The 56,176-nt window shown below is 73.0% G+C and carries 54 protein-coding genes, 1 pseudogene and 1 riboswitch (2 of these 56 cut by a window edge); of the genes and pseudogenes, 8 read left to right on the top strand and 47 right to left on the bottom strand.

The genetic code is table 11. The annotated features are described in order from the left end of the window. The 10 genes from OIE69_RS32415 to OIE69_RS32370 all read right to left on the bottom strand — a co-directional run. Positions 1-946: the 5' portion of a hemolysin family protein gene (locus tag OIE69_RS32415; protein WP_326577810.1), read on the bottom strand. It extends 395 nt beyond the left edge of the window; the window shows 946 of its 1,341 coding nt (coding positions 1-946); its start codon is at positions 944-946; the stop codon falls past the left edge of the window. Between the two features lie 136 nt (positions 947-1,082). Beyond that, positions 1,083-1,574: a PH domain-containing protein gene (locus OIE69_RS32410; RefSeq protein ID WP_326581486.1), complete on the bottom strand. Its 492-nt coding sequence runs from the start codon at positions 1,572-1,574 to the stop codon at positions 1,083-1,085. Beyond that, on the bottom strand, positions 1,571-2,431 hold the full coding sequence (gene hisG / locus OIE69_RS32405) for an ATP phosphoribosyltransferase (RefSeq protein WP_326577809.1): 861 nt from the start codon (positions 2,429-2,431) through the stop codon (positions 1,571-1,573). Before hisG ends, OIE69_RS32410 begins: the two co-directional genes overlap by 4 nt. Before the next feature lie 82 nt (positions 2,432-2,513). Next, positions 2,514-2,786: a phosphoribosyl-ATP diphosphatase gene (locus OIE69_RS32400; RefSeq protein WP_326577808.1), complete on the bottom strand. Its 273-nt coding sequence runs from the start codon at positions 2,784-2,786 to the stop codon at positions 2,514-2,516. A gap of 34 nt (positions 2,787-2,820) precedes the next feature. Continuing rightward, complete coding sequence (ribH, locus tag OIE69_RS32395) at positions 2,821-3,306, bottom strand: 6,7-dimethyl-8-ribityllumazine synthase (protein WP_018564146.1); 486 nt, start codon at positions 3,304-3,306, stop codon at positions 2,821-2,823. A 90-nt stretch (positions 3,307-3,396) separates the two neighbouring features. After that, complete coding sequence (locus tag OIE69_RS32390; RefSeq protein ID WP_326577807.1) at positions 3,397-4,686, bottom strand: bifunctional 3,4-dihydroxy-2-butanone-4-phosphate synthase/GTP cyclohydrolase II; 1,290 nt, start codon at positions 4,684-4,686, stop codon at positions 3,397-3,399. After that, complete coding sequence (locus OIE69_RS32385) at positions 4,683-5,336, bottom strand: nicotinamide mononucleotide transporter family protein (RefSeq protein WP_018564148.1); 654 nt, start codon at positions 5,334-5,336, stop codon at positions 4,683-4,685. Before OIE69_RS32385 ends, OIE69_RS32390 begins: the two co-directional genes overlap by 4 nt. Continuing rightward, complete coding sequence (locus tag OIE69_RS32380; protein WP_089227811.1) at positions 5,333-5,953, bottom strand: riboflavin synthase; 621 nt, start codon at positions 5,951-5,953, stop codon at positions 5,333-5,335. Before OIE69_RS32380 ends, OIE69_RS32385 begins: the two co-directional genes overlap by 4 nt. Position 5,954: 1 nt before the next feature. Next, positions 5,955-7,046, bottom strand: coding sequence for a bifunctional diaminohydroxyphosphoribosylaminopyrimidine deaminase/5-amino-6-(5-phosphoribosylamino)uracil reductase RibD (gene ribD, locus OIE69_RS32375; protein ID WP_326577806.1), 1,092 nt, complete (start codon positions 7,044-7,046; stop codon positions 5,955-5,957). Positions 7,047-7,216: 170 nt separating this feature from the next. Then, positions 7,217-7,347, bottom strand: a riboswitch (FMN riboswitch). Between the two features lie 269 nt (positions 7,348-7,616). Next, positions 7,617-8,822, bottom strand: coding sequence for an ROK family transcriptional regulator (locus tag OIE69_RS32370; protein ID WP_326577805.1), 1,206 nt, complete (start codon positions 8,820-8,822; stop codon positions 7,617-7,619). A gap of 153 nt (positions 8,823-8,975) precedes the next feature. Here OIE69_RS32370 and OIE69_RS32365 point away from each other — a divergent pair, with 153 nt between their 5' ends. Together OIE69_RS32365 and OIE69_RS32360 are read left to right on the top strand one after the other, a co-directional pair. After that, positions 8,976-10,193 (top strand): MFS transporter, encoded by a 1,218-nt coding sequence (locus OIE69_RS32365; protein ID WP_326577804.1) that lies wholly within the window; start codon positions 8,976-8,978, stop codon positions 10,191-10,193. Positions 10,194-10,203: 10 nt separating this feature from the next. After that, entirely contained in the window at positions 10,204-10,749 is a 546-nt protein-coding gene (locus OIE69_RS32360; RefSeq protein ID WP_326577803.1) for a GNAT family N-acetyltransferase, read from the top strand. 1,268 nt (positions 10,750-12,017) lie between these two features. Here OIE69_RS32360 and OIE69_RS32355 read toward each other — a convergent pair. After that, positions 12,018-12,878 carry a helix-turn-helix transcriptional regulator gene (locus OIE69_RS32355; protein WP_326581485.1) on the bottom strand — a complete coding sequence of 287 codons (861 nt, stop codon included), beginning with the start codon at positions 12,876-12,878 and terminating at the stop codon, positions 12,018-12,020. A 140-nt stretch (positions 12,879-13,018) separates the two neighbouring features. Between OIE69_RS32355 and OIE69_RS32350 the strand changes: the two genes are divergently transcribed. Continuing rightward, positions 13,019-13,882, top strand: coding sequence for an NAD-dependent epimerase/dehydratase family protein (locus OIE69_RS32350; RefSeq protein ID WP_326581484.1), 864 nt, complete (start codon positions 13,019-13,021; stop codon positions 13,880-13,882). 70 nt (positions 13,883-13,952) lie between these two features. Beyond that, complete coding sequence (locus OIE69_RS32345; protein ID WP_326577802.1) at positions 13,953-14,642, top strand: DUF5995 family protein; 690 nt, start codon at positions 13,953-13,955, stop codon at positions 14,640-14,642. 11 nt (positions 14,643-14,653) lie between these two features. Here the strand turns inward: OIE69_RS32345 and OIE69_RS32340 are convergent, their stop codons facing one another. The 8 genes from OIE69_RS32340 to rpe all read right to left on the bottom strand — a co-directional run bounded on the left by OIE69_RS32340 (position 14,654) and on the right by rpe (position 22,114). Further along, positions 14,654-16,360, bottom strand: a complete 1,707-nt coding sequence (locus OIE69_RS32340; RefSeq protein WP_326577801.1) for a flavin monoamine oxidase family protein — start codon at positions 16,358-16,360, stop codon at positions 14,654-14,656. Positions 16,361-16,426: 66 nt separating this feature from the next. Then, positions 16,427-17,227, bottom strand: coding sequence for a carbon-nitrogen hydrolase family protein (locus tag OIE69_RS32335; protein ID WP_326577800.1), 801 nt, complete (start codon positions 17,225-17,227; stop codon positions 16,427-16,429). A gap of 185 nt (positions 17,228-17,412) precedes the next feature. Next, positions 17,413-17,877 (bottom strand): Lrp/AsnC family transcriptional regulator, encoded by a 465-nt coding sequence (locus OIE69_RS32330; RefSeq protein ID WP_089227804.1) that lies wholly within the window; start codon positions 17,875-17,877, stop codon positions 17,413-17,415. A 195-nt stretch (positions 17,878-18,072) separates the two neighbouring features. Continuing rightward, positions 18,073-19,521, bottom strand: a complete 1,449-nt coding sequence (locus OIE69_RS32325) for a GuaB1 family IMP dehydrogenase-related protein (protein WP_326581483.1) — start codon at positions 19,519-19,521, stop codon at positions 18,073-18,075. A 46-nt stretch (positions 19,522-19,567) separates the two neighbouring features. Next, a complete protein-coding gene (locus OIE69_RS32320; RefSeq protein WP_326577799.1) occupies positions 19,568-19,885 on the bottom strand; it encodes a barstar family protein in 318 nt (105 codons plus the stop codon). After that, entirely contained in the window at positions 19,882-20,274 is a 393-nt protein-coding gene (locus OIE69_RS32315; protein ID WP_326577798.1) for a ribonuclease domain-containing protein, read from the bottom strand. The genes OIE69_RS32320 and OIE69_RS32315 overlap by 4 nt, the downstream gene beginning before the upstream one ends. Positions 20,275-20,338: 64 nt before the next feature. Beyond that, positions 20,339-21,382: a sugar-binding transcriptional regulator gene (locus tag OIE69_RS32310; protein ID WP_326577797.1), complete on the bottom strand. Its 1,044-nt coding sequence runs from the start codon at positions 21,380-21,382 to the stop codon at positions 20,339-20,341. Positions 21,383-21,448: 66 nt separating this feature from the next. After that, positions 21,449-22,114 (bottom strand): ribulose-phosphate 3-epimerase, encoded by a 666-nt coding sequence (rpe, locus tag OIE69_RS32305; protein WP_326577796.1) that lies wholly within the window; start codon positions 22,112-22,114, stop codon positions 21,449-21,451. A gap of 150 nt (positions 22,115-22,264) precedes the next feature. Between rpe and OIE69_RS32300 the strand changes: the two genes are divergently transcribed. Further along, positions 22,265-24,418 (top strand): MMPL family transporter, encoded by a 2,154-nt coding sequence (locus tag OIE69_RS32300; RefSeq protein WP_326577795.1) that lies wholly within the window; start codon positions 22,265-22,267, stop codon positions 24,416-24,418. A 60-nt stretch (positions 24,419-24,478) separates the two neighbouring features. Here the strand turns inward: OIE69_RS32300 and OIE69_RS44800 are convergent, their stop codons facing one another. Further along, positions 24,479-24,553, bottom strand: coding sequence for a 50S ribosomal protein bL37 (locus OIE69_RS44800; RefSeq protein WP_373297613.1), 75 nt, complete (start codon positions 24,551-24,553; stop codon positions 24,479-24,481). Positions 24,554-24,661: 108 nt separating this feature from the next. Then, entirely contained in the window at positions 24,662-25,921 is a 1,260-nt protein-coding gene (locus OIE69_RS32295; protein ID WP_326577794.1) for an FAD-binding protein, read from the bottom strand. A 392-nt stretch (positions 25,922-26,313) separates the two neighbouring features. Here OIE69_RS32295 and OIE69_RS32290 point away from each other — a divergent pair, with 392 nt between their 5' ends. Continuing rightward, the gene (locus OIE69_RS32290) at positions 26,314-27,465 is read left to right on the top strand and encodes a glycoside hydrolase family 19 protein (protein ID WP_326577793.1); all 1,152 of its coding nucleotides are present in this window, start codon (positions 26,314-26,316) and stop codon (positions 27,463-27,465) included. A 59-nt stretch (positions 27,466-27,524) separates the two neighbouring features. Here the strand turns inward: OIE69_RS32290 and OIE69_RS32285 are convergent, their stop codons facing one another. The 3 genes from OIE69_RS32285 to def form a co-directional block, all read right to left on the bottom strand. Then, the gene (locus tag OIE69_RS32285; protein WP_392567596.1) at positions 27,525-29,021 is read right to left on the bottom strand and encodes an RsmB/NOP family class I SAM-dependent RNA methyltransferase; all 1,497 of its coding nucleotides are present in this window, start codon (positions 29,019-29,021) and stop codon (positions 27,525-27,527) included. Between the two features lie 77 nt (positions 29,022-29,098). Then, positions 29,099-30,031: a methionyl-tRNA formyltransferase gene (fmt, locus tag OIE69_RS32280; protein WP_326577792.1), complete on the bottom strand. Its 933-nt coding sequence runs from the start codon at positions 30,029-30,031 to the stop codon at positions 29,099-29,101. Positions 30,032-30,063: 32 nt separating this feature from the next. Next, entirely contained in the window at positions 30,064-30,609 is a 546-nt protein-coding gene (gene def / locus OIE69_RS32275) for a peptide deformylase (RefSeq protein ID WP_326577791.1), read from the bottom strand. A gap of 187 nt (positions 30,610-30,796) precedes the next feature. Here def and OIE69_RS32270 point away from each other — a divergent pair, with 187 nt between their 5' ends. After that, the gene (locus tag OIE69_RS32270) at positions 30,797-31,303 is read left to right on the top strand and encodes a hypothetical protein (protein WP_326577790.1); all 507 of its coding nucleotides are present in this window, start codon (positions 30,797-30,799) and stop codon (positions 31,301-31,303) included. 93 nt (positions 31,304-31,396) lie between these two features. Here the strand turns inward: OIE69_RS32270 and OIE69_RS32265 are convergent. The 15 genes and pseudogenes from OIE69_RS32265 to pyrR all read right to left on the bottom strand — a co-directional run bounded on the left by OIE69_RS32265 (position 31,397) and on the right by pyrR (position 48,682). Continuing rightward, a pseudogene (locus tag OIE69_RS32265) lies at positions 31,397-31,901 on the bottom strand (GNAT family N-acetyltransferase). A 100-nt stretch (positions 31,902-32,001) separates the two neighbouring features. Continuing rightward, the gene (locus OIE69_RS32260) at positions 32,002-34,149 is read right to left on the bottom strand and encodes a primosomal protein N' (RefSeq protein WP_326577789.1); all 2,148 of its coding nucleotides are present in this window, start codon (positions 34,147-34,149) and stop codon (positions 32,002-32,004) included. 358 nt (positions 34,150-34,507) lie between these two features. Next, complete coding sequence (gene metK / locus OIE69_RS32255; RefSeq protein WP_326577788.1) at positions 34,508-35,716, bottom strand: methionine adenosyltransferase; 1,209 nt, start codon at positions 35,714-35,716, stop codon at positions 34,508-34,510. Positions 35,717-35,920: 204 nt separating this feature from the next. Next, positions 35,921-37,129, bottom strand: coding sequence for a bifunctional phosphopantothenoylcysteine decarboxylase/phosphopantothenate--cysteine ligase CoaBC (gene coaBC / locus OIE69_RS32250; RefSeq protein ID WP_326577787.1), 1,209 nt, complete (start codon positions 37,127-37,129; stop codon positions 35,921-35,923). A gap of 103 nt (positions 37,130-37,232) precedes the next feature. Continuing rightward, the gene (gene rpoZ / locus OIE69_RS32245) at positions 37,233-37,505 is read right to left on the bottom strand and encodes a DNA-directed RNA polymerase subunit omega (protein ID WP_018564174.1); all 273 of its coding nucleotides are present in this window, start codon (positions 37,503-37,505) and stop codon (positions 37,233-37,235) included. A 29-nt stretch (positions 37,506-37,534) separates the two neighbouring features. Next, entirely contained in the window at positions 37,535-38,092 is a 558-nt protein-coding gene (gene gmk / locus OIE69_RS32240) for a guanylate kinase (protein ID WP_326577786.1), read from the bottom strand. 38 nt (positions 38,093-38,130) lie between these two features. After that, positions 38,131-38,454 carry an integration host factor gene (locus tag OIE69_RS32235; RefSeq protein WP_089227789.1) on the bottom strand — a complete coding sequence of 108 codons (324 nt, stop codon included), beginning with the start codon at positions 38,452-38,454 and terminating at the stop codon, positions 38,131-38,133. 224 nt (positions 38,455-38,678) lie between these two features. Continuing rightward, on the bottom strand, positions 38,679-39,512 hold the full coding sequence (gene pyrF / locus OIE69_RS32230; protein WP_326577785.1) for an orotidine-5'-phosphate decarboxylase: 834 nt from the start codon (positions 39,510-39,512) through the stop codon (positions 38,679-38,681). Beyond that, complete coding sequence (locus OIE69_RS32225; protein ID WP_326577784.1) at positions 39,509-40,624, bottom strand: quinone-dependent dihydroorotate dehydrogenase; 1,116 nt, start codon at positions 40,622-40,624, stop codon at positions 39,509-39,511. The genes pyrF and OIE69_RS32225 overlap by 4 nt, the downstream gene beginning before the upstream one ends. 76 nt (positions 40,625-40,700) lie before the next feature. Then, complete coding sequence (carB, locus tag OIE69_RS32220; protein ID WP_326577783.1) at positions 40,701-44,012, bottom strand: carbamoyl-phosphate synthase large subunit; 3,312 nt, start codon at positions 44,010-44,012, stop codon at positions 40,701-40,703. After that, positions 44,005-45,144 carry a glutamine-hydrolyzing carbamoyl-phosphate synthase small subunit gene (carA, locus tag OIE69_RS32215; RefSeq protein ID WP_326577782.1) on the bottom strand — a complete coding sequence of 380 codons (1,140 nt, stop codon included), beginning with the start codon at positions 45,142-45,144 and terminating at the stop codon, positions 44,005-44,007. Before carA ends, carB begins: the two co-directional genes overlap by 8 nt. Next, positions 45,141-45,713: a PH-like domain-containing protein gene (locus OIE69_RS32210; RefSeq protein WP_326577781.1), complete on the bottom strand. Its 573-nt coding sequence runs from the start codon at positions 45,711-45,713 to the stop codon at positions 45,141-45,143. Before OIE69_RS32210 ends, carA begins: the two co-directional genes overlap by 4 nt. Continuing rightward, the gene (locus OIE69_RS32205; protein ID WP_326577780.1) at positions 45,710-47,008 is read right to left on the bottom strand and encodes a dihydroorotase; all 1,299 of its coding nucleotides are present in this window, start codon (positions 47,006-47,008) and stop codon (positions 45,710-45,712) included. The genes OIE69_RS32210 and OIE69_RS32205 overlap by 4 nt, the downstream gene beginning before the upstream one ends. Continuing rightward, positions 47,005-47,988, bottom strand: a complete 984-nt coding sequence (locus OIE69_RS32200; RefSeq protein WP_326577779.1) for an aspartate carbamoyltransferase catalytic subunit — start codon at positions 47,986-47,988, stop codon at positions 47,005-47,007. The genes OIE69_RS32205 and OIE69_RS32200 overlap by 4 nt, the downstream gene beginning before the upstream one ends. Positions 47,989-48,109: 121 nt before the next feature. Continuing rightward, on the bottom strand, positions 48,110-48,682 hold the full coding sequence (pyrR, locus tag OIE69_RS32195) for a bifunctional pyr operon transcriptional regulator/uracil phosphoribosyltransferase PyrR (RefSeq protein ID WP_326577778.1): 573 nt from the start codon (positions 48,680-48,682) through the stop codon (positions 48,110-48,112). Between the two features lie 298 nt (positions 48,683-48,980). Between pyrR and bldD the strand changes: the two genes are divergently transcribed. Further along, entirely contained in the window at positions 48,981-49,481 is a 501-nt protein-coding gene (gene bldD, locus OIE69_RS32190; RefSeq protein ID WP_018564185.1) for a transcriptional regulator BldD, read from the top strand. Positions 49,482-49,644: 163 nt separating this feature from the next. Here the strand turns inward: bldD and nusB are convergent, their stop codons facing one another. The 8 genes from nusB to OIE69_RS32150 all read right to left on the bottom strand — a co-directional run. Beyond that, positions 49,645-50,073, bottom strand: coding sequence for a transcription antitermination factor NusB (nusB, locus tag OIE69_RS32185; RefSeq protein ID WP_326577777.1), 429 nt, complete (start codon positions 50,071-50,073; stop codon positions 49,645-49,647). 2 nt (positions 50,074-50,075) lie between these two features. Further along, positions 50,076-50,642: an elongation factor P gene (gene efp / locus OIE69_RS32180; RefSeq protein WP_326577776.1), complete on the bottom strand. Its 567-nt coding sequence runs from the start codon at positions 50,640-50,642 to the stop codon at positions 50,076-50,078. A 56-nt stretch (positions 50,643-50,698) separates the two neighbouring features. Then, positions 50,699-51,808, bottom strand: coding sequence for an aminopeptidase P family protein (locus OIE69_RS32175; RefSeq protein WP_326577775.1), 1,110 nt, complete (start codon positions 51,806-51,808; stop codon positions 50,699-50,701). A gap of 57 nt (positions 51,809-51,865) precedes the next feature. Then, positions 51,866-52,615 (bottom strand): AAA family ATPase, encoded by a 750-nt coding sequence (locus OIE69_RS32170; protein WP_089227778.1) that lies wholly within the window; start codon positions 52,613-52,615, stop codon positions 51,866-51,868. Positions 52,616-52,750: 135 nt separating this feature from the next. Further along, the gene (gene aroB / locus OIE69_RS32165; protein ID WP_326577774.1) at positions 52,751-53,854 is read right to left on the bottom strand and encodes a 3-dehydroquinate synthase; all 1,104 of its coding nucleotides are present in this window, start codon (positions 53,852-53,854) and stop codon (positions 52,751-52,753) included. Continuing rightward, positions 53,851-54,366: a shikimate kinase gene (locus tag OIE69_RS32160; protein ID WP_018564191.1), complete on the bottom strand. Its 516-nt coding sequence runs from the start codon at positions 54,364-54,366 to the stop codon at positions 53,851-53,853. Before OIE69_RS32160 ends, aroB begins: the two co-directional genes overlap by 4 nt. After that, complete coding sequence (gene aroC, locus OIE69_RS32155; RefSeq protein WP_326577773.1) at positions 54,363-55,547, bottom strand: chorismate synthase; 1,185 nt, start codon at positions 55,545-55,547, stop codon at positions 54,363-54,365. Before aroC ends, OIE69_RS32160 begins: the two co-directional genes overlap by 4 nt. A 153-nt stretch (positions 55,548-55,700) precedes the next feature. After that, positions 55,701-56,176, bottom strand: the 3' portion of a protein-coding gene (locus OIE69_RS32150) for a shikimate dehydrogenase (RefSeq protein ID WP_326577772.1). It continues 358 nt past the right edge of the window; 476 of the gene's 834 nt are visible here — the last part of the coding sequence; its start codon lies beyond the right edge, outside the window; its stop codon occupies positions 55,701-55,703.

The raw sequence follows: 56,176 nt of genomic DNA, 5'->3' as shown, positions 1-56,176 counted from the left end.
CCACGGCGATCGGCTGCTCACGGCGCAGCCGCTCGAGGAGCGGCTGAACCGGCAGCGTCTCGGGGACGAGCAGCGGGGCGACCGTGACCCGGCCGACCGGTGTGCGGTCGCGCAGGTGGGCCGGGACGGCGAGGGCGTCCTTCAGGCTCGCCATGCCGACGATGTCGTCCAGCCGCTCCCGGTAGACCGGGAAGCGGGACAGCCCGGTGGCCCGGGTCAGGTTGAGGACGTCCGCGGCGGTGGCCGTGTCCTGCAGGGCGCTGACGCGCACCCGCGGGGTCATCACGTTCTCCGCGGTGAGGCCGCCGAGGGAGATGGTGCGGACGAAGAGGTCCGCGGTGTCCTGCTCGAGAGCCCCGGCACGGGCGGAGTGGCGGGCCAGCGAGACCAGCTCGGTGGGGGTGCGCGCGGAGGCCAGCTCCTCGGCGGGCTCCACGCCCAGCGCCCGCACCAGGCGGTTCGCGGCGGCGTTGAGGGCCTCGATCACCGGGCGGAACACGGCGGAGAAGGCACGCTGCGGCCCGGCCACAAAACGGGCCACCTCCAGCGGACGGGACACCGCCCAGTTCTTCGGGACGAGCTCGCCGATGACCATCTGGACGGCCGAGGCGAGGATCATGCCGATCACCACGGCCACGGCGGGCGCGGCGCCCCCGGGTACGCCCACCGAGGTGAGGGGTCCGGAGAACAGGTCGGCGAGGGCGGGCTCCGCCAGCATGCCGACCACCAGCGAGGTGATCGTGATGCCGAGCTGGGTGCCCGACAGCTGGAAGGACAGCTTGCGCAGCGCCTCCACGACGCTGCGGGCCCTGCGGTCACCCTCGGCGGCGGCACGTTCCGCGGCGGGCCGCTCGACGGTCACCAGGCCGAATTCGGCGGCGACGAAGAAGCCGTTCGCGAGGATCAGGAGGAAGGCTGCCGCGAGCAGCAGCAACGGGGCGCTCATGCCGCCGCTCCCGTATGTCGGGGGGGAGAGGCGGCGCAGGTACTACCGGACGATCCGTCCATCGTGGATTGGGTGTCACTCCTCGGGTCGTTGCGAAGGTTCCAGAGTAATGAAGAAGCGGGCCGTGGCGGCAGATCTAGTGCGCCGTCGGCTTGCCGGTACCGTACGCCTCCGCGAGGGCCCGCAGAGCGCGCGCGTCGCGCAACGCGCGGGCGCGTCCGATCCCGGGCTGGATCCCCATGGCGGCCAGGCTGGTGCCGTCCGCGAGGTCGAGGTACACCCACGGGTCGCCGGTGCGCAGGTTCACCCGGAGGACCTGCGCCCATTCCAGGCGGCGCCGGGTCGTCAGGTTGACGACGGTCACACCGTCGCGGTCGGCGGCCACCTTGGGGCGGCTGAGCAGCGCGAGCACCCCGGCGACCAGCAGACCGGTGAGCAGGAGATAGATCCGGTCCGAGGTGTGCCATGGCCGTGCGCCGTCCGAGGGAAGCAGGACGGCGATCGCGACGAAGGCCGCGAGCAGCCCGGCACCCAGGCCCAGCAGCACCGCGCGGGTGCGGGCGGGCCGGAAGGTGACGGGCAGCCCGGGGAGTTCCGCGGGCACGGTGGACGGGGTGGGCGAGGTCACAGACGGCACGCGTGGATCCCGGTGGTGAGGATGGCCCGTGCGCCGAGCTCATAGAGCTCGTCCATGATCCGCTGGGCCTCGCGGCTGGGGACCATGGCGCGGACGGCGACCCAGCCCTCGTGGTGCAGCGGGGAGACGGTCGGCGACTCGAGGCCCGGCGTGAGGGCGATGGCCCGCTCGACGTGCTCGACACGGATGTCGTAGTCCATCATCACGTAGCGGCGGGCCACCAGGACGCCCTGGAGGCGGCGCAGGAACTGCTGCACCTTCGGCTCGGCCGCCGCGTCCTCGCCGCCGGCGCCGGCCCGTCGGATGACCACGGCCTCGGAGTCGATGATCGGCTCCCCGATGACCTCCAGGCCGGCGTTGCGCAGCGAGGTGCCCGTCTCGACGACGTCGGCGATGACGTCCGCCACACCGAGGTGGATGGAGGTCTCGACGGCGCCGTCGAGGCGGACCACGGAGGCGTCCACCGCGTTGTCGGCAAGGTGCTTCCTGACGATCTCCGGATAGGAGGTGGCGACCGTCTTGCCGCCGAACTCCTTCACGTCCGTCACGCCGCCGGGAGTGGTGGCGTAACGGAAGGTGGAGCGGGCGAAACCGAGCTGCAGGATCTCCTCGGCGTTGGCACCGGAGTCCAGCAGCAGGTCGCGGCCGGTGATGCCGATGTCGAGGCGGCCCGAGCCGACGTAGATGGCGATGTCGCGCGGGCGCAGGTAGAAGAACTCGACGTCGTTCTCGCCGTCGACGAGGACGAGTTCCTTGGAGTCCTTGCGCTGGCGGTAGCCGGCCTCATGCAGCATCGCCGACGCAGGTCCGGACAGTGAACCCTTGTTGGGGACGGCGATGCGCAGCATGGATGCGTTCCTTTGCGACTCGGATGTGGGTGGGAGGGGCGCGCGGAGAAGCGCAGGGCGGGGCCGGCCGGTGACGATCCGCTCAGAGATGAGCGTATACGTCGTCCAGGCCGATACCCCGGGCGACCATCATCACCTGCAGGTGGTACAGCAACTGGGAGATCTCCTCCGCGGTGCGGTCGGCGCCTTCGTACTCGGCTGCCATCCACACCTCGGCGGCCTCCTCGACCACCTTCTTGCCGATCGCGTGCACTCCCTTGCCCACCAGTTCGGCGGTGCGGGAGGTGCTGGGGTCGCCGGTGGCGGCCTTGTGCTGGAGCTCGGCGAAGAGCTCCTCGAATGTCTTCTTGGCCATGGTGGTCCCCACCCTACGCGGAAGCGCCCCTACCTCAGCGCCACGGCTCGGATACTGAACGCAGGACGGTCGCGGTGGCGATCGCGGCGGTGACCGCCTCGTGCCCCTTGTCCTCGTTCGAGCCGGGCAGTCCGGCGCGGTCCAGGGCCTGTTCCTCGGTGTCGCAGGTGAGCACGCCGAAGCCGATCGGCACACCGGTGTCGACCGAGACCTGGGTCAGGCCCTGGGTCACGCCCTGGCAGACGTACTCGAAGTGCGGTGTGCCGCCGCGGATGACGACGCCGAGGGCGACGACCGCGTCGTAGCCCCGGCTCGCCAGCACCTTTGCGGCGACCGGCAGTTCGAAGCTGCCCGGCACACGCAGCAGGGTCGGCTCGTCGATGCCCAGGTCGCTCAGGGCGCGCAGGGCGCCGTCGACCAGGCCGTCCATCACCTGCACGTGCCACTGCGCCGCGATCACGGCCACGCGCAGGTCACCACAGTTCTTCACGGTCAGCTCGGGGGCGCCCTTACCGCTCACGTCCATCTTCTCCTTGCTCGTTCTTGTTCTGGTGGTTCTGGTGGTGCAGGTCGTACGGGTCGTGCGGGTTGTCGTGGTGCTGCTTCGGGGCTACTGGTTGCCGCAGGCGCCGGTGGGGGCCGGGTCCAGCCAGGGCAGGTCGTGGCCCATGCGGTCCCGCTTGGTGCGCAGGTACCGCAGGTTGTGCTCGCCGGCCGCGATCGGCATGGCGACGCGTTCGACGACCTTCAGGCCGTGCCGTTCGAGGGCGTCGGTCTTCTCGGGGTTGTTGGTCATCAGGCGCAGGGAGCGCACGCCGAGGTCGTCGAGCATCTGGGCGGCCGCCCCGTAGTCGCGGGCGTCGGCGGGCAGTCCGAGTTCGAGGTTGGCGTCGAGCGTGTCACGGCCGCGCTCCTGCAGCTCGTACGCGCGCAGCTTGGACATCAGGCCGATGCCCCGGCCCTCGTGGCCGCGGAGGTAGACCACGACGCCCCGGCCCTCGGCCGCCACCCTTTCGAGTGAGGCCTGGAGCTGCGGTCCGCAGTCGCAGCGCAGCGAGTGGAAGACGTCGCCGGTGAGGCACTCGGAGTGGACGCGCACGAGGACGTCCTCGCCGTCGCCGATCTCGCCGGCCGCGAGGGCGATGTGCTCGATGCCGTCGACGGTGCTGCGGTAGCCGTAGGCGCGGAAGTCGCCGAAGGCGGTGGGCAGCCGGGTCTCGGCCTCCCGGCGCACGGTCGGCTCCGAGGTGCGGCGGTAGGCGATCAGGTCCTCGATGGAGATGATGGCCAGGCCGTGCTTGCGCGCGAAGTGGACGAGCTCGGGGAGGCGGGCCATCGTCCCGTCCTCGTTGGCGATCTCCACGATGGCCGCGGCCGGGCGCAGCCCGGCGAGCCGGGCCAGGTCGACGCCCGCCTCGGTGTGGCCGTTGCGGGTCAGGACGCCGCCGGACTTGGCGCGCAGCGGGAAGACGTGGCCGGGCCGGACGAAGTCGCCGGAGGCGGAGCCGCCGGAGGCCAGCAACCGGATGGTGGTCGCCCGGTCGGCGGCGGAGATGCCGGTGGTGACCCCGTGGGCACCGCTCGCGTCGACCGAGACGGTGAACGCGGTCTGCATGGACTCGGTGTTGGAGTCCACCATCTGCGGCAGGTCGAGCCGGTCCAGGTCGTGCTCCTCCATGGGCACGCAGATCAGACCACGGCACTCGGTCATCATGAAGGCGACGATCTCCGGGGTGGCCTTCTCCGCCGCGATGATGAGGTCGCCCTCGTTCTCGCGGTTCTCGTCGTCCACGACGACGACGGGCCGGCCGGCCGCTATGTCGGCGATCGCCCGCTCGACGGGGTCGAGGACGATCGGGGCGTCCTCCGCCACGTAGAGGGAGTGCAATGCGGTGGTCATGCGGCCGCTCCTTCCAGGACGGGCCCGCCGTGCCGCGGGACCCGGGTCTGCTGCCACCAGGCGTACATGCCGGCGATCACGAGAACGAAGTAGATGACGTACACGAGCGCGGAGAACTTCAGGTCGCTGTTCCAGGCGAGGGGGACGCCGACCGCGTCGACGGCGAGCCAGGCGAACCAGAACTCGACCCAGCCCCTGGCCATGGCCACCATCGCGGCGACGGTGCCGACGAAGATGTAGGCGTCCGGCCAGGGGTTCCAGGACAGCGACGGGTAGAGGGTGAAGAGGCCGACGACCGCGAACAGTCCGGCCGCCGTACCGGCGACCAGCACGCCCCGCTCGCGCCAGGTGGCGAAGCGGACCCGGATCTCGCCGCCGTCCCGGACACCGCGGCGCCACTGGAACCAGCCCCACACGGCGACGCCGATCACCAGCAGCTGCTTGCCGACGCCGCCGGTGAGCTGCGCCGACCAGTACGCGGCGACGAGCACCACGCCGGAGAGCAGCTGGACCGGCCAGGCCCACACCGAGCGGCGCCAGCCGAGCGCGAGCCCGGCGAGGCCGAGGCCGTTGCCGACCACGTCGGTCCACTTGAAGTGCTCACCGAAGGCGGAGAAGGCGACACTGTTCAGGGTGTCGAGGGCGCTCATTCCGCCGGAGCCCCCTTCGGCGCGCCGGCCCGCTCCCCGTACAGCCGCTCGACGTACTTGGCGATCACGTCGACCTCCAGGTTCACAGGGTCGCCGGGCTGCTTGAAGCCGAGCGTGGTGAGGGCGAGGGTGGTCGGGATCAGGCTGACGGAGAAGAAGTCGGGACCGGCCTCGACGACGGTGAGGCTGATGCCGTCGACGGTGATCGAGCCCTTCTCGACGACGTAACGGGACAGTTCCGCCGGGAGCGAGACCTTCACGATCTCCCAGTGCTCGGCGGGGGTGCGGGAGATGACCGCGCCGGTGCCGTCCACGTGGCCCTGGACGAGGTGGCCGCCGAGGCGGCCGCCGAGCGCCATGGGACGCTCCAGGTTGACCCGGCTGCCGGGCTGCAGCGCTCCGAGGCTGGAGCGCTTGAGGGTCTCGGCCATCACGTCGGCGGTGAACTCGCCGTCCGCGGTGTCGACGACGGTGAGGCACACCCCGTTGACCGCGATCGAGTCGCCGTGCTTGGCGCCCTCGGTGACGACCGGACCGCGCAGACGGAAGCGGGAGGCGTCGCCCAGGTCCTCGACGGCGACGAGGTCGCCCAGCTCTTCGACGATTCCGGTGAACACGTCAGTTCTCCTCAGTGCGGCTCGGGTAGGCAGTAATACGCAGGTCGGGGCCGATGCGTTCGATCTCGGCGACGTCGAGCCGCAACGCGTGCGCGATGGTGGTGATTCCCGCGTCCCCCAGGGCCGCGGGTCCGGCCCCCAGGAGGGCCGGTGCGAGGTAGCCGACGACCTTGTCGACGGCCCCGGCGGCGACGAAGGCGCCGGCCAGGGTCGGGCCGCCCTCCAGCAGCACGGAGCGGACGCCGCGGCCGTACAGCTCGGCGAGCAGCCCGGGGACCGAGACACCGCTGCCGGTGCGGGGCAGGCGGGCCACGTCGACGCCCGGCAGGTGCGCGGTGTCGGTGTCCTCGGCGACGGCGACCAGGGTCGGGGCGGTGCCGTCCAGCACCCTGGCGCCGGGGGTGATCTTGGCGTTGGTGTCGACGACCACTCGCAGGGGCTGCGTGAAGGTGCCCGCCACGCCGCGCACGGCGAGGTGGGGGTCGTCGGCGCGCAGGGTGCCGGAGCCGACGACGACGGCGTCGGACTCGGCGCGCAGCCGGTGCACGTCGGCTCGGGAGGCGGCGGAGCTGATCCAGCGGCTGGTGCCGTCGGCGGCGGCGATGCGGCCGTCGAGTGTGCTCGCGTACTTCCACACCACGAAGGGCCGCTGCTCGCGGGAGGCGGTGAGCCAGACCTCGTTGCCGCGGGCGGCCTCGGCCTCCAGCAGCCCGCTCTCCACGTCGATCCCCGCGGCCGCCAGCGTGGCACCGCCTCCGGTCGCCGCGGGGGTGGGATCCGCGACGGCGTAGACGACGCGGGAGACGCCGGCCGCGATGAGGGCCTGGGCGCAGGGGCCGGTACGACCGGTGTGGTTGCAGGGTTCGAGGGTGACGACGGCGGTGCCGCCGCGGGCCGCGTCGCCGGCCGCGCGCAGGGCGTGGACCTCCGCGTGGGGGCCGCCGGCCCGCTGGTGCCAGCCCTCGCCGGCGATCTCGCCGTGTGCGTCGAGGATCACGGCGCCGACGACGGGGTTGGGGCTCGTGGAGCCCATGCCGCGGGCGGCGAGCTCAATGGCCCGGCGCATCGCGTCGGCTTCACCGGGTGTTGCCACCGGGTCCTCCTGCCTCATCGGGCACGGACTCCGGGGCTGTGCGGAACACAGAGCGGACGTGAGCCTCGGGACCACCGCGGCCGGTGTGGGGCTGCGCCCGTCCGCGTCACCCGTTTCCGGGGGACACGCACCCACGCTGCCGCCGACGGCGGTGTACCGATGCCCGTCCGCCGCGCACTGCCTCCCATCCGGACTTTAACCGTCGGTCCAGGAATTTCACCTGGTCAACCGGCCGCTGGATGCGGACGGGTCGCGGACTGTAACCGCCGGTTCGGATTTTCACCGACCCCGGAGTGCGCTGAACGTCACTGGTACTGCCCCACCAGTCTGCCATGAAGGTTCCTTGCGGACGCAAGGGATTGGTGTGGATTGCCTCACACGGGATCGCTCAGCCCCTGCGGACCCCGCGGCACGTCGCACTGGATTTCGGCCAACACCGCCTGCGCCGACCGCCGTTGACGCCGACGCGGACTCCGTGCGCGAGGCGGCGCCACCCGGGCGGTTCGGACCGCGTGTCGGCGCCCGTGAACGTCCGGCGGGCAAAGGGCGGTTGCCGGGACACGCCACAGGTCACATCTCGGGGCTGAACAAGGCGTCCTGCGCGGCGTCCATCGCCAAGAGCACCGCGCCGCGCAGCACCGCGCTGCCCGCGACGGTGCCCGCCCGGACCTCGGTGGGCAGCGGGGACATCCGCCCGAGCCGCTCCTCGACCCTGGCGGCCAGGTCCGTGCCGCCCGCCCGGCCCACCTCGCCGCCCAGCACCACGCAGCCGGGGTCGAGCACGGCGGTGACGGCCGCGACCCCTATCACCACCCGGTCCGCCAGCGCGTCGAGGAAGAGTTCACCCTGCTTGCCGCCCGCTCGGGCGGCGGTCACCACCCCCTCCGCCGCGGCGGCGTCGTCCTCGCCGGACACCGGCATCCCGTGCGAGCGCGCCAGCGCGCACACCGCCGCGCTGCCCGCAAGCGAGTGGAAACCGCCCTCGCACCCGCTCGCCTTAGGCAGTTGGAAGGTCCCCGGCACGGGCAGGAAGCCGATCTCCCCCGTGCCGCCCGAGGCCCCGCGCCGCAGGACCCCGCCCAGCACCACCGCGGCGCCCACCCCGTGGCCCAGCCACAGCAGGACGAAGTCCTCGCGGTCGCGCACCGAACCCAGGCGGCGCTCGGCGACGGCCGCGAGGTTGACCTCGTTCTCCAGCAGCACCGGTAGGGAGAGCCGCCTGCGCAACTCGGCGACGAGCGCCGAGTGCCAGGCCGGCAGCTGCCCCGTGGCCCTCAGTTCGCCGGTGGCCGGGTCGACCAGGCCGGGCGCGCCCACCGCGATCGTGTGCAGCGCGCCGGCTCCGGCGGTGCGTGCCGTCCGCTCCAGCAGGGCCACCGAGCGCCGCACCGTACGCTGCGGATCGCCGAACGGGTCGACCGGCAGGACGGTGCTGCCGACGGCGTTCCCCAGCAGGTCGGCCACCTCGATGGCCACGCTGTGGGTGCGGACGTCGAAGGCGGCCAGGTGCGCCCGGTCGGCGACGATCCCGTACACCCGCGCGTTGGGGCCGCGCCGGTCGGCTCCCGTCTCGCCCACCACCGCGATCAGCCCGGACTCCTGCAGCCGCTCGACAAGGTCTGCGACGCTCGGACGGGACAGCCCCGTCAGGGACTTGAGCTGGGCCGCCGTCAACGGGCCCTCACGCTGCAGCAGTTCGAGCGCCAGCCGGTCGTTGATCGCCCGGGCCGTACGGGGTGACGCGGTGCGCCCGGCATGGGATCGGATGGCGGTCATGGACGGATCCTTCCAGAAGCCGTCGCGCGGGAGCGAGGGCGGGCGACACCGGCCGTGGCCCGTGGCCGGAGGCAGTCTATCTTTCAGGAAGCCTGCCTGATAATTTATGCCCAGAGCCGGGGCGGGACCAGACTGGGAGGGAACATGCCGACGATGCCGACGACCCCGACGGGGAAGACCGAACCACGAGTGCGACGCGCCCATCTCGCCGTCGCCGCCGTGTTCGCCGTGCACGGCGCGGTGACCGGCAGCTTCGCCACCCGGGTGCCCTGGATCCAGGAGCACGCCGGGCTCAGCGCCGGACAGCTCGGTTTCGCCCTGGTCTTCGCGGCCCTCGGAGCCTCCGTCGCCATGCCGCTCGCCGCCCGCATCGCCCACCGCATGGGCATGCGCAACGCGCTGCGCCTCCTGCTGGGCCTGTGGTGCGCCTCGCTCGCGCTGCCCGCCCTCGCACCCGGGCTGGGCTGGCTGTGCGGGGCCATGTTCGTCTACGGGGCGTCAGCAGGCATGGCCGACGTCGTCATGAACGCCCAAGGCGTGGAGGTGGAGGAACGCCTCGGCCGCTCGATCATGTCCGGGCTGCACGGCATGTGGAGCGCCGGCACGCTGCTCGGCTCCCTCTTCGGCGTCCTCGCCGCCCATGCCGAACTCGACGCGCGCCTCCACCTCACCGCCGGTGCCGTCCTGCTCGTCGTACTGGGCCTGGTGGCCTGCGGCGGCGTCCTCGACCTGCGGCCCTCCGCGTCGGAGGAGGCCCCCGCGCGCTTCGCCCTGCCGCCGCGCGCGGCCCTGGTCATCGGCGCCATCGGCTTCTGCGCCGTCTTCGCCGAGGGTGCCAGCATGGACTGGAGCGCGGTCTACCTCCGCGACGTCGCCGGCGCCTCCCCCGGTGTCGCCGCCGCCTCCTACACCGCTTTCGCCTGCACCATGGCCGTGTCGCGCCTCCTCGGCGACCTCGTCGTCCGCCGCTTCGGCCCCGTCCGCACCGTACGCGCCGGCGGCCTGCTCGCCACAGTGGGCGGTGTCCTCATCGCCACGGCGGCCAACCAGATCACCGCCATCGCGGGCTTCGCCCTCATCGGCGTGGGCATCGCCGTCGTCGTCCCGCTGTGCTTCGCGGCGGCCGGACGCAGCGGGCCCAACCCGAGCCAGGCCATCGCGGGCGTCGCCACGGTCACCTACACCTCCGGGCTGGTGGCGCCCGCCGCCATCGGGTCCATCGCGCAGGCAAGCTCCCTGCAGATCTCCTTCGGCCTCGTCACCGTGCTGGCCGCCGGGCTCGCCGTGGGCGCGGGGGTGCTCCGCAGCGCGGGCACGGTCTCCGTGGAGCACGACCGCAAACCCGTGGCGGCGACGACCACGCAGGCCTAGCGTGCCGCCCATGCACTCGCGGATCTTCCTGGAGACCGGCCGGCTGCGGCTGCGGCACTTCACCGACACCGACGCGGACGCCGAACTGCTCGTCGCGCTCGACAGCGACCCCGAGGTCATGCGCTACCTCGGCAACGGCCGCCCCACGCCCTCTGACGTCATCCGGCACGAGGTGCTGCCGCGCTTCGCGCGCTCCCAGGTCTGGGCCGCGGAGGAACGCTCCACCGGACACTTCGTCGGCTGGTTCGCCCTCACCCCCCGCGTCGGCGGCCCCGCCGACGACCTCGAACTCGGGTACCGCCTGCGACGCGCCGCCTGGGGCCGCGGCTACGCCACGGAGGGCTCCCGCGCCCTGGTCCGGAAGGCCTTCACCGACCTCGGCGCGCGGCGTGTCTACGCGGAGACGATGTTCGTCAACACCCGGTCGCGGCGGGTGATGGAGAAGGCGGGGCTGTCGTTCGTCCGGGTCTTCCACGAGGAGTGGGACGAGGCGTTGCCGGGGGCGGAGCACGGGGAGGTCGAATACGCGGTCACGCGCGAGGGGTGGGCCTTGTAGGCCGCGTTCTGTGGGGGCCCGGTTGTTGTGTGCGGGTTGTTTGCGCCTGCGGGCGGCTGCGCCGGGCTGCCCGGTGCGTGCGTGCGGGTTGTTTGCGCCTGCGGCGGGCGGTTTCCCCGCCCTCCCGCCCTCCCCCAGCCTTCGGCCGGGGGGACCCCCATCCGGCGCGATTGGTGCGGGCCTCGCGCGGTTCGTGGTGGGCCGGGGTCGGGGCCTCCGGGGCTGGGCATTCTGTACCGCATATTTATGTGCATGGCGGGCGGTCCAGGTCCTTGCCGTCTGTGCCGCACAACAAATACACGTCAGCGTCCAGAACGCCCACCCTCCCCCAACCTTCGGCCGGGGGTGCCCCCAACTCCCCCGCCCCCTCCGTATCGCCGGGCGACCAACGGCCGGAGGGGGTGTGACGGGGGGCGCCCCTCCCCACACCGCCGGGTGCTGCCGCCAGCAGGAGGTCCCCCGGCGGGAGCCCAAGCAGGGGTGCGCGCACCGGTGCCCGGGGCACCTCCACGGGACGACTGGCGCACCTCACCCACCGGCGCTCCAGGGCTTCGCCTACGTCACGGCGACGCCGAAGGCCGCCAGGCGGCAGATCACGACGAGCGCCGAAGTGGGGACGACCCCGACCTCCGGCAGGCGGCCGAACCACACCATGTTCAGTCTCGGAACCACACCGACCGCACCGAACCAGCCTGCCCCTGACCGAAGGCCGAAAAGGCAGGAACACGCACACGACAACGGGCCCCTCAGCAGGGCGCCATACCGCCGGGCATCAGCCCGAGCACTCCCTTCCGGTCCGATCGCGCCGGAGCCGGCGCGGGCCTCAGCCACCACCCCCATGGCCGTGGGGGTTCGGTAAGACGTGTGCGGCAACCCCGGACCGCCTAACCCCCCTCCGGCCGTCAGTCGCTCCACGATTCGGAGGGGGTGGGGTCGTAGGGGTGGATGTTCTGGACGCTGCGGGATATTTGTGTGCAGCATCCGGGGCTCGGACATGGACCGCCCGCCATGCACGTAAATAACCCAGTCCAGGACGTGCAGCCCCGGAGGCCCCGCACCCGGCCCACCACGAACGCCGCGAGGCGGTCACTGACCGCGCCGGGCAATCGGGCGGGAGGGCGGGGGATGCCCGCCGCAGGCGCAAACGACCCGCACGCGAGAACCGGGCAGCCCAGGGCACCCGGCCCGCAGGCGCAAGCAACCCGCACACAACAACCGGGCAGCCCGGCGCAGCCGCCCGCAGGCGCAACGCACCCGCACACAACGACTCACCGCACCGCAAGATCCTGCAGGCCCACAACACGAAGCAACCGCAACCGCTCGTACGACTCGCTCCCCGGCCGCGCCGTGTACACGATCAACCGCTGCCCATGCTCCGCACTGAGCAACACCTCGCACTCCAGCTCCATCAGCCCCACCACCGGATGCTGGAACCGCTTCACATCCGCCCGGCGCACGCCGACCTCGTGCTCCTCCCACAGGCCCGCGAACTCCACGCTCCTGCAGCGCAGCTCCCCCACCAGCGCCGCCGCGCGCGCGTCCTCGGGCCGGGCGGCCAGCACCGCGCGCAGATGGGCCACGTGCCGCCGGGCGTGCTCCGCCCGGTCCCCCGGAGGGAACAGCTCGCGCGTCGCGGGGTCCAGGAAGAAGCGGCGGACGATGTTGCGGTCCCCCGGCGGCCGGGAGGCCGCGTCGCCGACGAGCGCGGCGGCCATCGCGTTCTGGGCGAGGACGTCGCCCGTGTCGCTGACGACCTGCGCCGGGGTGTCGTCGAGCCGGTCGAGCACCAGCAGCAGTCCGGGCCGTACGTGCCCCGCGCCGCCCGCACCGCCGGTGTCGCGGGCATCGCGGGGCGATTCCTCCCCGGCCAGGTGGAAGAGGTGGTCCCGTTCGTCCTCGGACAGGCGCAGCGCCCGTGCGAGCGATCCGAGGATCTGCCGGGAGGGCCGGGGGCCGCGGGACTGCTCGAGCCGGGTGTAGTAATCCGCGGACATCCCGGCGAGCTGGGCTACCTCCTCGCGGCGCAGCCCGGGGGTGCGCCGACGGGTGCCCGCGGCCAGGCCCACGTCGCAGGGGGCGAGGCGGGCGCGGCTGCGGCGCAGGAAGTCGGCGAGCTGCGCGCGGTCGATGTCCACGTTTCAAGCATCCCGCCGCGCCCGGGCCTTATCCAGGGAGTGTCGATCCCCGGATGCGGAGGTCTCTCCCGCGGTGCAGGGGCCCGCCGCAGCCTGGTCGCGTGACGGTGAAGGACGTCGAGAGGGGACCGAGGATGCGGACGCTGGTGACGGGGGCGACCGGGCGGGTCGGCAGCCGCTTCGTGCCGAGGCTGCTGCAGTGGCGCCGCCCGGGCGAGGAGGTGCGGGTGCTCGTGCGGGACGCCGAGCGGGGTGGGGAACTCGCCCGGCTGGGGGCGCGGATCGCGACCGGGGACCTGAGGGACGAGCAGGACGTGCGCAGGGCCCTGGCGGGTGCGGACGCGGTCGTGCACCTGGCGGCGGCGTTCCGGGACACCTCGGAGGAGGGCACCTGGTCGGTGAACCGTGACGCGACGCTCGCCCTGGCGCGGGCCGCCGCGGCGGCCGGGGCGGCGCGTTTCGTGCAGGCGAGCACGAACCTGGTGTACGGCGTGGGACGGGGCCGCCCCCTGGTGGAGGACGACGCGAGCGTGCCGGGCGGCCCGATGTGGGGCCCGTACCCCGCGTCGAAGGCGGAGGCCGAGCGGCGGTTGCTGGAGCTCCACCGCGAGTTGGGGCTGGACCTCCGCATCGGCCGGCTCGCCTTCGTGTACGGCGACGGCGATCCGCATCTCGCGCAGTCCCTGCGCTGGGCGGGCGGCTGGGCGGCGCACCAGCGGCTGCAGTTGGTGCACCACGCGGACGTGGCGCAGGGTCTGCTGCGGTTGCTGCGGGCGCCCGGCATCGGGGGCCGGGCGTACAACATCGCCGACGACGCGCCGGTGTCGGCCGTGGAGCTGCACTGGGTGAACGGGGCCGAGGTCCCGGGCGGTATGGCGGAGCGTGCGTCGGCCGATCCGTGGGACGGCGTGGTGTCGAACCTGCGCATCAGGGAGGAGCTGGGGTTCCGCCCGCAGTATCCGTCGGTGTGGACGGCCCGCGACGGGGGCGCGCTGTGACTCACCCGATCCGGGGACGGCACGGCCGCCGTGCCGCGCACCCCGCCCAACCTGCTGGGACGCTGTGCGCATGACGACGGCACGGCGGCCGGCCCCGGTGGGGGTGGGCCAGGTGGTGGCGCGCATGCGCGCGCTCGGCACGGCGCTCCCGGCGGGGGACGGGGTGGCGGTCTTCAACCGTGTCTACCTGTCCGTGACGGAGGAGCTGGACGGCCGCCTGGCGGCGGGCGGCTTCGGTGATCCAGCCGCCGCCGCGGTACTGGCGGCCCGCTTCGCCGCCCGCTACCTGCGGGCGGTCGACGCGGCGGCCGACCGCCGTACCGTCCCTGCCTGCTGGCGGCCTCTGCTGCAGTTGCGCGGCCATCGCGGCATCCGCCCCGTGCAGTTCGCACTGGCCGGGATCAATGCGCACGTGGGTCACGACCTGGCGCTCGCGGTGGTGGACACCTGCGCGGCGCTGGGTTGCGAACCACCTTCCCTGGAGCGGGACTTCGACCGCGTGGGGGAACTGCTGACGTCCGTGGAGGAACGCGTCAGGGAGGAGCTGATGCCCGGCCCCGACCTGCTGGACCTCGCCGATCCGCTGACCCATCTCGCCGGTTCGTGGAGCCTGGAACGCGCGCGGGACGCGGCGTGGGCCGCGTCCCGCGTGCTGTGGTCCCTGCGCGGACTGCCGGAGGTGTACGAGGAGTTCACCGAGAAGCTCGACGCGGGCGTCGGGCTGGTCGGCCGCTTCCTGCTGACCCCGCTGGGCCGCTGAGGTCCGGCGCGTCAGTCCTCGTCGAGCATGACCGGCGCGATCTCGTCGTAGCGGTCGCCCGGGCCCGGGTTGGTCGGGTCCGTGGTGCCGCCGAACTGGTGCATGACGCCCCACACGGCGTTGAGCGCGGTCTGCACGGCGCCCTCGGCCCAGCCCGCCGTCCAGGAGATGTCGTCGCCGGCCAGGTAGATGCCGCGCTTGTCCTCGGGCAGGGTGTCCTGCATGAAGTGGGTGAACAGGCGCCGCTGGTAGCGGTAGTGGCCCGGCAGGTTCGCCTTGAACGCGCCCATGAAGTAGGGCTCGTTCTCCCAGGACACGGTCACCGGGTTGCCGATGACGTGCCGCCGGATGTCGACCTTCGGGTAGATCTCGCCGAGCGACTTGAGCATGACCTCCATGCGCTCGGCCGCGCTCAGCGGCAGCCACTTGAGGCTGTCGTCGCACCACGTGTACGACAGGCAGATCACGGCCGGCTCGTCGGGCCCGTTGTCCAGCAGGTAAGTGCCGCGGGTCATGCGGTCGGTGAGCGTCATGCTCATCACGTCCCGGCCCGTCTCCTCGTCCTTGTCCAGCCAGAACGGCCGGTCGACGGGGACGAAGAGCTTGCTGGACTCCATGTAGTGGGTGCGCTCGATCGCCGTCCAGTGGTCGATCGGGAAGAGCGAGTCATCGCAGTCAATCTTGCTGAGGAGCATCCAACTCTGCGCGGTGAAGATCGCGGCGCGGTAGGTGCGGATGTCGCCGGCGGCGTCGGTGACGGTGATCCGGTTGCCGGCGGTGCGGTGCAGCCGGGTCACGGCCGGGCGGGGGTCGCCGTCGTGCAGGGACCTCAGCGAGGTGCCGTGCGGCCAGTGGACGATCTTGTGCGGCTCGCGCTCCCACAGCCGCAGCGGCAGTTGCTGGCTGCCGCCGACGATGCCGCGGTGGTGGTCGTCGGCCTCGGTGTAGACGACGCGCAGGATCTCCAGGATGGAGTTGGGGAAGTCGGTGTCCCAGCCGCCGGTGCCGAAGCCGACCTGGCCGAAGATCTCGCGGTGCCGGAAGGACGTGAACGCCTCGGAGTCGCAGAGGAAGCCGTAGAAGGTCTGGTTGTCGAGCTTCTCGACGAGCTTCGACCAGATCTCGCGGATGCGCGGGACGTCGCGCTCCCGCATGGCGCGGTTCATGTCCGAGAAGTCCGCGCCCTCCTCCAGGCAGGAGTTCCAGGCGTGCGCGACGTCGCGGTAGACCTGCGGCAGGTCGTCGATGGTCCGCGCGTAGTGGGACTCGCCCTTGAGGTCGACGACGGTCGACGGGGTCTCGGGGGCGAGCGGGTTGGGGAAGGGCCTGGTCTCCAGGCCCGCCAGGTCGATGTAGTGCTGCAGTGCGGTGGAGGACGGCGGGAAGCGCATCGCGCCCATCTCGGCGGTCAGCTTCTCGTCGCAGCCCTCGAAGCCGACGGTGCGCAGCCGGCCGCCGATCCGGTCGGCCTCGTAGACGACGGGCCGCAGGCCCATCTTCATCAGCTCGTACGCGGCGACGATGCCGGACAGGCCGCCGCCGATGACCGCGACCTCGGCGCCGTGCTCGATCGCCGGTATGGAGCCGAGGCCCGCGGGGCTCGCCAGGAAGTCGTCGTACGCGAACGGGAAGTCCGGGCCGAACATGGTGATCGGCGGCGCCGACCGCACCTCGGGGTGCTGCTCGTCGTGGACCGCGGTGGGCACCGTGGACGTCATGGCGTGGTTCTCCTGGCTGTGAAGCGGTGAAGCGGGCGGTGGCAGGGGGGGGGGAGGGGGTCGGGATCAGCCCAGCGAGCGGTACAGCTCGGGGCGGCGGTCCTCGAGGTAGGGGGTCTCCTCGCGGACGGCGCGCAGGAGCTCCGGGTCGGCGTCGGCGACGAGCAGCTCCTCGGTGGCTCCGGCCCGGGCGCGCACGGCGCCGTCGGGTCCGGCGAGGCAGCTCTGCCCCGCGAAGTCGAAGTCGCCCTCGGGGCCGCAGCGGTTGGCGTAGGCGACGTGCAGCTGGCTCTCGTACGCGCGGGCCGGCACGAGCGTCTGCGGGACGAACTCGTAGGGCCGCATCAGCGCGGTGGGCACGGCGAGCACCTGGGTGCCGGCGAGGGCGTGGGCCCGCACGGTCTCCGGGAACTCGACGTCGTAGCAGATGAGGAGGCCGATCCGGACACCGTCGAGCTCGGCCTGGACGACGGCCTCGTCGCCGGGGGTGAACCAGGTGCGCTCGAAGTCGCCGAAGAGGTGGGTCTTGCGGTAGTTGGCGAGACGCTCGCCGTCCGGGCCGATCAGCTGGGCGGAGTTGAAGACGCCGCAGCCGTCGCGCTCGGGGTAGCCGTAGACGATGCCGAGGCCGTGTTCGGCGGCGATCCGGGCGACCCGCGCGGCGGCGGGCCCGTCGGCCGCCTCGGCGAGGCCCGGGACCGCGTCACCGAGGGCGTAGCCGGTCAGGTACATCTCGGGCGTGACGAGCAGCCGGGCTCCCGCGGCGGAGGCCCGGCGCGCGGCGGCGTCGAGCGCGGCCAGGCTGTCGTCGACGGAGGAGGGGACGCCGCTCGGGCCTTGGTACAGCGCGGTGCGCAGCGGCGCCATGGAGCCTCTTTCGCCTGGTGGGAACCGTGTTCCGGGTCTGCCTCGACGGTACGATTCCGGGCCTCGCGGCGACAAGACGCCTCCGTTGCGCACCAACCGCCGATTCGTTGCGCGCCGGGGCCCGCCGGCGGCGATTCGTTGCGCGGGGGCGCGCGGACGGCCTCCCCGGCCGGCCGTACCCGCGGTCACCCCTCCGGCTGGTCAGGCGCCCCCGAGTAGCGCCGCAGCAGCGGCGACAGGACCAGGACGGACTTGGTGCGCTCGACGAAGGGCTCCCCGGCGATCCGCTCCAGGACCCGCTCGAAGTGGCGCACGTCGGCGGCGTAGATCTGGACGACGGCGTCCGCCTCGCCGGTGACGGTCGACGCGGACGCGACCTCCGGGTAGCGCGACAGGCCGCGCCGGATGTCCTCGGGCGAGGTGTTGTGCCGGCAGTAGAGCTCGACGAACGCCTCGGTCTCCCAGCCCAGCGCGGAGGGCTCGACGCGGACGGTGAAGCCCGTGATGGCGCCCTCCGCCAGCAGCCGGTCGACCCGGCGTTTGACGGCCGGGGCGGAGAGCCCTACGAGGGCGCCGATGTCGGCGAAGGAGCGGCGGGCGTCCTCGGCGAGGGCGTGGACGATGCGTTCGTCGAGTTCGTTCAGTCGCACTGGGGGTGGGTCACTTCTCTTCGCGGGCGAGCTGGGAACGGCGCTTGCCGTACGCGCACCAGCCTACGAGGCCGATCGCCGTCCACCCGGCGCAGCACTCCCGGGTGATCGCGTCAAAGCGGGACGCCCGGAGTGCCCCGGCCGCGCGGGCGCCCCGTCCGCTTCCGCGAACGGGGCGCCCGGCGGGGGTGGCCGCTACTGCCAGCTGGCGTGCAGCGGCTTGCCCTCGGCGTAGCCGGCCGCGCTCTGGATGCCGACGACGGCCTTCTCGGCGAACTCGGAGAGGTTGGCGGCACCGGCGTAGGTGCACGAGCTGCGGACGCCCGCGATGATCGAGTCGATCAGGTCCTCGACGCCCGGGCGGGCCGGGTCGAGGAACATCCGAGAGGTGGAGATGCCCTCCTCGAACAGCCCCTTGCGGGCGCGGTCGTACGCGGACTCCTCGCTGGTGCGGTTGGCCACGGCGCGGGCGGAGGCCATGCCGAAGCTCTCCTTGTACGGCCGGCCGTCGGCGGTCTGCTGCAGGTCGCCGGGCGACTCGTAGGTGCCCGCGAACCAGGAGCCGATCATGACGTTGGACGCGCCGGCGGCGAGTGCCATGGCGACGTCGCGCGGGTGCCGGACGCCACCGTCGGCCCAGACGTGCTTGCCGTGGCGGGCGGCCTCGGCGGCACACTCCAGGACGGCGGAGAACTGGGGCCGGCCCACGCCGGTCATCATGCGGGTGGTGCACATCGCGCCCGGGCCCACGCCGACCTTGACGATGTCGGCGCCGGCCTCGATCAGGTCGCGGACGCCCTCGGCGGAGACGACGTTGCCGGCCACGACCGGCACCTGCGGGTCCAGCGCGCGCACGGCCCTGACGGCCTGGATCATGTTCTCCTGGTGGCCGTGGGCGGTGTCGACGACGAGGGTGTCCACACCGGCGTCGAGCAGCTGCTTGGCCTTGCCCGCGACATCGCCGTTGATGCCGACGGCGGCGGCGATGCGCAGCCGCCCGCCGGCGTCGGTGGCCGGGGTGTAGAGGGTGGCGCGCAGCGCCGCCTTGCGGGTGAGGATGCCGGCCAGCCTGCCGTCGGCGTCCACGGCGGGGGCGAGCTTGCGGTTGGCGTCCTCCAGGCGGTTGAAGGCCTCGCGCGGGTCGATGTCCGCGGGCAGCAGCACGAGGTCCTTGGACATCACCACGGAGACCTGTGTGAAGCGGTCCACGCCGGTGAGGTCGTGCTCGGTGACGATGCCGACCGGACGGCCGTCCTCGACCACGACGGCGGCGCCGTGCGCCCGCTTGGGCAGCAGCGCCAGCGCGTCGGCGACGGTGGCGTGGGGGCCGAGCACGATCGGGGTGTCGAGCACGTGGTGCCGTTGCTTCACCCAGGTGATCACCTCGGTGACCACTTCGATCGGGATGTCCTGCGGGATGACCACGAGGCCTCCGCGCCGGGCAACGGTCTCGGCCATACGGCGTCCGGCGATGGCCGTCATGTTGGCCACCACGAGGGGGATGGTGGTGCCGGTGCCGTCGGGAGCGGAGAGGTCGACCGCCTGGCGGGATCCCACCGCCGAGCGGCTGGGGACCATGAACACGTCGTCGTACGTCAGGTCGTACGGAGGCTTTGCATCATTGAGGAAACGCACGTACTTCAGTTTTGCACGAGCGGAGCCGGATTGAACACGGAGGAAACTCCGGTGCTCACGAAGGGTCGCTCGTAGCTTCCTCCAAAACGATCTCGAAGCGGAGCGCGGCGGGATCGTGGAAGGCGGCGGCGTCCGCGAGGACCCGGCGGGCGGTCTGCCACTGCCCCGGCTCGGCGGCCGCGTACTCCTGCCACCCGCGGACGACCAGGCGCAGGCCGCCCTGTGCGGGGTCCGGCAGGTCGGTGAGGCAGTCGTAGAGCGCGTCCCAGTTGCGGCCGAACCACTGGGGCAGCCGCAACTGCTCGGCGCTGCGCTCCATGAACGCGCTCTTGGTGGTGACACCGTGGAGGTCCAGCACCGCCGTTGCCGTCATCTGCGGACCGCCCTGAAGGTCTTGTAGTGGTCGTCGGTGTAGTAGATCTCGCCGCCGGCCCCCGCGACGATGCGGCGGGCGCCGCGATCCGGCGCCCCGGGGGTCGGCACGGTGTACTCGCGGTAATAGTCGCTCGGGCGTGACGGCAGGATGCCCTCGAAGTTGTGGAAGACCGTGCCGTCCTTCGCGTACGGGAAGGGGCCGCCCGCGTCGATCAGGCGGAGCGTCTCCCGTGCCTCGGCGGGCAGGGTGCCGGCGGCCACGGTGGGCGGCGTCTCCACCGCCGATGTACCGGCCGACGGCAGCGAGCAGCCGGTGAGCAGCAGCGCGAGAGCGCCCAGGAGGGCGGCGGCGGTCGCGAGGAAGCGGCGGGCGGGCCCGGTCGGCATGCGGTGATGCTGTCACAGCGAGGGGCACCGGCCGCGCACGGCGCGCGGCGACGGCGCCGGGGCCCTACGCGCCCCGGGCCGCCTCGGGGTCCGCGCGGTCGAGGGCGGGGCGCGGCATGGGCGCGGTGGAGTCCAGCAGGTAGTCGGCGGCGGCGGTGTCCGTCACGATGCTGGTCACCAGACCGGACCGCAGCACGGCGTCGACCGCGGCGGCCTTGCGCAGGCCGCCGGCGATGGCGAGCACCTCGGGGATGCGGCGCAGCCGGTCCGCCTCGATGGTGATGCAGCGCTCGCCCAGGTCGCGGCCGACCAGCAGGCCCTCGGCGTCGAAGAGGTGCGAGGACATCTCCGCGGCGACGCCGAGGGAGGCGTAGTGCTCGCGCTCGGCGTCGGTCAGGGCGTCGTGGACGGTGGAGATGCCGGCCGCCCAGGAGCCGATCGACACCACGGCCACGGTGACCTTGTCGAAGTAGCTCATGGCCGCCGCGATGCCGCTCTGGGCGCGCAGCGCCGCCGCGGTCGCCGGGTCGGGCAGCACCATGGGGGCGTACATGGGGTGTGCCTCGCCGCCGGAGACGGCCGCGGCGGTGCGGACCGCCTCGACCGAGCCGCGGTCGGCGGTGCCGGCGTCGTACACGCCGGTGAGCTGGACGACCGTGCACGGCGGCAGCCGGTCGAGGGCGTTGGCCATGGTGATGATGGAGCGCCCCCAGGCGAGGCCGAGCACGTCGCCCTCGCTGACCAGTTCGCCGAGCAACTGCGCGGCGACCGCGCCCAGGTTCTCCGGGTCGGGGCCGTCGGTCTCGTCGGCGGGCGACTCGACGACGACGGCGTGCCGCAGCCCGTAGCGGGCCCGAAGGGCGTCGGAGCGTTCGGCGTCGAGTTCGGCCGGGACCCTGATCTCGATGCGCACGAGGTCACGTTCGAGGGCGGTCTCCAGGACCCGCGCCACCTTGAAGCGGCTCACGCCGAACTCCTCGGCGATCTGGATCTTGGATTTCCCCTCCAAGTAGAAGCGGCGCGCCATCGCCGCCGCCTGGACCATCTCGCCGGGGCCCATGCGCACCCCTGTGCGGCCTGTGGTCACGTTCTCTCCCCGGTTGCGCATCTGATCGGCTCCGCGCTCATCCTCGCACGTACTCCGGGGTACCGGGGCACGGTGCCCACGGAGTGGTCAGTGCGCGCAGGCGGCCGCCGCCTGCTTGCGCAGACCCCGTACCGCCTCGGCCGGGTCCTCGGCTCCGTAGACGGCGGAACCGGCCACGAAGACGTCCGCCCCGGCCTCGGCGCAGCGTTCGATGGTGGAGGCCGAGACTCCCCCGTCGACCTGCAGCCACAGGTCCAGACCGTGCTTGTCGATCAGCTTCCGCGCCCGGCGGATCTTGGGCAGCATGATGTCGAGGAAGGCCTGACCGCCGAAGCCCGGCTCCACGGTCATGATCAGCAGCATGTCGAGCTCGGGCAGCAGGTCCTCGTAGGGCTCGACGGCCGTGGCCGGCCTGAGCGCCATCGAGGCCCGCGCGCCCTTGGCGCGGATCTCCCGGGCCAGCCGCACCGGCGCGGCGGCAGCCTCCACGTGGAAGGTGACGGAGCCCGCGCCCGCCTCGACGTAGGCCGGGGCCCAGCGGTCCGGGTCGGCGATCATCAGATGGCAGTCGAGCGGGGTCTCCGTCGCCTTGCGGAGGGACTCCACGACCGGCACGCCGAGCGTCAGGTTGGGGACGAAGTGATTGTCCATCACGTCGACGTGGAGCCAGTCCGCGCCCTCGACGGCCCGCGCCTCGTCGGCGAGGCGCGCGAAGTCGGCGGAGAGGATACTGGGGTTGATCTGCACGGCCATGTGTCCAGTATGGCGGTGCCCGCCCCCTCCCCGCGCACCGGGCGTACGGCTGTGGAAAACCACCCCGCACGGCCCTTGCGGGCGTGGGATGCTGTGCGGATCGGAGAGCACTCCTCGGGGGACGCCTTGGACGAGGCGGAGGTGGCGGGTGTGAAGGCTCCACGCGGCTGGGCGGTCCTGGTCTGCGGCCGGCGCGGCAAATGGGTCGTGGTCGCGCTCTGGCTGGTCCTGCTGGTCGCGGTCGCGCCGCTGGCCCAGAGGCTCACGGACGCGCAGCGGAACGACTCCTCCTCCTGGCTGCCGGGCAGCGCGGAGTCGACCCAGGTCGTGGAGCTGCAGAAGCGGTTCCTTCCCGACACCGCCCCGGCGGTCGTGGTCTACGCGCGGCCCGGCGGGCTCACCGGGGCCGACCGTGCGACGGTCGCTCAGGACGCCGCGCGGATACGGGAGATGACCGCGCACGGCGTCTTCGGCGACCGCACCGTCGGCCCGGTGTACGAGAAGCGCACCGCCGGCCCGCGCGCCGCGCAGCTCATCGTCCCCATCGGCATGGACGAGGGCGGCTGGACGGGCCTCGCGAACGCGGTCGCCGGCATACGCGCCGTCACCGCCGACGACACCGGTGGCCTCGAGGTGCACATCACCGGACCGGGGGGCTTCGCGGCCGACTCCGCCGAGGCGTTCGAGGGCATCGACGGCACCCTGCTGTACAGCGCCCTCGCCGTGGTCGTCGTCATCCTGCTGCTGACCTACCGCAGCGTCACCCTCATCCTGCTGCCGGTCGTCTCGGTCGTCGGAGCGCTGTTCACCGCGCAGGCGGCTGTCTACCTGCTGGCCGAGCACGCCGATCTCGTCGTCAACGCGCAGAGCGCGGGCATCCTCACCGTCCTGGTGTTCGGCGCCGGAACGGACTACGCGCTGCTGCTGGTCGCCCGCTACCGCGAGGAGCTGCGCCGACACGAGGACCGCCACGAGGCCATGGCGCTGGCCCTGCACCGGGCGGGGCCGGCCATCGTCGCCAGCGCCGCCACGGTCGCGGTGAGCATGCTGTGCCTGCTGGCCGCGGAGATGAACTCGACCTCCGGGCTCGGCCCGGTCGCCGCCGTCGGCATCGCCATCGGCCTGGCCGCCATGCTGACGCTCTTCCCCGCCCTGCTGGTCATCGTGGGCCGCTGGGTCTTCTGGCCCAGCGTCCCGCACGTCGGCTCCGCCGAGCCCACCCGGAGCGGGCTGTGGTCCCGGGTGGGCCGCCGCATCGACCGTCGTCCGCGCGCGGTGTGGGCGGGCACCGCGGCCGTGCTGGCGGCGCTCTCGCTGGGTCTGATCACCCTGGAGGCGGCGGGGCTGAGCAACGCCGAGAGCTTCACCGGCACGCCGGACTCCGTCACCGGGCAGCAGGTCGAGGCCCGCTACTTCCCCGCCGGCTCCGGGCAGCCGCTGGTGGTGATCGCCGACGCGCGGGCGGCCGGGCAGGTCGAGGCGGCGCTCGGCGGTGTCGAGGGCGTCGCGCCCGGCTCCGCGGTCGTGCCGAAGGGCGCGCCCGCGCAGAAGGACGGCCTGGCGTATCTGGAGGCCACGCTCACCGACCCGGCCGACAGCCAGGCCGCCAAGGACACCGTGGACCGCGCCCGCGAGACCCTGCACGCACTGCCGGGCGCCGACGCCAAGGTCGGCGGCGGCACGGCGGCGCAACTCGACGCGGGTCGTGCCGCGGCGCGCGACAACAAGCTGCTCATCCCGATGATCCTCGTCGTCGTGCTGGTGATCCTCGGCATCCTGCTGCGGGCCCTCACGGCCCCCCTGGTGCTCATCGCGACGGTGGTGCTCTCCTTCGCCGCCGCGCTCGGCGTCAGCGCGCTCGCCTTCCGGCACGTCTTCGGCTTCCAGGGCGAGGACACGGCGTTCCCGCTGTTCGTCTTCGTGTTCCTGGTGGCGCTGGGGATCGACTACAACATCTTCCTGATGACGCGGATCCGCGAGGAGAGCGCGCTGTCCGGGACCCGCGAGGGCACCCTCACCGGTCTCGCCGCGACCGGCGGCGTGATCACCTCCGCGGGCCTGGTGCTCGCCGGCACCTTCGCGGCCCTGGCGACGCTGCCCGTCGTCGGCTTCGCGGAGATCGGCTTCGCGGTGGCCTTCGGTGTCCTGCTCGACACCATGGTCGTACGGTCGGTGCTGGTCACCGCGCTGACCCTCGACATGCGGCACCGCGTGTGGTGGCCGAGCCGGCTGGACCGTCCCCGCGCCACCGCGGACCCGGCCGGGGAGCAGGCGGCGCTGGACGCCCCTCGCAGCGGTCCATGAGCCCCGGACAGCGGTGACCGCCCGCGCCGGGCGCGGGCGGTCACTGCGGGACGGCGTGTGTCACGCGTTGGGTCGCTTGCCGTGGTTGGCGCCCTTCTTCTTCCGGGCGCGCCGCTTGTTGCCTCGCTTGGACATGATGCCCAACTCTCTCGTACGGGACATTTCGACCGCGGTCAGTCTATGACCGTCCCCGGCGGGCGGCACATCGGTGACACCGGGCGCCCACCGGGCGCGCACGCCGGGTCAGTCCGGGAAGTGCTCACGCATGAAGGTGTTCCGGAAGACCCCGGACGGGTCGAGCCGGGCGGCGAGCGCCCGGAAGTCGTCGTAGCGCGGGTAGAGCTCGCGCAGTGCGCCGGGAGACGGGGTGGTGAAGAGCTTGCCCCAGTGCGGGCGGGCGGAGAAGGGGCGCAGCGCCTCCTCCACGACCCGGACCGCCCGCGCCACCGCCTCGGCGTCCGGGGCCCAGGTGAAGTGGAAGGCGACGCTGTCCCGTCCGTACGCCGGGCTGAGCCACAGGGAGTCGGCCGCCACGGTGCGGATCTCGCCGATGAGCACCTCGGACGAGAACCGCTCCCGCACCTGCCACAGGGCGTCGAACGCGGCCACGGCGTCACGCCGGTCGACGAAGAACTCCGACTGGATCTCCTCGCCGCTGCTCGGGGTGAACTCCAGGCGGAAGTGCGGCAGCCGCGCGTACCAGGGGCCGACGAGCCCCTGCTGCGGCGTGCAGTGCGTACCGGGCATGCCCGGGATGGGGTGCCGCGGCCCGTCGGCCGCGGTCGCGCCGAACCACGTCCGCGGTGCGGGCTCCGTCCCGTCGGCCTCGACCCGCTCCTTGAGCCACACCTGGTCGACGGCACGCTCCCGCCAGCGGGTGAAGCCCGAGACGCTGTACCCGGCCGACATCACCGCGTGGAAGTTCTCCCGGAACTCCTCCCGCGGCATGTCCTCGTAGACGGTCTGGCGCACGGCGAAGGCCGGGACGAGGTCGAGGGTCAGCCGGGTCACGACGCCCAGGGCGCCGAGGGCGACGACCGAGCCGTCGAAGTCGGCCTCGCCCCGCCGGACCTCGGCGAGCCCGCCGTCGGCGGTCACCGTGGTCAGCGCGCGGACCGCGCCGGCCAGGCTGCGCCGCCCGGTGCCGGAGCCGTGGGTGCCGGTGGCGCACGCCCCGGCCACGGAGATGTGCGGCAGCGAGCCGAGGTTGTGCAGCGCCAGACCCGCCTCGTCGATCGCGCGGACGATCTCGCCGAAGCGCAGCCCCGAACCGACCGTGGCGGTGCGCTCGGTGCGGTCGACCTCGATCACGGCGGGCAGCCGGGAGGTCGAGACGTGCTCGCCGTCGGTGTCGGCGACGGTGCTGAAGGAGTGCCGGGTCCCGAGGGCGCGCACCCGTGGGGACCGGGCCACGATCTCCTGCAGCTCGGCGACGGACTCGGGGTGGTGGAGCCTTCGTGCGGTGAAGGCGACATTGCCGCCCCAGTTGCTCTCCGCGGGCATCGCGGTCGTTCCTTCCTGTCCGGCCCCCGCCGCCGGCCGCCGCGCGGTGCGCGGCCTGCCGGTCCGGCGGTTCCGGGCCTGCCGTTCCATGACGATTCTCGCCGCTGCGGACGGCGGCGGCGGACAGGGGTGCGCCATGGGGCCGGGCGCGCCGGGTCCCACCCGCTCCTGCAAGTATTGACGTGACCCCGTCACCCTGGCATGGTCTAGACCTAGCTGGGCTCAACGGGTCGGTGCAGCAGGGAAGTTCACGCCGCCCTGGACACGACGCACACCGCGCCGCGCCCGTGCGCGACCTCCACGGAACCACCCGCGCCTGCCGTGCGGAGCACCCCCGCGAAGCTCCCTCCCCCACGACCACGGCCCCGGGCCGGGTAAGGAGCGACTCCCCCATGTCCACGCCCCTCGCCGGACGGCTTCCCGCAGGACGTACCGTCCTCGGCCCGTCCGCGGTCTTCGCCGTCCTCGCGGCGCTCCTGGCCACCCTGTTCGTCGCGACGCCGACCGCCCGCGCGGCGGACGGCCAGATCAGCGGCCTGGCGGGCAAGTGCGTCGACGTCGCCGCGGCGAACAACGCCAACGGCACCGCCGTACAGCTCTACGACTGCAACGGGACCGGCGCCCAGCGCTGGTCCAACCCCGGCGACGGGACGCTGCGCGCCCTCGGCAAGTGCCTCGACGTCGTCGACCGCAGCACCGCCGACGGGGCCGCGGTCCAGCTGTGGGACTGCTCCGGCAGCGCCAACCAGCAGTGGGTCGTCACCGCGGCGCGCGACATCGTCAACCCCGCCGCCGACAAGTGCCTGGACGTCAGGGGCAACAGCTCCGCCAACGCCACGCGGCTGCAGATCTGGACCTGCACGGGCGGGGCGAACCAGAAGTGGAACGCCCCCGCCAGCGGCGGTGGCGGCGGCACCAACCCGTCCGGATTCGTGGTCAGCGAGTCCCAGTTCAACCAGATGTTCCCGGGCCGCAACGGCTTCTACACCTACAGCGGCCTGGTCGCGGCGCTCAGCTCCTACCCGGGCTTCGCCAACTCCGGCGGCGACACGGTCAAGAAGCAGGAGGCCGCCGCCTTCCTCGCCAACGTCAGCCACGAGACGGGCGGATTGGTGTACGTGGTCGAGCAGAACACCGCCAACTACCCGCACTACTGCGACTGGGGCCAGCCCTACGGCTGCCCGGCCGGCCAGGCGGCCTACTACGGCCGCGGACCGATCCAGCTCAGCTGGAACTTCAACTACAAGGCCGCCGGCGACGCCCTCGGCATCGACCTGCTGGGCAACCCCTGGCGCGTGGAGCAGGACGCGGCCGTGGCCTGGCGCACGGGTCTTTGGTACTGGAACACCCAGAACGGCCCCGGCAGCATGACCCCGCACAACGCCATGGTGAACCAGGCCGGCTTCGGCCAGACCATCCGCTCCATCAACGGCTCCCTGGAATGCGACGGCCGCAACCCGGCGCAGGTGCAGAGCCGGGTGAGCAAGTACCAGCAGTTCACGGCGATCCTCGGGGTCGGCCCCGGCGGCAACCTCTACTGCTGAGCTGCCGAGCCACCGCCGCGCGGGTGCGGTCCGGACCTCCGGACCGCACCCGCGCGCGGTCACTCCCCGGTGCGGCGCAGCAGGGCGAGGTACATCGCGTCGGTGCCGTGCAGGTGGGGCCAGAGCTGGACGTCCGGGCCGTCGCCGAGGTCGGGCACCCCGGCCATGAGGGGGCGGGCGTCGACCCATTCGGCGGGGACGGCGCCCGGGCGGCCCAGGACGTCCTCCACGACGGCGCGGGTCTCGGCCGGGTGCGGGGAGCACGTCGCGTAGCCGACGACCCCGCCCACGCGCACCGCGCTCAAGGCGGACTCCAGCAGGCCGCGCTGCAGGGGCGCGAAGCCCGGGACGTCCTCGGCACGCCGGCGCCAACGCGCCTCGGGGCGGCGGCGCAGGGCGCCGAGGCCGGTGCAGGGCACGTCGACCAGGACGCGGTCGAAGGCGCCGGGACGCCAGGCGGGACGGGTGCCGTCGGCGACGATCACCCCGTACGGGCCGGGGTTGCCCGCCAGGGCGCGGGCGACGAGCCGGGCCCGGTGCGGCTGCTTCTCGGAGGCCACCAGGGCCGCCCCGCGCTCCGCGGCGAGCGCGGCGAGCAGGGCCGCCTTGCCGCCGGGGCCGGCGCAGCCGTCCAGCCAGAGCCGGTCGGGGCCGTCGCCGAGCGGAGCCGCGGCCAGGGCGGCGGCGACGAGCTGGCTGCCCTCGTCCTGGACGCCGGCGCGGCCCTCGCGCACCGCCTCGATGGCCGCGGGGTCACCGCCCTCGGCGAGCCGGACCGCCCAGGGGGACCAGCGGCCGGGAAGGGTGGTGTCCGCGGGCAGGGCGTCGGCGAGTTCCTGTGTGGTCGCGCGGCCGGGGCGCGCGACAAGGGTGACTTCGGGGCGCTCGTTGTCGGCCGCGAGCAGTTCCTCCATGCCCGCGCGGCCCCCGCCGAGGGCGTCCCACAGGGCCGAGACGATCCAGCGCGGGTGCGAGTGGACGACGGCGAGGTGGTCCTCGGCGTCCTCGTCGTACGGCGGTGCCACCTCGTCCAGCCAGGCGTCCAGGTCCCGGGCGGCGATCCGGCGCAGCACGGCGTTGACGAACTTCGACCGCCCGTCGCCGAGGACCACGCGGGCGAGCTCGACGGTGGCGGAGACGGCCGCGTGGGACGGGATGCGGGTGCCCAGCAGCTGGTGGGTGCCGAGCGACAGCACGTCCAGCACGGGAGGGTCGACCTCGCGCAGCGGCCGGTCGACGCAGGCCGCGATCACGGCGTCGTACGTGCCCCGGCGGCGCAGCGTGCCGTACACCAGCTCGGTGGCGAGCGCGGCGTCGCGCCGGTCGAACTCCCGGCCCTTGCGCACCGCCTCGGCCTCGGCCTCGCGCAGCAGCGCCGGCAGGACGAGGTTGGCGTACGCGTCGCGCTCGTCGACCGCCCGCAGCGCCTCGAACGCCAGGATGCGCACGGGGTCGCGCTGGGGCTTGCGGTAGGGCCGGCCGCCCTGCGGGGGCCCTCCCTGGTTGCGGCCCTGGCGGGCGGCGGGACGCGGTCGGCGGCGTGACGGTTCGCTCACGTGGAAGGTGCTCCGGGAGTCTCGGTGGTACGGCGGGACGCGGTGCGCCCCGCTTCGAGCGTACGTGGGGGGCGCGGTCAGGCGTCGAGCCGCTCCCCGGAGGGGACGCGGACGCCGCGCGCCCAGTCGGCGGCGGGCATCGGCTTCTTGCCCTGCGGACGCACCTCGCCGAGCTCCACGGCGTGGCTTCCCGTGCCCGCGTACACGGCGCGCTTGGTGACCTCCAGCTCCCCGGGCGCCAGGTCGGTGCGCTCGGGCAGCAGGGTGACGGGGCCGACCTTGAGGCGTTCGCCGCCGAACAGGGTCCAGGCGCCGGGTGCCGGGGTGCAGGCGCGGATCACCCGGTCCACCCGCAGGGCGGGGGCGTTCCAGTCGACGCGGGCGTCGTCGACGGTGATCTTGGGGGCCAGGCTGACGCCCTCGGCGGGCTGCGGCCGGGCGACCAGCGCTCCGTCCTCGATGCCGTCCATGGTGGCGGCCAGCAGCTTCGCACCGCTGTGCGAGAGCCGGGTCAGCAGGTCGCCGCTGGTGTCACGGGGGCGGACGTCCTCGGTGACGACGCCGTACACCGGTCCGGAGTCCAGGCCCTCCTCGATGAGGAAGGTCGCGGCCCCGGTGACCTCGTCACCCGCCATGACGGCGTGCTGCACGGGGGCGGCGCCGCGCCAGGCGGGCAGCAGGGAGAAGTGCAGGTTGACCCAGCCGCGGGCGGGCACGTCGAGGGCGACGCGGGGCAGCAGCGCGCCGTAGGCGACGACCGGGCAGCAGTCGGGGCCGATCTCGCGGAGCCGGGCCAGGAAGTCCTCGTCGCGGGGCCTGGCGGGCTTGAGGACCTCGATGCCGGCCTCCTCCGCGCGCTGGGCCACCGGGCTGGCGACGAGCTTGCGGCCGCGCCCCGCCGTGGCGTCCGGCCGGGTGACCACGGCGACGACCTCGTGCCGGCCGGAGGCGAGCAGGGCGTCGAGGGCGGGAACGGCGACCTCGGGGGTGCCGGCGAAGACGAGCCTCATACGTGCGGGATGCCTTTCTGCGGTGCGCGGCCCTACAGTGCGCGGCCGAATGTGCTGTGCGGGGAGACGCGGACCTGGGGCGCGGGCTGACCGGCCCACTCTGCGTCGCGTATCGCCTTCATCGCGGCCTTGCGCTGCTCGCGGTCGAGGCGGTCGATGAAGATGATGCCGTCGAGGTGGTCGGTCTCGTGCTGGATGCAGCGGGCGAGCAGCTGGGTGCCCTCGACGGTCACCGGGTCGCCGTGCATGGTGAAGCCCTTGGCGACGACGCCGTAGGCGCGCTTGGTGTCGAAGCGCAGCCCGGGCAGGGACAGGCAGCCCTCGGGGCCGTCCTGCTCCTCCTCGCTCAGGCTGAGGTCCGGGTTGACCAGATGGCCCAGCTCACCGTCGATGTGGTAGGTGAACACCCGCAGCGAGACGCCGATCTGAGGAGCCGCCAGGCCTGCGCCCGGGGCGTCCTTCATGGTCTCCTCGAGGTCCTTGACGAGGGTGCGCAGCTCTTTGTCGAAGACGGTCACGGGCTGCGCCTTCATGCGCAGCACGGGGTCGCCGAAGAGGCGGATCGGCTGGATGGACACGCGGTGGCTCCGTGGTCGGACGGGGACAGGGCAACCGCCCCAGTCTATGGGCCGTCGAGGTAGGGGCGCGCACCCCTGCGCACGCCCCCTGGAGGGTGCGATGCGCCCCTTAGGCGTGACTCCACGGGAGTCTGGCGCGTTGGTCAATGGAGTTTGACCCACAAGAGCCGGTTCGAGAGGCCAGTTGATGCCCGAACACGCAACTCATGACGCCCAGGCCAGGGCGAGCCTTCACCTGCTGGTGCGGGACATCGAGCGGGTCCGCCGACAGGTCGACGCGCTGCGCACCCTGACCACGCAGCTGGGCAATGTCTACCGTCCCCGCCGGGGCGGGCCGTCCGCGGGATTCGTGGTCTACGGCCGCGCCCCCGCCCCCACCGTCCGGCTCGCCCAGGAGCTGCGGGACAGCGTCGAGACCCTGGTGACCTCGGCCGTCGAGTTCGACCGCTCCCTGGGCTTCAGCTGGGACGCCGTCGGCTCGGCGCTGGGCGTCACCAAGCAGGCCGTCCACCGGCGGTACGGCAACCGGCGCTCGGTGCCGGCCGGGGCGGCCGCGACGGAGGTGCACGGCGAGCCTCCGGCCCCGGCGGTCGTGCCCTCGGTCCCCGCGGCCCGCGCGATGCCCGTGCACACCGCCCCCGCCACCCGCGACGAGGCCGTCCCCGGTGCGGTCCCCTCTCCACGCACGGGCTGATCCGGCGATTCCCCTGGCACGCCCGCCCCGCCGCCCGCCACGCCGACAGGACGGCCGTCGGGGCGGGCGCGTACGGGCACGGACGCACCGCGGTCAGGGCCGCCGGTGCGCCGCGGGCGGCCCTGTCGGATCGAGCTCCAGCTCCCCCACGGTCCGGCCGCCGCTGGACTCCCCCGTCGGCCGGAAGCCCAGCCCCAGGTAGAAAGCGTTCCGGGCCGTCGGCGCCGGAATGCCAGGCGGTGGTGACCCGGGTGCCGCCCCGGCGGCGGACCTCCTCCGCGACGGACCCGACGGCGTACCTTCCGTAGCCGCGGCCCTGCTCGCCCGCCGCGATGGCGAGGCGCCACAGGCCGGAACGCAGGTCGATGCCGCTTCCGTCGCCCGCGAAGTCGATGTCGAGGAAGGCCATGCGGAATCCGACGGTCCGGTCGCCGTCGACGATCAACCGGGGCCAGGCCGTCTCCCCGTACGCGTAGGCCTCCGCGAGGGACTTCACGACCGGGGCCACGAGGTGTTCCTGGTCGGGGCGGACCTTCAGGGCGATCGCGGCGTCGACGTTGTCCGGGGTGATCTTCTCCAGTCGGAGTGTGCTGGTCATACCCGGAACCCTGGGCCGGGACGCCACGTGCTTTCCCGAACGCTTCGTCAGGCCGCCTCGTCAGGCCCATTCGTCGGTTGAGCCCTGCACCCGGCCGCTCCTAGCCGATGTCGGGCGGGTCGATGCGGACCCGGACCGGGTCGGGCTCCTTGCGGGCGATACGGGCGGTCTGCGCGGATTTGAGGGCGGTCGCCAGGGCCGCGCCGTTCCCCGGCGGCACACGCAGCAGCACACGCTCCCAGCGCTCGCCCGGCGGGGTGTCCCCGGAGCGGCGGGGCCGCGCGGGGTCGGTGATCGGCAGCGGTACCGGGCCGAGGACGTCGGTGCCTTCCGGGAGCCGGACCGTGGCCAGAAGATCGGCGACGGCGGCGGGGCGGCCGCTGACCGCGGCCATCCGGGAGACCGGGGGGAAGCCCAGCTCCGCGCGTTCGGCCAGCTCGCGCACGGCGTGGCCGACCGGGTCCCAGCGGACGAGGGCCTGCACGGGCCGCAGTGTGGGCTCCGCGAGGACGACCACCATGCCGCCCTCACCGGCCGGGCGCACCAGCGCCGCGGCCGCGGCCCAGCGGCGCAGGGTCTCCTCCCCCGCCCGCAGGTCCGGACGGTTGAGCAGGGCCCAGCCGTCCAGCAGCAGCGCCGCCGCGTAACCGCCCTCGGCGACCGGTTCGGCGCCCGGGGTCGAGATCACCAGCGCGGGCGTGCCCGGCACGGACGCCAGCACGCCGTCCCGCCCGGAAGTCCGCACCGGCACCTTGGGGAAGGCCCGGCCGAGTTCGTCGGCGGTGCGCCGGGCGCCGACCACCTGGGCGCGCAGCCGGAAACCGCCGCACTCCTTGCAGTGCCAGGCCGCCTCGGGCCGCCCGCACCAGCCGCAATGCGGCGCGCTCTCGCCGTCGCCGAGCTGCAGCGGCCCCGCGCAGTGCGCGCACCGGGCGGGCTCGCGGCAGCGCTCGCAGGCCAGCCGCGGCACATAACCCCGCCGGGGCACCTGCACCAGCACCGGGCCGCGCTGCAGCGCGTCCCGGGTCACCTGCCAGGCCACCGACGGCAGCCGCGCCGCGCGCGCGGCGGCGTCCCGGGCCTCGTCGCCCTCGCCGATCGTACGGACCATGGGCGCGGCGGCCCGTACCCGCTCGCGCGGTGCGGTCAGCGGGAGCGCCCACTGGGTGTCGACCAGCTGGGCGCCCTCCACGGTGCAGGTGAGACCGCCGAGCAGAAAGCCCGCCCGCTCCTCGGCGGCCCGCAGCAGCAGGACGTCCCGGGCGTGCGGCTGCGGTGCGTGCTGCTCCGCGTGGCTGGAGTCGCCGTCGTCCCAGAGCACGGCAAGCCCGAGGTCCGCAACCGGTGCGAACATCGCGGCCCTGGTGCCGACGACGGCGCGTACGCTGCCCCGGCTCACGGCGAGCCAGCGGCGGTACCGCTCCTCCGCCCCGGCGTCGGCGGTCAGCAGCACATGGCGGCCCTCGCCGACGATCGCGGTCAGCGCCTCGTCGACACGGGCGGCCGCGCGGCCGTCCGGCACGACGGCCAGCGCTCCGCGCCCCGAGGCCAGCGCCGCCGCCATGGCGCGGGCGATCTCCTCGGGCCAGTGCGGCCCGGGCAGCGCCGTCCACACCGCCCGCGGGGTGTCCCCGCGGGCCAGCGCCTGCAGGAACGCGGGCCCCGTCGGATAGCGGCGCCACGGCCCCGGCTCCGGCGGGCGGGGTGCCGGGAGCGGATCGCGTACCGGCTCCGCCTCGGCCTTGGCCCGGCGCGGCGGCACCGCGAGCTGCACGATGTCGGCGAGGGCGCCCGCGTAGCGGTCGGCGACGGCCCTGCACAGCCTGAGCAGGCCGGGGGTCAGCACCTCCTCGGGCGACAGGACCTGGGCGAGCGGGGCCAGCGGGCCCCGGTAGTCGCTCTCGGTCAGCCGGTCGACGATGAAGCCGTCGTGAAGCTCGCCGCCCTCGCGCCGGCCGCCCTTGCCCACACGGCCGCCGAACCGGACGCGGACGCGCACGCCGGGCCGCGCCTCGGCGTCCATGGCTGCGGGGACCGCGTAGTCGAAGTACTGGTCCAGGTGGAGCAGGCCCTTGTCGACCAGCACGCGGGCCACCGGCAGCCCTTCGGCCAGCGCCGCGCCCCGCCAGGTCCGCGGCTTGGCTCGGGGCTCCTTGGCCTTGCGCACCGTCTCCCGGATGAGCGCGAGCTGCTCTCCCCCGTGCGGCTCCGCCGCCGGGGACACCTGCCGGTCGTCCTCGCTGCTCACAGCCTCAGTGTTACCAGACGCGTCGGACACCCGGCCCCGCGCCCGGGCACCCGGGGCCCATGCCCCATGCCCCATGCCCCACCGGACAGGGAATGCGCGGGCGGCCCTCTGCAACAAGGCGACGGATGCGAGGGGAGTTCGCATGCGGCCGACACGGTCGGGGCCGGAGCGCGTCGCAGGCCCGGGGCGGCGCACGCCCGTCCTGCCTGCTGCGGACCTCGCGCGCCCCGTCGTGCCTCCGGTGCCGGGCGCCTGCTGCCACCGCGAGTGCTGCGGAGCCGGCCCCGCTCCCCGCGCACGACGACGGCCCCGGACCGCGAGGGTCCGGGGCCGTCGTCGGGTCGTGGATGCGGCAGGCCTAGAGGCCGGCCGCCTGGCGCAGCGCCTCGACGCGGTCGGTGCGCTCCCAGGTGAAGTCCGGCAGCTCACGGCCGAAGTGGCCGTACGCCGCGGTCTGGGCGTAGATCGGGCGGAGCAGGTCGAGGTCGCGGATGATCGCGGCCGGGCGGAGGTCGAAGACCTGGCCGATGGCCTGCTCGATCTTCTCGTGGTCCACGGTGTGGGTGCCGAAGGTCTCCACGAACAGGCCCACGGGCTCGGCCTTGCCGATCGCGTAGGCGACCTGGACCTCGCAGCGCGAGGCGAGGCCCGCGGCGACGACGTTCTTGGCGACCCAGCGCATGGCGTAGGCGGCGGAGCGGTCGACCTTGGACGGGTCCTTGCCGGAGAAGGCGCCGCCACCGTGGCGGGCCATGCCGCCGTAGGTGTCGATGATGATCTTGCGGCCGGTGAGACCGGCGTCGCCCATCGGGCCGCCGATCTCGAAGCGCCCGGTGGGGTTCACCAGCAGCCGGTAGCCCTCGGTGTCGATCTTGATGCCGTCCTCGAGCAGCGCCTTCAGCTCCGGCTCCACGACGAACTCGCGGATGTCGGGCGCGAGCAGCGACTCGAGGTCGATGTCGCTGGCGTGCTGCGAGGAGACGACGACGGTGTCGAGGCGCACGGCCTTGTCGTCGTTGTACTCGATGGTGACCTGGGTCTTGCCGTCGGGCCGCAGGTAGGGGATGGTCCCGTTCTTGCGGACCTCGGTGAGCCGCCGGGAGAGCCGGTGCGCCAGTGTGATCGGGAGCGGCATCAGCTCGGGGGTCTCGTCGCAGGCGTAGCCGAACATCAGGCCCTGGTCGCCCGCGCCCTGCCGGTCGAGTTCGTCCTCGTCGCCCTCGACACGGCTCTCGTAGGCCGTGTCGACACCCTGCGCGATGTCCGGGGACTGCGCGCCGATGGAGACCGAGACACCGCAGGACGCGCCGTCGAAGCCCTTCTTCGACGAGTCGTAGCCGATGTCGAGGATCTTGCTCCGCACCAGGGTCGCGATGTCCGCGTATCCCTTGGTGGTGACCTCTCCGGCGACGTGCACCAGACCGGTGGTGATCAACGTCTCGACGGCGACACGCGAGGAGGGGTCCTCCTTGAGCAGGGCGTCGAGGATCGTGTCGCTGATCTGGTCAGCGATCTTGTCGGGGTGACCCTCGGTCACGGACTCCGAGGTGAACAGGCGGCGGGACACATCGCTCCCTGGGGTTGCAGCGGCTGCTGGCTGATCATTGGCGGCTCGCGCGGGGCTGCGCCCGGCGGGCCATGGGTCAGTTTATCGTCCGACTCATGCGCAGGGACACGGCATCTCGCACCTTGGATATGCCGTGACCTGCGACACTGTGCATCACCTCGGGACGGAACGCCAGTAGCTCACACGCACCGCCCCGAAGTGTCGTCAGCTCAGCCGGGCGGCGACCAGGTCCCAGACCTGCTCCGCCAGGGCCTCCTTCGGCCCGTACGGCACGGCGGTCTCGCTGCCGTCGGCGCCCAGCACGACGGCCTCGTTCTCCTCCGCCCCGAAGGCCTTGTGGTCCCCGACCTCGTTGACGACCAGCAGGTCGCATCCCTTGCGGGCGAGCTTGGCACGGCCGTTGGCCAGGACGTCGTCGGTCTCGGCGGCGAAGCCCACGACGATCTGCGCGGGGTGCGGCCGTTCGGCTGAGAGCTCGGCGAGCACGTCGGGGTTGCGCACCAGCTCCACGGGCGCGGGCTCCTCGCCGTCCTTCTTCTTGATCTTGCCCTCCACGTACCGCGCCGGACGGAAGTCCGCGACGGCGGCCGCCATCACCACCACGTCGGCGTCGGACGCAGCCTTCAGCACGGCCTCGCGCAACTGCACCGCCGTGCCGACGCGCACCACGTCCGCCCCCGCCGGGTCGGCGAGGCCGGTGTTGGCGGAGACCAGGGTGACCCTGGCGCCCCGGGCCAGGGCCGTACGGGCGAGGGCGTAGCCCTGCTTGCCGGAGGAGCGGTTCCCCAGGTAGCGGACCGGGTCGAGGGGCTCGCGGGTGCCTCCGGCGCTGATGACGACGTGGCGTCCGGCCAGGTCGGCCTCCAGTGCGCGCGGGCCGCGCAGCAGCACCCGGCGGCAGGCCTCGAAGATCTCGGCGGGCTCGGGCAGCCGGCCCTTGCCGGTGTCGACGCCGGTGAGCCGGCCGACCGCGGGCTCCAGCACGATGGCGCCGCGGCGGCGCAGCGTCGCCACGTTCTCCTGGGTGGCGGCGTGCTCCCACATCTCGGTGTGCATGGCGGGCACGAACACCACGGGACAGCGCGCGGTGAGCAGGGTGTTGGTCAGCAGGTCGTCGGCGAGTCCGTGGGCGGCCTTGGCGAGCACGTCGGCGGTGGCCGGGGCGACCACGACGAGATCGGCGGCCTGCCCGATGCGCACGTGCGGCACCTCGTGGACGCTCTCCCACACCTCGGTCGAGACGGGGTTGCCCGACAGCGCCGACCAGGTGGCCTCACCGACGAAGTGCAGCGCCGAGGCGGTGGGCACGACGCGCACGTCGTGTCCCGACTCGGTGAAACGGCGCAGCAGCTCGCACGCCTTGTAGGCGGCGATCCCGCCGCTCACGCCCAGGACGACCTGTGGCTTCCCCATCGCCTCTCCCGCGCTGTGTAGGACCGTGGTGCGTACTACCCCATGACACACCACGGGCCCGGCGGTCGTACCGCCGGGCCCGTGGTCTGACGCCTGGGCGCGGTTACTGGACCGGGCCCTCGACGGCCTCGGAGGTCAGCAGACCCGCGTTGATCTCGCGCAGCGCGATCGACAGCGGCTTCTCGTGCACGTGGGTGTCCACGAGCGGGCCGACGTACTCGAGCAGGCCCTCGCCGAGCTGCGAGTAGTAGGCGTTGATCTGACGGGCACGCTTGGCCGCGTAGATCACGAGGCTGTACTTCGAGTCGGTGGCCTCGAGCAGCTCGTCGATCGGCGGGTTGATGATGCCCTCGGGCGTGGTGATGGAAGAGGACACGCTCTACCTTCCGATTGGGTGCAAAAAGATCAGACTACAGCCATCAAGGCTAGCAGCTCGCGCGCGACGTCCTCGACGGAGGTGTTCACCAGGGTGGTGTCGAACTCCGGCTCGGCCGCCAGCTCGACCCGCGCGGCCTCCAGCCGGCGCTCGATGACCTCGGGGGCCTCGGTGCCCCGGCCGGTGAGCCGGCGGACCAGCTCGTCCCAGCTCGGCGGCGCGAGGAAGATCAGCTGCGCCTCGGGCATCGACTCCCGGACCTGGCGGGCGCCCTGCAGGTCGATCTCCAGCAGGACCGGCTCGCCGGCCTCGAGGCGCTCCAGCACCGCCTGGCGCGGCGTGCCGTACCGGTTCCCCGCGAATTCGGCCCACTCCAGCAGTTCGCCGTTGGCGACGAGCTTGTCGAACTCGTCGTTCTCGACGAAGTAGTAGTGCACCCCGTGTTCCTCACCGGGGCGGGGCCTGCGGGTGGTGGCCGAGACGGAGAGCCACACCTCTGGGTGGACTGTGCGCATATGAGCGACGACCGTGCTCTTGCCGACCCCCGAGGGGCCGGAGAGCACGGTCAGCCGCGGACGTTCACTCATGGAGCGATTATCCCGGTTCCCGGAGGGTGCTGGGAACGTCAGACAGCGGGGCTGCCGAACTCGCGCTCCAGGGATGCGATCTGGTTGGAGCCGAGCCCGCGGACCCGGCGGCTCTCGGAGATGCCGAGCCGCTCCATGATCTGCTTGGCGCGGACCTTGCCCACGCCGGGCAGGGACTCCAGGAGGGCGGAGACCTTCATCTTGCCGATGACGTCGTTCTCCTGGCCCTGCTTGATGACCTCGTGCAGCGAGGCGCCGGAGTGCTTGAGCCGATTCTTGACCTCGGCGCGCTCCCGGCGAGCCGCGGCGGCCTTCTCGAGCGCGGCAGCGCGCTGTTCAGGGGTAAGGGGCGGAAGAGCCACGCCTACGTCACCTCGGAAGTAGAACTGTCGGATACGGACCGGTGTGGAACCTAGTCGCCCCCCACCTGCAGGGGCAACGTGAAACGCGCACCTTGCGCGCTCTCGTCGGAGACTAGCGGCCCCAGCGGCCGCAGTCAGCGCAAACAAGAAGAAAAGTCCTGGTCAGCGTCAACCGACCAGGACTTTTGGGACAAATCTGCGCAGGTTTCCGGACGTCTTGACCGCTACTTGACGACCGAGGCCAGTTCTGCGACCTCCCTTTCGGCCGCTTCGCGGAGCGCCGCGACGGACGGTCCGAGCTTGAGGACCCCCCTGCTGACGCTCGGCACGACATTGCGCACGGCGTCCCCGAACACCCTGGGGAGGTCGGCCGCGGTGGCCCCCTGGGCGCCGATCCCGGGGGCCAGGAGGGGCCCGTTCACGGCCAGGTCCACACCCGCCTCGCCGAGCGTGGCGCCGACGACGGCGCCGACCGATCCGAGCGGCACGTCACCCTCGTTCTCGGCCGCGATGTGGTTCAGCATCACCTGGGCGAGGGACGCGCCGCCCGCCGCGGTTGACCGCTGCACTTCCGCGCCCTCCGGATTGGAGGTCAGGGCGAGCACGAAGACGCCGCTGCCGCTCGCCCGGGCGGCGTCCAGGGCGGGGCGCAGCGAGCCGAACCCCAGGTACGGGCTGACGGTGACCGCGTCCGAGAACAGCGACGAGGCGGGATCGAGATAGGTGGCGGCGTACGCGGCCATGGTGGAGCCGATGTCGCCGCGCTTGGCGTCCATCAGCACCAGGGCGCCGGCCGCGCGGGCCTCGGCGACGGCCGTCTCCAGGACGGCGATGCCGCGGGAGCCGAAGCGCTCGAAGAAGGCGCTCTGCGGCTTGAGGACGGCGACCCGGTCGGCCAGCGCCTCCACCACGGTGCGGGTGAAGTGCTCCAGGCCGGCGACGTCGTCCTGCAGGCCCCAGGCGGAGAGCAGGGAGGAGTGCGGGTCGATGCCGACGCAGAGCGGCCCACGGGTGTCCATGGCGCGGCGCAGCCTGGCGCCGAAGGGCTCGGGGTTCATCGCGGGGTGGCTGCCTTCCGGGTCTCGGCGCCGACGGCGTCGGCGAGGGTGGCGTACGGGCTGGCTTGCAGCAGCGCGGCGAGGTCCCGGTGGATCGTGCGGCACCAGAAGGGGCCCCGGTAGACGAAGGCGCTGTAGCCCTGCACAAGGGTGGCGCCGGCCAGGATGCGCTGCCAGACGTCCTCGGCGGTCTCGACCCCGCCCACCCCAACGAGGGTGGTGCGGTCGCCGACGCGGGCGTACAGGCGGCGCAGCACCTCCAGGGAGCGTTCCTTGAGGGGGGCGCCGGACAGGCCGCCGGTCTCCTTGACCAGGGCGGCGTCCGCGCGGAGGCCGAGGCCGTCGCGGGCGATGGTGGTGTTGGTGGCGATGATGCCGTCCAGGCCGAGTTCGAGGGCGAGGTCGGCGACGGCGTCCACGTCCTCGTCGGCGAGGTCGGGGGCGATCTTGACCAGCAGGGGGACGCGGCGGCCGGTGACGCTGCGGTCGGCGGCCTCGCGCACGGCGCTGAGCAGGGGACGCAGGTGGTCGACGGCCTGCAGGTTGCGCAGTCCCGGGGTGTTCGGCGAGGAGACGTTGACGACGAGGTAGTCGGCGTGCCCGGCGAGCCGCTCGGTGGAGGTGACGTAGTCGGCGACCGCCTCCTCCTCCGCGACGATTTTGGTCTTGCCGATGTTGACGCCGACCGTGGTCGGGAAGACCGCCCTGCGGGCGGCCAGACGCGCGGCGACCGCGGCCGAGCCCTCGTTGTTGAAGCCCATGCGGTTGATCAGGGCGCGGTCGGCGACCAGGCGGAAGAGACGCTGCCTGGGGTTGCCCGGCTGCGGCTGGGCGGTGACGGTGCCGATCTCGACGTGGTCGAAGCCGAGCATGGTGAGCCCGTCGATGCCGACGGCGTTCTTGTCGAAGCCGGCGGCGAGCCCGAAGGGACCGTGCATCCGCCGGCCCAGCGCCTCGGTGCGCAGCGCGCGGTGCCGCGGGGCGAGCAGCGCGGCGGCGAAGGTGCGCAGGACGGGGATCCGGGCCGCGAGCCGGATCCAGCCGAAGGCGAGGTGGTGGGCCTGCTCGGGGTCGAGGCGCTTGAAGAACAGGTTGAACAGCAGGGAGTACATGCGGGGCCTTCCACGGCGGGCGAACTGAGAGGGCTCGTGCAGAGGGGGACACCGGATCGGTGTCCCCCTCTGCGGCCTACGCCTCGCGGGCGGCGGTCAGGTGTTCCGCGTGTTCCTGGAGGGAGCGGACCCCGACGTCGCCCCGGTTCAGCGCGTCGATGCCCTGGACGGCGGCGGCGAGCGCCTGCACCGTCGTCAGGCACGGAACGCCGCGCGCGACGGCGGCGGTGCGGATGTCGTAGCCGTCGAGGCGGCCGCCGGTGCCGAACGGGGTGTTGACGATGAGGTCGATGGCGCCCTCGTGGATGAGCTCGATGACGGTCGGCTCGCCGTTGGGGCCTGTGCCCTCGCTCTTCTTGCGCACCACGGTGGCCTCGATGCCGTTGCGCTTGAGCACCTCGGCGGTGCCGGAGGTGGCCAGCAGCTCGAAGCCGTGCTCGACCAGCGCCCGGGCCGGGAAGATCAGCGCGCGCTTGTCGCGGTTGGCGACCGAGACGAAGGCGCGGCCCTTGGTCGGCAGCGCGCCGTAGGCGGCGGCCTGCGACTTGGCGTACGCGGTGCCGAAGACCGAGTCGATGCCCATGACCTCACCGGTGGAGCGCATCTCCGGGCCGAGGACGGTGTCGACGCCCCGGCCGTGCACGTCACGGAAGCGGCTCCAGGGCAGCACGGCCTCCTTGACCGAGATCGGCGCGTCCAGCGGCAAGGTGCCGCCGTCGCCGTGCGCCGGGAGCAGGCCCTCGGCGCGCAGCTCGGCGATGGTGGCGCCGAGCGAGATCCGGGCGGCCGCCTTGGCCAGCGGGACCGCCGTCGCCTTGGAGGTGAACGGGACGGTGCGGGAGGCGCGCGGGTTCGCCTCCAGCACGTAGAGGATGTCACCGGCCAGGGCGAACTGGATGTTGATCAGGCCCTGGACGCCGACGCCCTTGGCGATGGCCTCGGTGGAGGCGCGCAGCCGCTTGACGTCGTGGCCGCCGAGGGTGATCGGGGGCAGGGCGCAGGCGGAGTCGCCGGAGTGGATGCCGGCCTCCTCGATGTGCTCCATGACGCCGCCGAGGTAGAGCTCGTGACCGTCGTAGAGCGCGTCGACGTCGATCTCGATGGCGTCGTCGAGGAAGCGGTCGACCAGTACCGGGCGGTCCGGGCCGATCTCGGTGGACTCGGCGATGTAGGAGGCGAGGCGGGTCTCGTCGTAGACGATCTCCATGCCGCGGCCGCCGAGCACGTACGAGGGCCGGACCAGGACCGGGTAGCCGATCTCGTCGGCGATGGCCTTGGCCTCCTCGAAGGTGGTGGCCGTGCCGTGCTTGGGGGCGGGCAGGCCCGCCCGGTCCAGGACGCGGCCGAAGGCACCGCGGTCCTCCGCGAGGTGGATGGCCTCGGGCGATGTGCCGACGACCGGCACGCCGTTGTCCTTCAGGGCCTGGGCGAGGCCGAGCGGGGTCTGGCCGCCGAGCTGGACGACGACGCCCGCGACGGGGCCGGCCTGCTGCTCGGCGTGGACGATCTCCAGGACGTCCTCCAGGGTGAGCGGCTCGAAGTAGAGCCGGTCGGAGGTGTCGTAGTCGGTGGAGACGGTCTCGGGGTTGCAGTTGACCATGACGGTCTCGTAGCCCGCGTCGCTCAGCGCGAAGGAGGCGTGCACGCACGAGTAGTCGAACTCGATGCCCTGGCCGATGCGGTTCGGGCCCGAGCCCAGGATGATCACCGCGGGCTTCTCGCGCGGCGCGACCTCGCTCTCCTCGTCGTAGGACGAGTAGAAGTACGGGGTGCGGGCGGCGAACTCGGCGGCGCAGGTGTCGACCGTCTTGTAGACCGGCCGGACGCCGAGGGCGTGCCGGACCTCGCGGACGACGTCCTCGCGCAGGCCGCGGATCGCGGCGAGCTGCGCGTCGGAGAAGCCGTAGCGCTTGGCCTCGGCGAGCAGCTCGGGGTCGAGCTTGTCGGCGGCGGCGAGATCGTCGGCGATCTCCTTGATCAGGAAGAGCTGGTCGACGAACCAGGGATCGATCTTCGTGGCGTCGAAGACCTCCTGCGGGGTGGCGCCGGCCCGGATCGCCTGCATGACGGTGTTGATCCGGCCGTCCGTGGGGCGCACGGAGGCGAGCAGCAGCTCGCCCTTGTCGCCCGGGTCGCCGGTGAAGGCGAACTGGCTGCCCTTCTTCTCCAGGGAGCGCAGCGCCTTCTGCAGCGCCTCGGGGAAGTTGCGGCCGATGGCCATGGCCTCGCCGACCGACTTCATGGTCGTGGTGAGGGTGGCGTCGGCGACCGGGAACTTCTCGAAGGCGAAGCGCGGCACCTTCACGACGACGTAGTCGAGCGTCGGCTCGAAGGAGGCCGGGGTCTGCTCGGTGATGTCGTTGGGGATCTCGTCGAGGGTGTAGCCGACGGCGAGCTTGGCGGCGATCTTGGCGATCGGGAAGCCGGTCGCCTTGGAGGCGAGCGCCGAGGAGCGGGAGACGCGCGGGTTCATCTCGATGACGATGACCCGGCCGTCCTCGGGGTCGACGGCGAACTGGATGTTGCAGCCGCCGGTGTCGACGCCGACCTCGCGGATGACGGCGATGCCGATGTCGCGCAGGATCTGGTACTCGCGGTCGGTCAGCGTCATGGCGGGCGCGACGGTGATGGAGTCGCCGGTGTGCACGCCCATGGGGTCGAAGTTCTCGATGGAGCAGACGACCACGACGTTGTCGTGCTTGTCGCGCATCAGCTCCAGCTCGTACTCCTTCCAGCCGAGGATGGACTCCTCCAGGAGCACCTCGGTGGTCGGGGAGAGCGTCAGGCCCTGGCCGGCGATGCGGCGCAGTTCCTCCTCGTCGTGGGCGAAGCCGGAGCCGGCGCCGCCCATGGTGAAGGAGGGACGGACGACGACGGGGTAGCCGCCGAGGGTGTCGACGCCCGCGACGACCTCGTCCATGGTGTGGCAGATGACCGAGCGGGCGGACTCGCCGTGGCCGGTCTTGGCGTTGACGGCCGCGACGACGTCCTTGAACAGGTCGCGGTCCTCGCCCTTGTTGATGGCTTCGACGTTGGCGCCGATCAGCTCGACGCCGTACTTGTCGAGGACCCCGGCCTTGCTGAGCGAGATCGCGGTGTTGAGCGCGGTCTGGCCGCCCAGGGTGGGCAGGAGCGCGTCGGGGCGCTCCTTGGCGATGATCTTCTCGACGAACTCGGGGGTGATCGGCTCGACATAGGTGGCGTCGGCGATCTCCGGGTCGGTCATGATCGTGGCCGGGTTGGAGTTGACCAGGATCACCCGGAGGCCCTCGGCGCGCAGGACGCGGCAGGCCTGGGTGCCGGAGTAGTCGAACTCTGCGGCCTGGCCGATGACGATCGGGCCGGAGCCGATGACCAGGACGGACTGGATATCGGTGCGCTTAGGCACGCTGGCCCTCCATGAGCTTCACGAAGCGGTCGAACAGGTACGCGGCGTCGTGCGGACCTGCGGCGGCCTCGGGGTGGTACTGGACGCTGAAGGCGGGGGTGTCGAGCAGCCGCAGGCCCTCGACCACGTCGTCGTTGAGACACACGTGGGAGACCTCGACCCGCCCGTACGGGGTGTCGGCGACCTGGTCGAGCGGCGCGTCCACGGCGAAGCCGTGGTTGTGGGCGGTGACCTCGACCTTGCCGGTGGAACGGTCCTGCACCGGCTGGTTGATGCCGCGGTGGCCGTACTTCAGCTTGTAGGTGCCGAAGCCGACGGCGCGGCCGAGCAGCTGGTTGCCGAAGCAGATGCCGAACAGCGGCGTCCGGCGCTCCAGGACGCCCTGGATGACGGTCAGGTCCGCGGTGGCCGGGTCGCCTGGGCCGTTGGAGAGGAAGACGCCGTCGGGGTCGACCGCGTAGACCTCGTCCAGGGTGGCGCCGGCGGGCAGCACGTGCACCTCGATGCCGCGCTCGGCCATGCGTTGCGGGGTCATCCCCTTGATGCCGAGGTCGATCGCGGCGACGGTGAACTTCTTCTCACCGACCGCCGGGACGACGTACGGCTCCTTGGTGGCGACCTCGGCCGACAGGTCGGCGCCCTTCATCTGGGGGCTGGCCTGGACCGCGGCCAGGAGCGCGGCCTCGTCGGCCCGCGCCTTCTCGCCGGAGAAGATGCCGACCCGCATGGCGCCGCGCTCGCGCAGGTGACGGGTGAGCGCCCGGGTGTCGATGCCGCTGATGCCGACGACGCCCTGGCGGGTCAGCTCGTCGTCCAGGGTGCGGCGGGAGCGCCAGTTGGACGGCACGCGCGCGGGGTCGCGGACGACGTACCCGGCCACCCAGATGCGGGAGGACTCCTGGTCCTCGTCGTTGACGCCGGTGTTGCCGACGTGCGGGGCGGTCATGACGACGACCTGCCGGTGGTACGACGGGTCCGTCAGGGTCTCCTGGTAGCCGGTCATGCCGGTGGAGAAGACGGCCTCGCCGAAGGTCTCCCCCACGGCCCCGTAGGCGCGGCCGCGGAAGGTGCGGCCGTCCTCCAGGACGAGTACGGCAGGGACCCTCGCGGGCCGCTGGGTGGAGGTCGTCATCGTGCGCCTTCCTGGTCGTGCGTGAGAGTGTTCAGGGCCTCGACCCACGCGGCGTGCTCGGCGGCGTGGTCCGAGCGGAAGCCGGAGTCGATCAGCCGGTCCCCGTGCGCCCAGGTGACCACCAGCAGGCCGCCCTCGGTGAGGACCTTGCCGGCGATGCCCTTGTCGAGGCGTGCGCCGCGCAGATGCGCGGCCGGGACGAAGAAGCTCGGCGCGCCGGTGCGCTCGACGTCCAGTCCGCGGTCGGTGAGGGTGAGCTCGACCCGGCTGCGCACGCCGAGCCCGTGGGCGACGATCCGGTCCAGCCACTGCCCTGCCGTGGTGCTGCCGTGGTAGCGGCCGCTCGTCGTCAGCAGGGCGGGCCGGGGCTCGCCGGGCTCCTCGGGTGCGGTGGGGAGGGCCGGCAGGTCGCTCTGGAGGGTGCCGCGCCACTTCCAGCCCTGGCGCATCAGCCAGTAGACGAGGGCGATGAAGAGCAGCAGCCCGACGACCCAGCCGATGCGGGCCGACCAGTCGGTGACCTCGGCGGATTGCTTCCCCTCCGCCGCGATGAGTACCAGAGGTGTCACGAGAGCTTCCCGTCCATGACCGTCGCCTTGCCCCGCAGGAAGGTGGCGAACACCTGGCCCGGCAGCTCCAGACCCTCGTAGGGGGTGTTGCGGCTGCGGGAGGCGAAGCCCGCGGGATTCACCTCACCACGGTATGCCGGATCGACCAGGGTGAGGTTCGCGGGCTCACCAGCCGAGACGGGCCGTCCGTGGCCGGAGAGGCGGCCGATCACCGCGGGGCGGAACGACATCCGGTCGGCGACGCCGGCCCAGTCGAGCAGGCCGGTGTCCACCATGGCGTGCTGGACGACCGACAGCGCGGTCTCCAGGCCGATCATGCCCATGGCCGCCGCGCCCCACTCGCAGTCCTTGTCCTCGTGCGGGTGCGGGGCGTGGTCGGTGGCGACGCAGTCGATCGTGCCGTCGGCGAGCGCCTCGCGCAGCGCCATGACGTCGGCCTCGGTGCGCAGCGGCGGGTTGACCTTGTAGACGGGGTTGTAGGTGCGCACCAGTTCGTCGGTGAGGAGCAGGTGGTGCGGGGTGACCTCGGCGGTGACGTCCCAGCCCTTGGACTTGGCCCAGCGGACGATCTCGACCGATCCGGCCGTGGACAGGTGGCAGATGTGCACGCGGGAGCCGACGTGCGCGGCGAGCAGCACGTCGCGGGCGATGATCGACTCCTCGGCGACGGCCGGCCAGCCGGTCAGCCCCAGCTCGCCGGAGACGACGCCCTCGTTCATCTGGGCGCCCTCGGTCAGGCGGGGCTCCTGGGCGTGCTGCGCGACGACGCCGTCGAAGGCCTTCACGTACTCCAGGGCGCGGCGCATGATCACGGCGTCGTCCACGCACTTGCCGTCGTCGGAGAAGACCCGAACGCCGGCGGCGGAGTCCGCCATCGCCCCGAGTTCGGCCAGCTTCCTGCCCTCCAGGCCCACGGTGACGGCGCCGACCGGCTGGACGTCGCAGTAGCCGTGCTCGCGGCCGAGGCGCCAGACCTGCTCGACGACGCCCGCGGTGTCGGCGACGGGGAAGGTGTTGGCCATCGCGTGGACGGCGGTGTAGCCGCCGGCGGCGGCGGACCGTGTGCCGGTGAGGACGGTCTCGGAGTCCTCGCGGCCGGGCTCGCGCAGGTGGGTGTGGAGGTCGACCAGGCCCGGCAGGAGGATCTTGCCGTCGGCCTCGACCACGGTGGCGCCCTCGGGGGCGGTCAGGTCCGGGCCGACCTCGGCGATGGTCTCGCCGTCGATCAGGACGTCCTGCGGCTCGCCGCCGAGGATCCTCGCGCCGCGGATCAGCGTCTTCGGGGTCGCGCTCATGCTTGGTTGTTCTCCTCGGTGCGGGCGGGGGCGGGGGCGGAGACGGCGGGCTCGGCGCCACCGAGCAGCAGGTACAGCACGGCCATGCGGATGCTGACGCCGTTCTTCACCTGCTCGACGGCGGTGCAGCGCGGCGAGTCGGCGACCTCGGCGGTGATCTCCATGCCGCGGTTCATCGGGCCGGGGTGCATCACGACGGCGTGCTCGGGCAGCGCGGCCATGCGGAGGCCGTCGAGGCCGTAGCGGCGGGAGTACTCGCGCTCGGTGGGGAAGAAGGCGGCGTTCATGCGCTCGCGCTGGACGCGCAGCATCATCACGGCGTCGGACTTGGCGAGCACCGCGTCCAGATCGTAGGAGACCTCGCAGGGCCACTCCTCGACGCCGATCGGCAGCAGGGTGGGCGGCGCCACCAGGGTGACCTCGGCGCCGAGCGTGCCGAGCAGCAGCACGTTGGAGCGGGCCACCCGGCTGTGCAGGACGTCGCCGACGATCGTGATCCGGCGGCCGGCCAGGTCGCGGCCGGGACCGGACAGGTGGCGGCGCATGGTGAAGGCGTCCAGCAGCGCCTGCGTGGGGTGCTCGTGGGTGCCGTCGCCGGCGTTGACCACGCTGCCGCCGATCCAGTCGGAGTACGCCAGCCGGTGCGGGGCGCCGGACATGTGGTGGCGGATGACGACGGCGTCGGCGCCCATGGCCTCCAGGGTGAGGGCGGTGTCCTTCAGGGACTCGCCCTTGGACACCGAGGAGCCCTTGGCGGAGAAGTTGATGACGTCGGCCGACAGACGCTTGGCGGCGGCCTCGAAGGAGATGCGGGTGCGGGTCGAGTCCTCGAAGAAGAGGTTGACGACCGTGCGGCCGCGCAGGGTCGGCAGTTTCTTGATGGGCCGGTCGGCGACGCGGGCCATCTCCTCCGCCGTGTCGAGCACGAGGAGGGCGTCGTCGCGGGTGAGGTCGGCGGCCGAGATCAGGTGGCGCTTCATCGGGTCACTCCGGAGGATGCGTGCGGGGGCGGGCCGGGTGGCGGCACGCCACGTCTCCCGGGCAGGCCGGGTGGGGACGGGCGGGCAGGGCGCTGCCCCGGGAGCCGGGGCGGCGCTCGCGCTACTCGTCCGCCGGGGAGCCGTCGCGTACGCCGAGCAGGACGCAGTCGCGCCCGTCCTCCTCGGTCAGGTGGACCTTGACGGTCTCGCGCAGCGAGGTGGGGATGTTCTTGCCGACGTAGTCGGCCCTGATGGGCAGCTCGCGGTGGCCTCGGTCGACCAGGACCGCCAGCTGCACGGCCCGGGGGCGGCCGATGTCGCCCAGCGCGTCGAGGGCGGCGCGGATCGTGCGGCCGGAGAAGAGCACGTCGTCGACGAGGACGACCAGCCGGCCGTCCACGCCGTCGGCCGGGATGTCGGTGCGGGCGAGCGCGCGCGCCGGGCGGAGCCGCAGGTCGTCGCGGTACATGGTGATGTCGAGCGAACCGACCGGGACCTTGCCGCCGGTGATCTCGTCGAGCTTGTCGGCGAGCCTGCGCGCCAGATGGACGCCGCGGGTCGGGACGCCGAGCAGCACCACGTCGTCGGCGCCCTTGGCACGCTCGACGATCTCGTGGGCGATGCGGGTCAGAACCCGCGCGATGTCCGGGGCCTCGAGGACGGGCCGGGACGGATCGGAACCGATGGTGCCCATGAAAAAGGGACCTCCTTCCCCGCCTCACGGGACGGGCCTTAAAGGACGCCAAAACTTACGGTTCCACCGTATCAGGCACCCTGGCGTGCTCCCTGGCGGGGCCTGGCGGCCGCCTGGCGCGGCTCTCGGGGCGGGTCCGCCGCCCGTACCACGATCGACCGCGGATCCCGGCCGAAAGGCCGGTGACCGGCCATTCCTCGCTCTTCCGGGGGACCGGTGTGGACCATTCGGCTTGACGGATTCCAATTACGCTGCGTAACCTCACAGTGAGTTACTGAGTTTCCGTCCGGGGAGCCATATGTCCAGCGATTACGCCAAGCAGCTCGGAGCAAAGCTCCGCGCCATCCGCACGCAGCAGGGACTCTCCCTCCACGGCGTCGAGGAGAAGTCCCAGGGCCGCTGGAAGGCCGTGGTGGTCGGTTCCTACGAGCGCGGCGACCGCGCAGTGACCGTGCAGCGCCTCGCCGAGCTCGCCGACTTCTACGGCGTTCCGGTCCAGGAGCTGCTGCCCGGTTCCGCGCCCGGCGGTGCCGCCGAGCCGCCGCCGAAGCTCGTCCTCGACCTCGAGCGGCTGAGCCAGGTGCCCTCCGACAAGGCCGGTCCGCTGCAGCGCTACGCCGCCACCATCCAGAGCCAGCGCGGCGACTACAACGGCAAGGTGCTGTCGATCCGCCAGGACGACCTGCGCACCCTCGCCGTCATCTACGACCAGTCGCCCTCGGTCCTGACCGAGCAGCTCATCAGCTGGGGCGTCCTCGACGCGGACGCACGGCGCGCGGTGCAGCACGAGGAGGGCTGAGCCCTCGGGAAGCAGAAACGTCCCGCCCCTTGGGCGCGGCCGCCAGGCCGCGTCTGAGGGGCGGTTGTGTTTGCCGCCCCGGCGCCCCCGCGCCGGGCCGCCGGCCGGACATGCCACGGGCCCGGAACGCGATGCGTTCCGGGCCCGGTGAGCACGCGCGGGACTAGTCGTCCCGCAGGCCCGGCTTCAGCTCCTTGAGGCGGGCGAGCAGGCCGTTCACGAACGAGGGGGACTCGTCGGTGGAGAACTCCTTGGCCAACTGCACCGCCTCGTCCAGGACGACGGCGTCGGGGACGTCGTCCTCCCAGATCAGCTCGTAGGCGCCGAGCCGCAGGATGTTCCGGTCGGTCACCGGCATCCGGTCGAGGGTCCAGCCCACGGCGTGCTTCGACAGCAGTTCGTCGATGCGCTTCGCCCGCTGGGCATAGCCCTCGACGAGCTGCATCGTGTATTCGCTGACCGGCGGCTGCCGGTCGTCGGTCCGGGCGAGCCTGATCCAGTCCGCCATGGCGGTCGTGGGCGCGACACCCCGCTGCTCCGCCTCGAAGAGGATCTGGAAGGCACGCTTGCGGGCCTTGTTACGAGCGGCCACGGTTAGCTGGTCACCCGGCCGAGGTACTCACCCGAGCGGGTGTCGACCTTGATCTTCTCACCGGTGGTGATGAAGAGCGGGACGCCGATCTCGTAGCCGGTCTCCAGCTTGGCGGGCTTGGTGCCACCGGTGGAGCGGTCGCCCTGGACGCCGGGCTCGGTGTACTCGATGACCAGCTCGACGGCCGCCGGGAGCTCGATGTACAGGGGCGAGCCCTCGTACATGGCGACGACGGCCTCGAAGCCCTCCAGGAGGAAGTGGGCCGCGTCGCCGACGACCTCGGGGGTGATGTAGACCTGGTCGAACGTGTCCATGTCCATGAACACGAAGCTCTCGCCGTCCTTGTAGGAGAACTGCATCCCGCGCTTGTCGACGTTGGCCGTCTCGACCTTCACGCCGGCGTTGAAGGTCTTGTCGACGACCTTGCCGGAGAGCACGTTCTTGAGCTTCGTACGGACGAAGGCGGGGCCCTTGCCGGGCTTGACGTGCTGGAACTCGACGACGGACCAGAGCTGGCCGCCGTCGAGCTTGAGCACGAGGCCGTTCTTGAGGTCGTTCGTGGTGGCCACGGTTGCGGAATCTCCTGCACTGCTGCTTCGGGGACCCAAGAGCCGCGGCCGCCCCTCTACAGGGCGAGCAGCTCCTTGGTCGTGATGGTGAGTAGCTCGGGCCCGCCGTCCGTCGGTGGACGCACGACGAGTGTGTCGTCGATGCGGACACCGCCGCGGCCCGGGATGTGGACTCCCGGTTCGACGGTGACCGGCACGCAAGCGTCCAGTTTACCCATGGCCGAGGGGGACAGCCGAGGGTCCTCGCCGATCTCCAGTCCGACACCGTGTCCGGTGGTCTCCCCCAGCGCCTCGCCGTGGCCCCCGGACTCCAGTACATGGCGCGCCGCGTGGTCCACGTCGCGGCAGGCGGCGCCGGGTGCGAGGGCCTCGCGGCCGGCCCGCTGGGCTGCGAAGACCAGGTCGTACAGCTCGATCTGCCAGTCCGCGGGTGTGGTGCCGATGACGAAGGTCCGCCCCACCTCGCAGCGGTAGCCGCGGTAGCAGGCACCCAGGCAGACGGTGAGGAAGTCGCCCTCCTCGACGCGCCGGTCGGTGGGCAGGTGGCGCGCGGCACCCGAGTGCGGGCCCGTGCCCACGCAGGTGGGGAAGGCGGGGCCGTCGGCCCCGTGGTCGATGAGACGGCGCTCCAGCTCCAGGGCGAGGTGGCGTTCGGTGCGGCCCACCAGGATCGACTCCAGGAGCTCGCTGAGCGCCTGGTCGGCGATCTCGGCGGCGATCCGCAGCGCCGAGATCTCCTGCTCGTCCTTGACCAGGCGGAGCTGCTCAACGGCGGAGCCGAGGTCGGAGAGGCGTACGCCGGGGGCCGCGCCGCCGAGGGCGCGGTGCCGTGCGACGGTGAGATGGTGCTCCTCGACCGCCAGGGCCTCCGCCTTGCGGTCCGCGGCCAGCGCGGCGGCGGTGACGGCCGGGTCGCCCTCGGGGCCGGACAGGACGACGCCCCGTACGTCGTCCGGCAGCCGGCCCTCGGCCAGGTCGCCGGACGGATGACGGTGGTGGACCAGCACGTCCTCGGGACCCGGGCCCACCAGCAGCACGGTCCCCGGCGGGGCGCAGCCCGTCAGATAGCGGACGTTGGCTGGTCGGGAGACGAGCGCCGCCGCCGATCCGGCCGCCGCGCAGCGGTCCCGAAGGCGTTCCCTGCGGGCAGCGTGCACCTCGGACATGTGGCGAGCGTACGTCGCGTGCCGCCGGTCGGCCTGTCGAGAGCTGCCGGGTGGCGGCTACCAGGCGGGCGGGCCCTGCAGGCTGCGGGTGACGACGCTGTCGAGCGCGGCGGCGGCCGCGGCGACGTCGAGGTGGGAGTTGTCGATGATGGGCAGCCCGGAGCCGTACCAGCCGGCCATGCGGCCGTGGATGCGGGCGACCTCCTCGTCCGAGAGCCGCCGGTTGCCGCTGCGCTGGGCGTTGCGGGCCAGCACGATGTCGAGGCCGGGCAGGAGGACGACGGGCAGCAGACCGGGCCCGACGTGGCGCTTCCAGCCGCCGAGGCCGACGACCGGGCGGTCGGGGAAGACCGCGTCGTCGATGATGCAGGAGATGCCGTTCGCCAGGAAGTTGCGGGCCGCGAATCCGCAGGTGCGGCGGGCGAGGCGGTACTGCGCCTCGGAGTTGTCGTTCCAGCCGGACTGCGGGTCGGCGAAGCCGGAGCGGACCCACTCGCGGACGTCGTCCAGGCTGACGTGGGCGGTGGGTACGCCCCGGTGGTCGGCCCAGTGCCGGGCGATGGTCGTCTTGCCCGCACCGGCCGCGCCGATCAGCAGGACCGCGACGGGGCCGTGCGTGGCGCGCGGGAGCGGAGCGCCGGCTCCGGCGGCGGACTGCGCGGGCGGCTGGACCGGATGCTGTACGGGAGCTCCCTGGGCCATCGGGAAGTGGCCGGTGGTGCCCGGGGGCTGCGGCGGCGGCCCTGGCTGCCCTGCCTGCTGCCCACCGTGCGGCGGTGGCAGCGGCGCACCCACGGCATGCTGCATCGAGGCCACTCCGTCCGTACGAGAGCTTTCAGGTTCGACCGAACGGTACCGTCAACGGCCGCAGTTGTGTGAACGGCCGGGCAGCCCACGGGGTGCCCGGCCGTTCGGGACCCGTCGTCCCGTGCGCGTGCGCGCCTACTTGGAGATCTCCGCGTATGCGGCGAGGAGCACCCCGGGGTCGGGGGCCTCCAGGACGGTCGGCTTGGCGAGGCCGTCCAGGACGATGAAGCGCAGGCGGTCGCCACGGGACTTCTTGTCCACCTTCATCGTCTCCAGCAGCCGCGGCCACTGGTCGCCGCGGTAGGTCAGCGGCAGGCCGACGGACTCCAGGACGGAGCGGTGGCGGTCGGCGGTGGCGTCGTCCAGCCGGCCGGCGAGGCGGCCGAGCTCGGCCGCGAAGACCATGCCGATGGAGACGGCCGCGCCGTGCCGCCAGTTGTAGCGCTCGTTCTTCTCGATGGCGTGGCCGAGCGTGTGACCGTAGTTGAGGATCTCGCGCAGGCCCGACTCCTTGAGGTCCGCGGAGACCACCTCGGCCTTGACGCGGATGGCGCGCTCGAGGAGCTCGGCGGTGTGCGGGCCCCCGGGGCCGCGGGCGGCGGCCGGATCCTGCTCGATCAGGTCCAGGATCACGGGGTCGGCGATGAAGCCGGCCTTGATGATCTCGGCGAGACCGCTGACGTAGTCGTTGACCGGCAGCGACTCCAGCGCCGCGAGGTCGCAGAGCACCCCGGCAGGGGGGTGGAAGGCCCCGACGAGGTTCTTGCCCTCGGCGGTGTTGATGCCGGTCTTGCCGCCGACCGCGGCGTCCACCATGCCGAGCACGGTGGTCGGCACGGCGACCCAGCGGACCCCGCGCAGCCAGGTCGCCGCGACGAACCCGGCGAGGTCGGTGGTGGCACCGCCGCCGACGCCGACGATGACATCCGTACGGGTGAATCCCGACTGGCCGAGCGCCCGCCAGCAGTACGCCGCGACCTCCGTGGTCTTGGCCTCCTCGGCGTTGGGCACCTGGATGGCGACGGCCTCGTAGCCCTGCTCCGCCAGGTCCTCGCGCAGCGCCTGGCCGGTGGCCTCCAGGGCCTCGGGGTGGATGACGGCGACCCGCGCCGCCCTGTCGCCGATCAGGCCCGGCAGCTCGCCGAGCAGCTGCCGGCCGACCAGCACCTCGTACGGCTCGGTGCCCTCACTGCCCCCGACCCGGATGCGGATGGGGGCGTGTACGGCGTGCTCCGTCATGCGTTCTTCAGCTCCAGTGCGTCCAGGACGGCGTCCGCGACGTCCTCGGGGGTCCGGCCCTCCGTGCCGACCACGGCGCGGGCGACCTCGGTGTACAGCGGGCGGCGGGCCTCCATCAGCTCCCGCCACTGCCGCCGCGGGTTGACGGCGAGCAGCGGGCGGGCGGTGTCGAGGCCGACGCGCTTGACCGCCTCTGCGACGTCCATGTCGAGGAAGACCACGGGCAGGCCGGAGAGCAGCTTGCGGGTGTCCTCGTCGAGGATCGAGCCGCCGCCGAGCGCGAGTACGCCCCGGTGCTCGGCGAGCGCCGCACGGACGGCCGCCGCCTCCAGCGCGCGGAAGTGCTCCTCGCCGTCCTCGACGAAGATGTCCGCGATCGGCCGGCCCTCGGCCTCGACGATGTCGGCGTCGGTGTCGCGGCAGGTGGTGCCGAGCCGCTGGGCGAGCAGCTCGCCGACGGTGGTCTTGCCGACCCCCATGGGGCCCACCAGGACGACGACCGGGGCGCTCATCGGATCACCAGGTTGTCGAGGTAGCCGCGCACGTTGCGGCGGGTCTCGGTGACGCTGTCGCCGCCGAACTTCTCCGCGACCGCGTCGGCCAGGACCAGGGCGACCATCGCCTCGGCGACGATGCCCGCGGCCGGGACGGCGCAGACGTCGGAACGCTGGTGGTGGGCCTGGGTGGCCTCGCCGGTGGTCACGTCCACGGTGGCCAGGGCGCGCGGCACGGTGGCGATGGGCTTCATCGCGGCCCGCACCCGCAGCAGCTCGCCGGTGCTCAGACCGCCCTCGGTGCCGCCGGAACGGCCGCTGGAGCGGCGGATGCCGTCCTCGGTGGAGACGATCTCGTCGTGCGCCTGGGAGCCGGGGACGCGGGCGAGCTCGAAGCCGTCGCCGACCTCGACGCCCTTGATGGCCTGGATGCCCATGAGGGCGGCGGCCAGCCGGGCGTCCAGCCGGCGGTCCCAGTGCACATGGCTGCCGAGGCCGACGGGCACGCCGTAGGCGAGCACCTCGACGACGCCGCCGAGGGTGTCGCCGTCCTTGTGGGCCTGGTCGATCTCGGCGACCATCCGCTTGCTCGCGTCGGCGTCGAGGCAGCGCACGGGGTCGGCGTCGAGCCTGTCGACGTCGGCGGGGGTGGGGTAGACCCCGTACGGGGCCTTGGCCGAGGCGAGCTCCACCACGTGGGAGACGATCTCGATGCCGGCCGTCTCCTTGAGGTAGGAGCGGGCCACGGCGCCGAGCGCGACCCGGGCGGCCGTCTCACGGGCGGAGGCCCGCTCCAGGATCGGCCGGGCCTCGTCGAAGCCGTACTTCTGCATCCCCGCGAGGTCGGCGTGGCCGGGGCGCGGCCGGGTCAGCGGGGCGTTGCGCGCGAGCCCGGCGAGGACCTCGGGATCCACCGGATCGGCCGCCATGACCTGCTCCCACTTGGGCCACTCGGTGTTCCCCACCATGATCGCGACCGGGGAGCCCATGGTGAGCCCGTGGCGCACGCCTCCGAGGAAGGTGACCTGGTCCTGCTCGAACTTCATCCGGGCACCGCGGCCATAGCCGAGCCGCCGCCGCGCGAGGTGGTCCGCCACCATCTCGGTGGTGATCGGCACACCGGAGGGCAGACCCTCCAGCGTCGCGACGAGTGCGGGGCCATGCGACTCCCCCGCGGTCAGCCAGCGCAACCTGCTCAACGGTGCTCGCTCCTTCATCATCGCCCGGACCGCGGCGAGGCGGACCGGACCATCTGTGCGTAAACCGATCCTTTCACGTCCGGTGGCGAAGTCGGGGCGCGGTCCGCTGGGCGGACAGCTCCGTGGACACCTCCGTGGACCGCTGCGGACCGTTCAGGAGCGGTGCAGCGCCGCCTCGCCCGCCGCCCGCATGGCCGCCAGGGGGGCCGGTTTGCGGCCGGTCATCAGCTCCACCTGCAGCACCGCCTGGTGCACCAGCAGGTCGAGCCCGCCGACGACGGCCCCGCCGCACCCCGCCCAGGCGGACGCCAGGGCGGTGGGCCACGGGTCGTACAGCACGTCGAAGAGGGTGCCGGGCCGCTCCGGCACGTCGGCGGCGAGCGCGTCCGCTGTGCCGGCCGGTGTCGTGGAGATCACCAGGGGCGCGGAAAGGGCCTCGGCGGCGTCCTCCCATGCGGCCGTCCGCACGGCCACACCGAGCCGCTCGCCCCACTGCCGCATCTCGTCGGCGCGGGTGTCGCTGCGCACGTACGCGGTGACCTCGCCGTCGCAGATCTGCGCCAGCGCGGCCAGCGCGGACGAGGCGGTCGCCCCGGCGCCGAGGACGGCGGCGGAGGCGACGCGTTCGA

The organism is Actinacidiphila glaucinigra, from assembly GCF_035918135.1.
Classification (GTDB): Bacteria; Actinomycetota; Actinomycetes; order Streptomycetales; family Streptomycetaceae; genus Actinacidiphila; species Actinacidiphila glaucinigra.
This window is presented reverse-complemented; position numbering and strand designations above follow the sequence as displayed.

Bases quoted from the DNA above. Each gene is read 5' to 3' on its own strand.
- OIE69_RS32205 (WP_326577780.1), bottom strand. From the start codon at position 47,008: ATGAGCGCGACCCCGAAGACGCTGATCCGCGGCGCGAGGATCCTCGGC.
- OIE69_RS32320 (WP_326577799.1), bottom strand. From the start codon at position 19,885: ATGACGGCAACGGCGGTGCTGGACCTCCACGGTGTCACCACCAAGAGC.
- bldD (WP_018564185.1), top strand. From the start codon at position 48,981: ATGTCCAGCGATTACGCCAAGCAGCTCGGAGCAAAGCTCCGCGCCATC.
- OIE69_RS32270 (WP_326577790.1), top strand. From the start codon at position 30,797: ATGCCCGAACACGCAACTCATGACGCCCAGGCCAGGGCGAGCCTTCAC.
- pyrR (WP_326577778.1), bottom strand. From the start codon at position 48,682: ATGGGCACCATCGGTTCCGATCCGTCCCGGCCCGTCCTCGAGGCCCCG.
- OIE69_RS32170 (WP_089227778.1), bottom strand. From the start codon at position 52,615: ATGCAGCATGCCGTGGGTGCGCCGCTGCCACCGCCGCACGGTGGGCAG.
- OIE69_RS32295 (WP_326577794.1), bottom strand. From the start codon at position 25,921: ATGCCCGCGGAGAGCAACTGGGGCGGCAATGTCGCCTTCACCGCACGA.
- hisG (WP_326577809.1), bottom strand. From the start codon at position 2,431: ATGCTGCGCATCGCCGTCCCCAACAAGGGTTCACTGTCCGGACCTGCG.
- OIE69_RS32345 (WP_326577802.1), top strand. From the start codon at position 13,953: ATGACGACGGCACGGCGGCCGGCCCCGGTGGGGGTGGGCCAGGTGGTG.
- OIE69_RS32370 (WP_326577805.1), bottom strand. From the start codon at position 8,822: ATGACCGCCATCCGATCCCATGCCGGGCGCACCGCGTCACCCCGTACG.
- OIE69_RS32385 (WP_018564148.1), bottom strand. From the start codon at position 5,336: ATGAGCGCCCTCGACACCCTGAACAGTGTCGCCTTCTCCGCCTTCGGT.
- OIE69_RS32290 (WP_326577793.1), top strand. From the start codon at position 26,314: ATGTCCACGCCCCTCGCCGGACGGCTTCCCGCAGGACGTACCGTCCTC.
- OIE69_RS32315 (WP_326577798.1), bottom strand. From the start codon at position 20,274: ATGCCGACCGGGCCCGCCCGCCGCTTCCTCGCGACCGCCGCCGCCCTC.
- OIE69_RS32365 (WP_326577804.1), top strand. From the start codon at position 8,976: ATGCCGACGACCCCGACGGGGAAGACCGAACCACGAGTGCGACGCGCC.
- OIE69_RS32350 (WP_326581484.1), top strand. From the start codon at position 13,019: ATGCGGACGCTGGTGACGGGGGCGACCGGGCGGGTCGGCAGCCGCTTC.
- fmt (WP_326577792.1), bottom strand. From the start codon at position 30,031: ATGAGGCTCGTCTTCGCCGGCACCCCCGAGGTCGCCGTTCCCGCCCTC.
- OIE69_RS32225 (WP_326577784.1), bottom strand. From the start codon at position 40,624: ATGTACTCCCTGCTGTTCAACCTGTTCTTCAAGCGCCTCGACCCCGAG.
- OIE69_RS32160 (WP_018564191.1), bottom strand. From the start codon at position 54,366: ATGAGCGCCCCGGTCGTCGTCCTGGTGGGCCCCATGGGGGTCGGCAAG.
- OIE69_RS32335 (WP_326577800.1), bottom strand. From the start codon at position 17,227: ATGGCGCCGCTGCGCACCGCGCTGTACCAAGGCCCGAGCGGCGTCCCC.
- OIE69_RS32400 (WP_326577808.1), bottom strand. From the start codon at position 2,786: ATGGCCAAGAAGACATTCGAGGAGCTCTTCGCCGAGCTCCAGCACAAG.
- aroB (WP_326577774.1), bottom strand. From the start codon at position 53,854: ATGACGGAGCACGCCGTACACGCCCCCATCCGCATCCGGGTCGGGGGC.
- OIE69_RS32200 (WP_326577779.1), bottom strand. From the start codon at position 47,988: ATGAAGCGCCACCTGATCTCGGCCGCCGACCTCACCCGCGACGACGCC.
- rpe (WP_326577796.1), bottom strand. From the start codon at position 22,114: ATGGCCGTGCAGATCAACCCCAGTATCCTCTCCGCCGACTTCGCGCGC.
- OIE69_RS32175 (WP_326577775.1), bottom strand. From the start codon at position 51,808: ATGTCCGAGGTGCACGCTGCCCGCAGGGAACGCCTTCGGGACCGCTGC.
- coaBC (WP_326577787.1), bottom strand. From the start codon at position 37,129: ATGGGGAAGCCACAGGTCGTCCTGGGCGTGAGCGGCGGGATCGCCGCC.
- pyrF (WP_326577785.1), bottom strand. From the start codon at position 39,512: ATGAACCCCGAGCCCTTCGGCGCCAGGCTGCGCCGCGCCATGGACACC.
- gmk (WP_326577786.1), bottom strand. From the start codon at position 38,092: ATGAGTGAACGTCCGCGGCTGACCGTGCTCTCCGGCCCCTCGGGGGTC.
- OIE69_RS32310 (WP_326577797.1), bottom strand. From the start codon at position 21,382: ATGCGCAACCGGGGAGAGAACGTGACCACAGGCCGCACAGGGGTGCGC.
- OIE69_RS32340 (WP_326577801.1), bottom strand. From the start codon at position 16,360: ATGACGTCCACGGTGCCCACCGCGGTCCACGACGAGCAGCACCCCGAG.
- carA (WP_326577782.1), bottom strand. From the start codon at position 45,144: ATGACGACCTCCACCCAGCGGCCCGCGAGGGTCCCTGCCGTACTCGTC.
- OIE69_RS32360 (WP_326577803.1), top strand. From the start codon at position 10,204: ATGCACTCGCGGATCTTCCTGGAGACCGGCCGGCTGCGGCTGCGGCAC.
- OIE69_RS32390 (WP_326577807.1), bottom strand. From the start codon at position 4,686: ATGACCACCGCATTGCACTCCCTCTACGTGGCGGAGGACGCCCCGATC.